Annotated in this window: 52 protein-coding genes and 2 pseudogenes (1 of these 54 cut by a window edge); 20 read left to right on the top strand and 34 right to left on the bottom strand. The window is 55.3% G+C overall.

Going from position 1 to position 52,242, the window contains the following annotated elements; genetic code table 11:
- Window positions 1-121, bottom strand: a 121-nt coding sequence (locus NR126_RS16975; protein ID WP_256830676.1) for a sugar phosphate nucleotidyltransferase, incomplete at its 3' end; no start/stop codon positions are given.
- A gap of 369 nt (window positions 122-490) precedes the next feature.
- Here NR126_RS16975 and NR126_RS16970 point away from each other — a divergent pair.
- The 6 genes and pseudogenes from NR126_RS16970 to arsH all read left to right on the top strand — a co-directional run bounded on the left by NR126_RS16970 (window position 491) and on the right by arsH (window position 5,054).
- Window positions 491-1,894 (top strand): hypothetical protein, encoded by a 1,404-nt coding sequence (locus tag NR126_RS16970; protein ID WP_155953790.1) that lies wholly within the window; start codon window positions 491-493, stop codon window positions 1,892-1,894.
- 44 nt (window positions 1,895-1,938) lie between these two features.
- Window positions 1,939-2,058 (top strand): annotated as a pseudogene (locus tag NR126_RS16965) (hypothetical protein); the annotation flags it as partial.
- Window positions 2,059-2,192: 134 nt separating this feature from the next.
- A complete protein-coding gene (locus NR126_RS16960) occupies window positions 2,193-2,540 on the top strand; it encodes a metalloregulator ArsR/SmtB family transcription factor (RefSeq protein WP_027617912.1) in 348 nt (115 codons plus the stop codon).
- Window positions 2,541-2,562: 22 nt separating this feature from the next.
- A complete protein-coding gene (locus tag NR126_RS16955) occupies window positions 2,563-3,846 on the top strand; it encodes an arsenic transporter (RefSeq protein WP_256830673.1) in 1,284 nt (427 codons plus the stop codon).
- Between the two features lie 29 nt (window positions 3,847-3,875).
- Window positions 3,876-4,346, top strand: a complete 471-nt coding sequence (locus tag NR126_RS16950; protein WP_027617914.1) for an arsenate reductase ArsC — start codon at window positions 3,876-3,878, stop codon at window positions 4,344-4,346.
- Window positions 4,347-4,355: 9 nt separating this feature from the next.
- Window positions 4,356-5,054, top strand: coding sequence for an arsenical resistance protein ArsH (gene arsH / locus NR126_RS16945; RefSeq protein ID WP_027617915.1), 699 nt, complete (start codon window positions 4,356-4,358; stop codon window positions 5,052-5,054).
- 30 nt (window positions 5,055-5,084) lie between these two features.
- Here arsH and NR126_RS16940 read toward each other — a convergent pair.
- A pseudogene (locus NR126_RS16940) lies at window positions 5,085-5,225 on the bottom strand (site-specific integrase); the annotation flags it as partial.
- 103 nt (window positions 5,226-5,328) lie between these two features.
- On the opposite strand from NR126_RS16940, the gene dusA reads away from it, so the two are divergent.
- A complete protein-coding gene (gene dusA, locus NR126_RS16935; protein WP_105754550.1) occupies window positions 5,329-6,339 on the top strand; it encodes a tRNA dihydrouridine(20/20a) synthase DusA in 1,011 nt (336 codons plus the stop codon).
- Between the two features lie 48 nt (window positions 6,340-6,387).
- On the opposite strand, the gene NR126_RS16930 is transcribed toward dusA, so the two are convergent.
- Window positions 6,388-7,221 carry an undecaprenyl-diphosphate phosphatase gene (locus NR126_RS16930; RefSeq protein WP_105754558.1) on the bottom strand — a complete coding sequence of 278 codons (834 nt, stop codon included), beginning with the start codon at window positions 7,219-7,221 and terminating at the stop codon, window positions 6,388-6,390.
- A 564-nt stretch (window positions 7,222-7,785) separates the two neighbouring features.
- Between NR126_RS16930 and NR126_RS16925 the strand changes: the two genes are divergently transcribed.
- The 4 genes from NR126_RS16925 (at window position 7,786) to NR126_RS16910 (ending at window position 11,747) form a co-directional block, all read left to right on the top strand.
- Window positions 7,786-8,526, top strand: coding sequence for a winged helix-turn-helix domain-containing protein (locus NR126_RS16925; RefSeq protein WP_256830672.1), 741 nt, complete (start codon window positions 7,786-7,788; stop codon window positions 8,524-8,526).
- Between the two features lie 26 nt (window positions 8,527-8,552).
- A complete protein-coding gene (locus NR126_RS16920) occupies window positions 8,553-9,293 on the top strand; it encodes an EAL domain-containing protein (RefSeq protein ID WP_105754548.1) in 741 nt (246 codons plus the stop codon).
- A gap of 32 nt (window positions 9,294-9,325) precedes the next feature.
- The gene (locus tag NR126_RS16915) at window positions 9,326-10,006 is read left to right on the top strand and encodes a helix-turn-helix domain-containing protein (protein WP_027617925.1); all 681 of its coding nucleotides are present in this window, start codon (window positions 9,326-9,328) and stop codon (window positions 10,004-10,006) included.
- Between the two features lie 346 nt (window positions 10,007-10,352).
- Window positions 10,353-11,747 (top strand): undecaprenyl-phosphate glucose phosphotransferase, encoded by a 1,395-nt coding sequence (locus tag NR126_RS16910; protein ID WP_027617926.1) that lies wholly within the window; start codon window positions 10,353-10,355, stop codon window positions 11,745-11,747.
- A 487-nt stretch (window positions 11,748-12,234) separates the two neighbouring features.
- On the opposite strand, the gene NR126_RS16905 is transcribed toward NR126_RS16910, so the two are convergent.
- The 18 genes from NR126_RS16905 to NR126_RS16820 form a co-directional block, all read right to left on the bottom strand.
- A complete protein-coding gene (locus tag NR126_RS16905) occupies window positions 12,235-14,313 on the bottom strand; it encodes a YjbH domain-containing protein (RefSeq protein ID WP_027617927.1) in 2,079 nt (692 codons plus the stop codon).
- A complete protein-coding gene (locus NR126_RS16900; RefSeq protein WP_105754545.1) occupies window positions 14,310-15,077 on the bottom strand; it encodes a capsule biosynthesis GfcC family protein in 768 nt (255 codons plus the stop codon). Before NR126_RS16900 ends, NR126_RS16905 begins: the two co-directional genes overlap by 4 nt.
- The gene (locus tag NR126_RS16895; RefSeq protein WP_372826699.1) at window positions 15,074-15,733 is read right to left on the bottom strand and encodes a YjbF family lipoprotein; all 660 of its coding nucleotides are present in this window, start codon (window positions 15,731-15,733) and stop codon (window positions 15,074-15,076) included. Before NR126_RS16895 ends, NR126_RS16900 begins: the two co-directional genes overlap by 4 nt.
- A 14-nt stretch (window positions 15,734-15,747) precedes the next feature.
- A complete protein-coding gene (locus NR126_RS16890; RefSeq protein ID WP_081786318.1) occupies window positions 15,748-16,863 on the bottom strand; it encodes a polysaccharide biosynthesis/export family protein in 1,116 nt (371 codons plus the stop codon).
- 87 nt (window positions 16,864-16,950) lie between these two features.
- Window positions 16,951-17,196 carry a hypothetical protein gene (locus tag NR126_RS16885; RefSeq protein ID WP_027617931.1) on the bottom strand — a complete coding sequence of 82 codons (246 nt, stop codon included), beginning with the start codon at window positions 17,194-17,196 and terminating at the stop codon, window positions 16,951-16,953.
- Window positions 17,197-17,511: 315 nt separating this feature from the next.
- Window positions 17,512-18,414, bottom strand: coding sequence for a dTDP-4-dehydrorhamnose reductase (gene rfbD / locus NR126_RS16880; protein ID WP_256830669.1), 903 nt, complete (start codon window positions 18,412-18,414; stop codon window positions 17,512-17,514).
- A complete protein-coding gene (rfbC, locus tag NR126_RS16875) occupies window positions 18,411-18,956 on the bottom strand; it encodes a dTDP-4-dehydrorhamnose 3,5-epimerase (protein ID WP_027617933.1) in 546 nt (181 codons plus the stop codon). The genes rfbD and rfbC overlap by 4 nt, the downstream gene beginning before the upstream one ends.
- On the bottom strand, window positions 18,953-19,831 hold the full coding sequence (gene rfbA / locus NR126_RS16870) for a glucose-1-phosphate thymidylyltransferase RfbA (RefSeq protein WP_027617934.1): 879 nt from the start codon (window positions 19,829-19,831) through the stop codon (window positions 18,953-18,955). The genes rfbC and rfbA overlap by 4 nt, the downstream gene beginning before the upstream one ends.
- Before the next feature lie 22 nt (window positions 19,832-19,853).
- Window positions 19,854-20,951, bottom strand: coding sequence for a dTDP-glucose 4,6-dehydratase (rfbB, locus tag NR126_RS16865; RefSeq protein WP_105754542.1), 1,098 nt, complete (start codon window positions 20,949-20,951; stop codon window positions 19,854-19,856).
- A 65-nt stretch (window positions 20,952-21,016) separates the two neighbouring features.
- Window positions 21,017-22,360 carry a UDP-glucose/GDP-mannose dehydrogenase family protein gene (locus NR126_RS16860; RefSeq protein WP_027617936.1) on the bottom strand — a complete coding sequence of 448 codons (1,344 nt, stop codon included), beginning with the start codon at window positions 22,358-22,360 and terminating at the stop codon, window positions 21,017-21,019.
- The gene (locus tag NR126_RS16855; RefSeq protein WP_027617937.1) at window positions 22,357-23,175 is read right to left on the bottom strand and encodes a glycosyltransferase; all 819 of its coding nucleotides are present in this window, start codon (window positions 23,173-23,175) and stop codon (window positions 22,357-22,359) included. Before NR126_RS16855 ends, NR126_RS16860 begins: the two co-directional genes overlap by 4 nt.
- On the bottom strand, window positions 23,172-24,299 hold the full coding sequence (locus NR126_RS16850) for a glycosyltransferase (RefSeq protein ID WP_105754540.1): 1,128 nt from the start codon (window positions 24,297-24,299) through the stop codon (window positions 23,172-23,174). Before NR126_RS16850 ends, NR126_RS16855 begins: the two co-directional genes overlap by 4 nt.
- Window positions 24,296-25,549: an O-antigen polymerase gene (locus tag NR126_RS16845; protein WP_105754539.1), complete on the bottom strand. Its 1,254-nt coding sequence runs from the start codon at window positions 25,547-25,549 to the stop codon at window positions 24,296-24,298. Before NR126_RS16845 ends, NR126_RS16850 begins: the two co-directional genes overlap by 4 nt.
- On the bottom strand, window positions 25,546-26,502 hold the full coding sequence (locus tag NR126_RS16840) for a hypothetical protein (RefSeq protein WP_155953793.1): 957 nt from the start codon (window positions 26,500-26,502) through the stop codon (window positions 25,546-25,548). The genes NR126_RS16845 and NR126_RS16840 overlap by 4 nt, the downstream gene beginning before the upstream one ends.
- 115 nt (window positions 26,503-26,617) lie before the next feature.
- Complete coding sequence (locus NR126_RS16835) at window positions 26,618-27,073, bottom strand: serine O-acetyltransferase (protein WP_081786319.1); 456 nt, start codon at window positions 27,071-27,073, stop codon at window positions 26,618-26,620.
- The gene (locus NR126_RS16830) at window positions 27,074-28,075 is read right to left on the bottom strand and encodes an NAD-dependent epimerase (RefSeq protein ID WP_027617941.1); all 1,002 of its coding nucleotides are present in this window, start codon (window positions 28,073-28,075) and stop codon (window positions 27,074-27,076) included. It abuts the gene before it with no gap.
- Between the two features lie 209 nt (window positions 28,076-28,284).
- On the bottom strand, window positions 28,285-30,513 hold the full coding sequence (locus NR126_RS16825) for a polysaccharide biosynthesis tyrosine autokinase (protein WP_256830668.1): 2,229 nt from the start codon (window positions 30,511-30,513) through the stop codon (window positions 28,285-28,287).
- 39 nt (window positions 30,514-30,552) lie between these two features.
- Complete coding sequence (locus NR126_RS16820; RefSeq protein ID WP_256830666.1) at window positions 30,553-30,996, bottom strand: low molecular weight protein-tyrosine-phosphatase; 444 nt, start codon at window positions 30,994-30,996, stop codon at window positions 30,553-30,555.
- A gap of 388 nt (window positions 30,997-31,384) precedes the next feature.
- On the opposite strand from NR126_RS16820, the gene galU reads away from it, so the two are divergent.
- Both galU and NR126_RS16810 read left to right on the top strand, forming a co-directional pair.
- Window positions 31,385-32,218 (top strand): UTP--glucose-1-phosphate uridylyltransferase GalU, encoded by an 834-nt coding sequence (gene galU, locus NR126_RS16815; RefSeq protein WP_027617944.1) that lies wholly within the window; start codon window positions 31,385-31,387, stop codon window positions 32,216-32,218.
- Window positions 32,219-32,276: 58 nt separating this feature from the next.
- Window positions 32,277-32,711, top strand: coding sequence for a mannose-1-phosphate guanylyltransferase (locus NR126_RS16810; protein WP_146118213.1), 435 nt, complete (start codon window positions 32,277-32,279; stop codon window positions 32,709-32,711).
- Here NR126_RS16810 and NR126_RS16805 read toward each other — a convergent pair.
- The 3 genes from NR126_RS16805 to NR126_RS16795 all read right to left on the bottom strand — a co-directional run bounded on the left by NR126_RS16805 (window position 32,704) and on the right by NR126_RS16795 (window position 36,626).
- The gene (locus NR126_RS16805) at window positions 32,704-34,314 is read right to left on the bottom strand and encodes a right-handed parallel beta-helix repeat-containing protein (protein WP_027617946.1); all 1,611 of its coding nucleotides are present in this window, start codon (window positions 34,312-34,314) and stop codon (window positions 32,704-32,706) included. The two genes, NR126_RS16810 and NR126_RS16805, sit on opposite strands and share 8 nt — an antisense overlap.
- 5 nt (window positions 34,315-34,319) lie before the next feature.
- On the bottom strand, window positions 34,320-36,083 hold the full coding sequence (locus NR126_RS16800) for a hypothetical protein (RefSeq protein WP_027617947.1): 1,764 nt from the start codon (window positions 36,081-36,083) through the stop codon (window positions 34,320-34,322).
- Between the two features lie 162 nt (window positions 36,084-36,245).
- Window positions 36,246-36,626, bottom strand: a complete 381-nt coding sequence (locus NR126_RS16795; RefSeq protein ID WP_256350830.1) for a hypothetical protein — start codon at window positions 36,624-36,626, stop codon at window positions 36,246-36,248.
- Window positions 36,627-37,098: 472 nt separating this feature from the next.
- Between NR126_RS16795 and tal the strand changes: the two genes are divergently transcribed.
- Complete coding sequence (gene tal / locus NR126_RS16790) at window positions 37,099-38,025, top strand: transaldolase (RefSeq protein ID WP_256830664.1); 927 nt, start codon at window positions 37,099-37,101, stop codon at window positions 38,023-38,025.
- 83 nt (window positions 38,026-38,108) lie between these two features.
- On the opposite strand, the gene rssC is transcribed toward tal, so the two are convergent.
- The 3 genes from rssC to NR126_RS16775 all read right to left on the bottom strand — a co-directional run bounded on the left by rssC (window position 38,109) and on the right by NR126_RS16775 (window position 40,775).
- Window positions 38,109-38,591: an anti-sigma factor antagonist RssC gene (gene rssC / locus NR126_RS16785; RefSeq protein ID WP_256830662.1), complete on the bottom strand. Its 483-nt coding sequence runs from the start codon at window positions 38,589-38,591 to the stop codon at window positions 38,109-38,111.
- Complete coding sequence (gene rssB / locus NR126_RS16780; protein ID WP_105754534.1) at window positions 38,588-39,772, bottom strand: two-component system response regulator RssB; 1,185 nt, start codon at window positions 39,770-39,772, stop codon at window positions 38,588-38,590. The genes rssC and rssB overlap by 4 nt, the downstream gene beginning before the upstream one ends.
- Before the next feature lie 313 nt (window positions 39,773-40,085).
- The gene (locus tag NR126_RS16775; protein ID WP_027617952.1) at window positions 40,086-40,775 is read right to left on the bottom strand and encodes a VacJ family lipoprotein; all 690 of its coding nucleotides are present in this window, start codon (window positions 40,773-40,775) and stop codon (window positions 40,086-40,088) included.
- Window positions 40,776-40,966: 191 nt separating this feature from the next.
- On the opposite strand from NR126_RS16775, the gene NR126_RS16770 reads away from it, so the two are divergent.
- A complete protein-coding gene (locus NR126_RS16770) occupies window positions 40,967-41,587 on the top strand; it encodes a hypothetical protein (protein ID WP_027617953.1) in 621 nt (206 codons plus the stop codon).
- Window positions 41,588-41,708: 121 nt separating this feature from the next.
- Window positions 41,709-41,972, top strand: coding sequence for a DUF4404 family protein (locus NR126_RS16765; RefSeq protein ID WP_027617954.1), 264 nt, complete (start codon window positions 41,709-41,711; stop codon window positions 41,970-41,972).
- 146 nt (window positions 41,973-42,118) lie between these two features.
- On the opposite strand, the gene queF is transcribed toward NR126_RS16765, so the two are convergent.
- Both queF and NR126_RS16755 read right to left on the bottom strand, forming a co-directional pair.
- Window positions 42,119-42,949 (bottom strand): NADPH-dependent 7-cyano-7-deazaguanine reductase QueF, encoded by an 831-nt coding sequence (gene queF, locus NR126_RS16760; protein WP_027617955.1) that lies wholly within the window; start codon window positions 42,947-42,949, stop codon window positions 42,119-42,121.
- A 61-nt stretch (window positions 42,950-43,010) separates the two neighbouring features.
- The gene (locus NR126_RS16755) at window positions 43,011-43,556 is read right to left on the bottom strand and encodes a plastocyanin/azurin family copper-binding protein (RefSeq protein ID WP_105754533.1); all 546 of its coding nucleotides are present in this window, start codon (window positions 43,554-43,556) and stop codon (window positions 43,011-43,013) included.
- Between the two features lie 155 nt (window positions 43,557-43,711).
- On the opposite strand from NR126_RS16755, the gene NR126_RS16750 reads away from it, so the two are divergent.
- Both NR126_RS16750 and NR126_RS16745 read left to right on the top strand, forming a co-directional pair.
- Window positions 43,712-44,392, top strand: coding sequence for a heavy metal response regulator transcription factor (locus NR126_RS16750; RefSeq protein WP_027617957.1), 681 nt, complete (start codon window positions 43,712-43,714; stop codon window positions 44,390-44,392).
- Complete coding sequence (locus tag NR126_RS16745; protein ID WP_256830660.1) at window positions 44,392-45,765, top strand: heavy metal sensor histidine kinase; 1,374 nt, start codon at window positions 44,392-44,394, stop codon at window positions 45,763-45,765. The genes NR126_RS16750 and NR126_RS16745 overlap by 1 nt, the downstream gene beginning before the upstream one ends.
- Window positions 45,766-45,854: 89 nt before the next feature.
- Here the strand turns inward: NR126_RS16745 and NR126_RS16740 are convergent, their stop codons facing one another.
- From NR126_RS16740 to NR126_RS16730, 3 genes are all read right to left on the bottom strand, one after another.
- Window positions 45,855-47,099: a lipoprotein-releasing ABC transporter permease subunit gene (locus tag NR126_RS16740; RefSeq protein ID WP_027617959.1), complete on the bottom strand. Its 1,245-nt coding sequence runs from the start codon at window positions 47,097-47,099 to the stop codon at window positions 45,855-45,857.
- Between the two features lie 65 nt (window positions 47,100-47,164).
- Window positions 47,165-47,848, bottom strand: a complete 684-nt coding sequence (lolD, locus tag NR126_RS16735; RefSeq protein WP_177327229.1) for a lipoprotein-releasing ABC transporter ATP-binding protein LolD — start codon at window positions 47,846-47,848, stop codon at window positions 47,165-47,167.
- A gap of 7 nt (window positions 47,849-47,855) precedes the next feature.
- Complete coding sequence (locus NR126_RS16730; RefSeq protein WP_027617961.1) at window positions 47,856-49,106, bottom strand: lipoprotein-releasing ABC transporter permease subunit; 1,251 nt, start codon at window positions 49,104-49,106, stop codon at window positions 47,856-47,858.
- Window positions 49,107-49,200: 94 nt separating this feature from the next.
- On the opposite strand from NR126_RS16730, the gene NR126_RS16725 reads away from it, so the two are divergent.
- Both NR126_RS16725 and NR126_RS16720 read left to right on the top strand, forming a co-directional pair.
- Window positions 49,201-49,782 (top strand): PilZ domain-containing protein, encoded by a 582-nt coding sequence (locus NR126_RS16725; RefSeq protein ID WP_105754530.1) that lies wholly within the window; start codon window positions 49,201-49,203, stop codon window positions 49,780-49,782.
- Window positions 49,783-49,795: 13 nt separating this feature from the next.
- Window positions 49,796-50,518 (top strand): glycerophosphodiester phosphodiesterase, encoded by a 723-nt coding sequence (locus tag NR126_RS16720; protein ID WP_027617963.1) that lies wholly within the window; start codon window positions 49,796-49,798, stop codon window positions 50,516-50,518.
- Window positions 50,519-50,560: 42 nt separating this feature from the next.
- Here NR126_RS16720 and sthA read toward each other — a convergent pair whose 3' ends face one another.
- Together sthA and NR126_RS16710 are read right to left on the bottom strand one after the other, a co-directional pair.
- Complete coding sequence (sthA, locus tag NR126_RS16715) at window positions 50,561-51,955, bottom strand: Si-specific NAD(P)(+) transhydrogenase (RefSeq protein WP_027617964.1); 1,395 nt, start codon at window positions 51,953-51,955, stop codon at window positions 50,561-50,563.
- A 198-nt stretch (window positions 51,956-52,153) separates the two neighbouring features.
- Window positions 52,154-52,242: the final stretch of an FAD:protein FMN transferase gene (locus NR126_RS16710; protein WP_256830675.1), read on the bottom strand. It continues 895 nt past the right edge of the window; the window shows 89 of its 984 coding nt (coding positions 896-984); its start codon lies off the right edge, out of view — the gene reads right to left on this strand; the stop codon is at window positions 52,154-52,156.

Here is a 52,242-nt window from a genome sequence, read left to right as displayed (position 1 = left end):
CGACGCCGTACTGGATCAGTGGCTTGTTCACCACCGGCAGCATTTCTTTAGGCATGGCCTTGGTTGCTGGCAGGAAACGGGTACCGTAACCGGCGGCTGGAAACAAGCATTTCTTGATCATAAAAAGTCCTTAAAACAGGCGGTCCATGCGAATGCGGCGCAGTCTAATCACGCGGCAATGATCTTGCAACGCTCGCCCGGGCAATTCGGAGCAATTTGCGTGCCGCCTATCCGACAGCGCCCCATAATTAGAAACAGAGAAAGGCCTGCACGGAGCCTCAACGCGCATGGAAAAATTCAGCACCCGGCGGTACGGACATCACTCTACTGAAAAAGAAAATTCAGGGAGACTGAAAAGCAAGTGCGCTCCAACTCAATAGAGAAAACGCCTGTCAAACATGGAAGCAATGGTCATGACAATGATAGACTTCCAAGATCATTAGCGCCTTCAACATGTCAAATATACAAACCCACTATATTTACGAACCCCATGAATGACACTCAACGCCAGCCAGAAAACTCCCTCCTAATGAATCAAAACAAAGAAACGGTCATATACGAAGACGAGCAGATCAGAGTTCTATTCTGGAAGGGCAGTTCAGACAGAGTGGTCATCACGTTTGGCGACCTCATCTCTCTGGCAAAAGAAACAAGATACTTCGCAGACACGCCACTAAAAAAACTAGGTTTATCCGCTATTGGCTTCATGGCAAAACGAGGAAACTGGTTCCCTCAGAAGAGCATGCATCTCGCCGCAAAAGTTGCAGCCCCCCTCATCAATGGCTACGACAACAATGTGATTTACGGCGGATCGATGGGCGGCTATGCGGCTCTTAAATACTCCAAATTACTGAAAGGTAGAGTAATAATTTCACTTTGCCCACAATGGTCGATTGACCCTGTCGAGTGTGAGGGTTTCGAAACAGGTTATGAAAAACATTTCACTCCTGAAATGTCAGGCATGGGAATAACCAAAGACGATCTTGCAGGTAATATTTTCACTTTCTACGACCCAGCCTACGCAAAAGATTCATTTCATCTGCAAAAAATCAGACAACTCGGCTACCCGATGCATGTTATCCACGTCCCTCATAGCGACCACCATGTAACGACAGTTCTTGCCGGCACACAATCAATGTCCGAACTCATTGATAAAGCCGAGAAAACCGATTTGCAGGGATTGCGCCTTACCAGCAGCATTGCCAGGAGGGCCAGTGCAAAGAGGGCGCAAATGGTCATTGAAAAAGCCTCAACCCGTCACCCATTGTTAGCCGGACGGCTTATCAACACATCCTCGCATCAGAAAAAGCTCGACGCAAAAACCCTTTCAGCGTGTGATAGCGTCCTATTGGGGAACATTGATGCAGCCGAGCACCCTGACATCTCACTGCCTATAATCAGCCGCATTATCTCAAGAAACAAATGCATGGTTCGTGGCCAACGACTCACAGAACTCCACCAACGCATTGAGATGAAGCTCCGCCCACCCATGGTCGGCACGATTCAGACACATCATGACTCCTTCCTCTGCTATGACCTCAGCAGCGGAAAATTAGCCCACAAAACCAAGCATGAAATTGACGCCAAACCGACAACACTCACCTACGCAATGGCCTTAAAGTCACCATCAGGTACCTCCGCCATTGGCATCCTGTGGGACAACACTCCCTATTTTTGCATTGCCGATAAATCCGGAAACACGGAGTTGACCGCTACAACTTTCAATATGGAACATTCCGAAAACCTCATATCCATCGAAGAAGGCTCCGGAACAACCCGACTGATCAATAACGGCAATTATGTATGCGCCAATAGAAGAGGTGACCTGGCGTTTGATAAGCAGTCCGCCAGTCACTGGGAAGCGTTCAGAATCCAAGCCGCACAACAAGCTTGATGCATCGACCGCATCCTATCGCTTGCTATCACCTGTTGGACGCCGCAGAAGGCCTGGACCTGGTGCACGGCGAAGCGCGGCAGATGCCGATGGCGTATGCGCTGTCCAATGGGTTTGGCTTTGGCGGGGTGAATGCGAGTGTTTTGTTCAGGCGGTGGACGTAAATTGGATGTAGCCATCCATCGCTGCACCGACTCGCATAGCCCCCCCCTTCAATTGCTGCCCCCTTACAAACAATTATTTGCCCTTTATATATGGATATACGTATATTCGATTTTCCATATGTTTTGGTGCCACCATGATCACTCCCCCAGAGCTCTTCAAAAGCCTTTCCGACGAAACCCGTGTCCGCGCCACCCTGTTGATCGCCGATCAGGGCGAGTTGTGCGTCTGCGAGCTGATGTGCGCTCTGGATGACAGCCAGCCGAAAATCAGCCGGCATCTAGCGCAATTGCGCAGCAGCGGTTTACTGCTCGATCGCCGCCAGGGCCAGTGGGTCTATTACCGCCTCAATCCGGATCTCCCCGAGTGGGTTCACGAAATCTTGCAGGTGACTTCCAGCGCTAACGCCAATTGGCTCAAGAGCAACGCCACCCGCCTGCAGAACATGGATGGCCGCCCCGTCCGCGAAGCCGCCTGCTGCTGAACCCTGATCGAGTGAGTTTTGAATGTTTGTCGCAGCAGCTGTTTTCGTCTTCACACTCGTTCTTGTCATCTGGCAACCCAAAGGACTTGGCGTCGGTTGGAGCGCCGCACTTGGCGCGGTCCTTGCGCTGGCAGCCGGCGCCGTATCGCTGCAGGACATCCCCACGGTCTGGGCCATAGTCTGGAACGCGACGGCCACTTTTATCGCAGTCATCATTATCAGTTTATTGCTGGATGAGGCCGGCTTCTTCGAGTGGGCCGCACTGCATGTGGCGCGCTGGGCAAAAGGCAGCGGTCATCGGTTGTTCGCGTTCTGCGTGCTGCTCGGGGCGGCGGTATCGGCAGTGTTTGCCAATGATGGGGCGGCGCTGATCCTTACTCCCATCGTCATGTCGATGCTGATGGCTCTGCGTTTCTCACCGGGCGCGACTCTAGCGTTTGTCATGGCGGCCGGCTTCATTGCCGACACTGCGAGCTTGCCTCTAGTGGTATCGAACCTGGTCAATATCGTGTCCGCCGACTTCTTCGGGCTGGGTTTTACTGAATACGCTTCTGTGATGGTGCCGGTGAGTCTGGCCAGTGTCGCCGCAACCTTGTTGGCGCTGTTTGCCTACTTCAGAAAAGACGTACCGAAAAGCTACGCACTGGATGCGCTTCGTGAGCCCAGGGCGGCGATCCGTGACCGCGCCACGTTCATAGTCGGCGGCTGGACACTGCTGATACTGCTGCTCGGGCTTTTCGCGCTGGAACCGCTGGGCATTCCGGTCAGCGCAGTGGCAACAGCGTGCGCGATAGTGCTTTTTGCCGTCGCGGCCAAAGGTCACAGAATCTCGACTCGTCGCGTGCTGCGCGAAGCGCCATGGCAAATCGTGGTGTTCTCGCTCGGCATGTACCTGGTGGTCTATGGCCTGAAGAATGCCGGACTGACAGATCTGCTCACCCGACTGCTGGACAATCTGGCGGGGCGGGGGCTGTGGAGCGCTACCCTCGGCACTGGGCTGTTGTCGGCACTGCTGTCATCGGTGATGAACAACATGCCCAGTGTGCTGATCGGCGCGCTATCGATTCAGGCCAGCGACACTCAAGGCTTGGTTCGCGAAGCGATGATCTACGCCAACGTCATCGGCTGCGACCTCGGCCCGAAAATAACCCCTATCGGCAGTCTCGCCACGCTGCTTTGGCTGCACGTGCTGGAGCGTAAAGGCATGCGCATCACTTGGGGATACTACTTCAAGGTCGGCATCCTGCTGACTCTCCCGGTCCTCTTGATCACTCTTTCGGCACTGGCCCTGCGCCTGAGCCTCTGACGTCCGCCCAAAAGCGGTAGGAGCAATCCATGCGAGTCCTGTTCATGTGCACGGCCAATAGTTGCCGCAGCATCCTTTCAGAAGCCATGTTCAATCATCTGGCGCCGCAGGGTTTTGAAGCGGTGAGCTCCGGGAGTTTCCCCAAGGGCCAGGTGCTGCCGCGCAGCCTGTCGACTCTGCAACAGGCCGGAATCCTGATTGACGGCTTGTACAGCAAGGGCAACGACGCCTTCGAAGGCAATCCGCCGGATATCGTCATAACGGTGTGTGACAAGGCCGCCGGCGAAAGCTGTCCGGTTTACTTCGGTCCGGCTCTGAAAGCCCATTGGGGGCTGGAAGATCCGTCCGACGTGACAGGTGAAGAAGCGGTAATTGACACAGCCTTCCGCGCCACGCTTGCACGCATCGAGCGACGCTGCAAAGCCTTCCTTGAACTCCCGTTCGGAACTCTCGGCCGCGACGAGCTCAAAAACGAGCTCGATCGAATCGGCGCGCTCTAAGGAGGTTTTATGTCAGAGCATCTACCCAACCTGGATCTGAATCTTTTCGACGGCGCGCACACCGCAGCGCCAGACGAGCACAAGCCGCGCATCCTATTGCTGTACGGATCTAACCGTGAACGCTCGTTCAGCCGCTTGCTGGTGCAGGAGGCTGCACGCTTGCTTGAGCACTTCGGCGCCGAAACACGCATTTTCAACCCCAGCGGTTTGCCTTTGCCGGATGACGCCCCGGTCGATCATCCCAAAGTACAGGAGTTGCGTGACCTTGTGCTTTGGTCAGAAGGCCAGGTCTGGTGTTCGCCGGAACGACATGGCGCGATGTCGGCCGTGTTCAAGGCGCAGATCGATTGGATCCCGCTGGAGCTCGGCGCAGTTCGTCCAACCCAGGGTAAAACCCTGGCGGTGATGCAGGTCTGTGGTGGTTCGCAATCGTTCAACGCGGTCAATCAACTACGCGTGCTGGGTCGCTGGATGCGCATGTTCACCATCCCCAATCAGTCTTCTGTACCCAAGGCCTATCTGGAGTTCGACGACGTAGGAAGAATGAAGCCCTCACCGTACTATGATCGAGTGGTTGACGTCATGGAGGAACTGCTGAAGTTCACTCTCTTGTTGCGCAACCATCAGAACTTTCTGGTCGACCGCTATTCTGAACGCAAGGAAAGTGCTGAGCAGCTTTGCGCACGTATGAATCAACGCTCAATATAAGGCCTTCATGCACGTCGAAAGTCAGGTCCCCCTCGAAGACGCCTGTGCGGCCTGTTTTCGGGCGAAGGTCTGGCTCTCTTGATAGACTTGCACTCCGTCGCGCTTGATGCGGATCTGAGCCGTGTAGCTCACAGTCCCATCTGCCAGTTTTCTTGCCCTGATAGTCGCCATGTCGAAAGTGGTACGCGTCAGTTTTTGAGTGGTACATCGTGCCACCGCGCCCTCAAAAACGCCTGAAAACGCCCGAAATCACGCCCAGAACACGTTGAAGAAAATGCTAGATAAACAGAGCTTTAGCCCAGTAAACACACGGCCTACGCTGTCCCGGCGCTTTAGCGTTGCACCCATGATGGATTGGACCGATCGCCACTGCCGCTTCTTCCTGCGCCTGCTCTCCAAACACGCGCTGCTTTACACCGAAATGGTCACCACCGGCGCCCTGCTCAATGGCGATCATGAGCGTTTTCTGCGGCATAGCGAGGCGGAGCATCCGTTGGCGTTGCAGCTGGGTGGCAGTGTGCCGCTGGACCTGGCGGCGTGTGCGCGGATGGCACAGGCACATGGGTACGATGAGGTGAATCTGAATGTCGGCTGCCCGAGCGATCGGGTGCAGAACAATATGATCGGCGCTTGCCTGATGGGGCATCCGCAGTTAGTGGCCGATTGTGTGAAGGCGATGCGCGACGCGGTGTCGATTCCGGTGACGGTCAAGCATCGCATCGGCATAAACGGCCGCGACAGTTACGAGCAACTGTGCGATTTCGTCGGGACGGTGCGCGATGCCGGCTGCAACAGTTTTACCGTGCATGCGCGGATTGCGATTCTGGAGGGGTTGTCGCCGAAGGAGAACCGCGACATTCCACCTCTTCGCTATGACGTGGCGGCACAATTGAAGGCGGACTTTCCCGAACTGGAGATCATCCTCAACGGCGGGATCAAGACGCTCGAGGCCTGTCACGAGCATCTGCAGACGTTCGATGGGGTGATGCTGGGGCGGGAGGCGTATCACAATCCCTATGTAATGGCAGAAGTGGATCAGCAACTGTTCGGCAGTACCGCGCCGGTGATCACCCGCGCTGAAGCGCTGGCGCAATTGCGGCCCTACATTGCCGCGCACATCGATGCGGGCGGTTCAATGCACCACATCACGCGTCACGTACTGGGACTGGGCAGCGGATTTCCAGGGGCGCGCAAGTTTCGACAGCTGCTGTCGGTGGATATCCATAAGGCCAAAGAACCGCTGGCCTTACTGGATCAGGCAGCGCATCTGCTGGAAGGTCGTTAAGTATCATTCGTCACCAGGCTGCCATTGCGCCAGCCTGGCCACGCCTGCTCAGGCCGCAGCGGCTTCACTCCAGTTGACCCAACCAAACAGCCAAGTGGCCAGAATCAGCATACCGAATGCGATCCGATACCAGGCAAATACGGCGTAACTGTGGCTGGCGATAAACTTGAGCAGTCCGCGGACGGCGATCATGGCAAACACGAACGCCGTGACGAAACCCAGGGCAAATACGGGGAAGTCGCTTGCCTGGAACAGGTCTCGATACTTGTAGCCGGAATAAACAGCGGCGCCGACCATCGTCGGCATGGCGAGGAAGAATGAAAACTCGGTGGCCGCCTTTCGAGACAGGCCGAACAGCAAGCCGCCTATAATCGTCGAACCTGAGCGTGATGTACCGGGTATCATCGCCAGGCATTGGGCAAAACCGACTTTAAGGGCATCAGTCCAACGCATATCGTCCACGTGATCGACGTACACCACGTGGTCCCTCCGCTCGGCCCACAACATGATGACGCCGCCCACCACTAACGCCACTGCAACCGTGACCGGATTGAACAAGTAGTGGTGAATCGTATCGGCAAACAATACGCCGAGGACTACGGCCGGCAAAAAGCCAATCAACAGGTTCAGGGTGAACTGTTGCGCGCGTCGTTGAGTGGGGAGACCACTGACGATGTCGAGAATTTTACGTCGGAACTCCCAGACAACCGCGAGAATGGCTCCCAACTGAATAATAATGTTGAACGCCATTGCCCGCTCGCCACCAAAGTCGAGCAAATCGGCCACGATAATCTGGTGCCCGGTACTGGATATGGGCAAAAACTCTGTCAGCCCTTCAACAACTCCCAAGATCAACACACTGACCGTAGTCCACAGATCCATCATTCCCCCGTTAGCCCCTTGCGATCGTCGCAAACAGGGTCCTTGACTGTCCAAACACCAAGCTCAATCAGGCTGGATTGTCTTGCCGCCATCGTCGAACGGGAGAGTAGATCGTACCGGCTAAAGTATTGAAACCGATTGTTATCAAACGTCTAATTACGAAACTAACGCGGACAATAACGTCGTTAAATTGCATCAGACATATCGCCTTCAGTCGATGCATTCACCAGCCACAACATGCTACTCAATACAACGAAAATAACGTTACAAAACAAGAAAAAAACTGTACAAGTATCAAGCCCTTGTACATCTAACACCCTATGGGAATTAGCCAATATGACAAAAATAAGGCATTATGCCACCCTCTTTTAACCGGTTAGTTACCCATAAAGAGCACCTTACATAGCTCGTGGACCGCCAAGGCTCATTTCAGGCTTATCAGATATGTTAGAAAAAGCGATTCAGTTCTTCAGTTGGTGAAAAATGTTACCAATTGTCAGACATGAGTGGGAATCGATGCTTTAACATCGCCTTCGCCTGCACCCAGTCGAGTCGAGCCAAAGCATGATGCTTACAAGAAATACACCGACTTCAATTCAGAGCCACGTGAGGGAACAGAAAGGGATTCTCACCATTGGCCGCACCCCCATTGTAGCTGAGGAATTCAGGGCGTTGATTGCCAGCCAAATGGGGGATGAAATAACCGTCGACGCGACGAGCTACAACAACCCTTTCAGCAACACGGTGAACCCGGCGCTGTACCGTGCGGTGCTGGTCATTGTGGATAGCCCCCAAGCGTTTGTAGAAAGCATTGCCTTGATCGAAGGTGTACGGACCAACAATATGGCGTCGATTATTGTTGCGGTGGTCACAGGCTCCGGCACCTACAACAAGATGAAGAGCTATCTTGCCGGGGCAGACTTTTGCCTGAAGCTGAATAACACGCCCGATGAAAGTGCCGAGGTTCTTTCGCAGATTTTCACCAGTCCGGAATGGTTGACGACGGATACGCTGTTTTTAGATCCCACTCGCATGTGCCTGATTGGCAACGATAAAAAACTTGAAGTTTCCTTTGCCGAAATGAAAATCCTCGAGGCTTTTTCTCAGACGAGAAGTCTGATGTTGAGCCACGACGAAATCGCCAGAGTCATGGGTCTCAATGTGAATTTTTACGACCCCAGAGCTCTGGAAAAATCGATCAGTCGTCTTCGCGGCAAGATCAAAGGCATGTATGGCATCAACGCGATTCAAAGCATTCGCGGATATGGATATCGATTAATCAGAGGTTTGATCTCAATCCACTGATTTCTGCGCAAGGGAGCTGCCGCATCATGAATGCCATAAACTGCACGTCTTGCGTTGACCATGCGCATGCCTATTTGTCCCGACAGTTAATTCTGGCGCGCGACGACTGTCCCTTCGGCAGTGAGATCAGGACCCATCGTGACTTCCTGGTAACACCGTCCACCACTGCGCCTTGTCAGTCGCGAGACATCTACAGCGAAGCACTGATGCAAACCCGGCTGAACGCCTTTGCGCTCAAAGACCTCAAGAGCGCCGGCAAAGCTAAGGGGCTCAACCGTAGCTTCGTACGCATCGAGCAGACCGCTCTCATTGATGATGCGCTGACCAAAAAATTGCTTGAATGCGGTGAAACCCTGCACACCCTCGACCAGACACTGGTCATTACACTCAATGAGTTGCCCCATCCGGCAATCAACTTCTTCGATAAAAAGAAAATGCTCAGCAACGTGTACCAACTGAAAGATCAGGGTGTCGAATTCGCCCACGACAGTTTCAACATTAACTACGAAAGCATTGGAATTTTTACCACTCTGAATCTTTTTGAGTATATAAAAATTTCGCTTTCGACTTTGGACTTGAGCCTTAAACTCACCGCCAACCCGGAACTGTTCAACCGGATTTACGAACACATGACCCAGCAGACTCAGGATACCAAGGTCGCCTTCATAGCGGATAGAGTCGAGCATGCCGCCAGCCATGTACTGGCACGCGCGTTGCCCTTTGATTACTTTCAAGGGAGCCATTACTCCCCTGCCGATAACCTCTAACCACTCACAGGCGAACCCCGCAGGAGAGAGCCATGGACAGCATTACAAGCCTCCCCCGAAAATACCTTGTTGTAGTCACTCATAGCCCAGCACTACAAGTCGAGTTGGAAGAACTCCTCGCCAGCAAGCGCTATCGCTCGTACGGCGCGTCACAGGCACAGATGTTTTTGGCAGATGCGACACCCCCATCGTCTTGGCCAAAACTCATGGAGTTTGTCTTACCGCACGCGGAAACACCGATACCAACCGTCATTTACCATGATACCCAGCGCATCGTTTCGACCATCAGGGCCGAATGGCAAAAGCAGCAATCCAGCCCTGCTTTAAGCACTATTGATTCGGCTTGGGGCATCGCCCGAAAAAGCGAGCGTCTTTATGCTCCTGAACAGCGCGAAACGCCCTCTACTCAAACGGACACCTGGTGCTTGAGCAAGGGCGACGGAGCACTGATCAAAGATGATGTCGAGATTGTCTTGACCAGCCTGGAAGCCAAACTACTGACCAAGATGCTGCATCATGATGATCGAGTGGTCAGCAAAGCCGATCTGATCCGCAGCATTGGCAGAGAGCCTGAACACTATCGAGGTCTCGAAATGTGTTTAAGTCGGCTCCAGGAAAAGTTCAAAGGCGCTAATCAAGGAGAACGCCTATTTCGTTCAGTTCGGAATCGGGGTTATTGCCTAATTCAAAAGATAGTTCGCGCCACCCATTGACCTGAACCCGCAAAGCGCGACGCCGGCAGTGCACAACAATCACAATAAAGCACGCCTGCCTGCGCCACTTTGTTCCTGAGCAACTTCCACCTCATCTATTGACCTGGCCGACTATTTATAACGCGCCCCGGGCATCCTTCAGCAACGCCCAGTTACCCCGCCCCTGCCGTTAGAAGTCGTCAGACACTCTCCCTCCCAATAACTTAATCTGGCCATTGTCGACAGCGCCGCCCTTGGCGCTTCAGCCTGTGATAACAAGTCTGACTTACAACAACAATAAAGCCTTCCTGTTCAACTTCAGATTCTGCCTGTCGACTGATAAATGGACGTATTTTGGGGATATCGCATGGTTAACAATCTTCGTATCAATCGAAATACCACCCTCAAAGGATTGACCTTCTGGGGACAGTGGATAGCCGGACAGGGACTTGCTGTAACCCTGCTACTTATATTGGTTTATTACCAGACCGAAACCGTGGAGTTTTATTATCGCGTTTGCGCAACACTGACCGTACTTGCTTCGGTACCGGCCTATACCTGGTGTGGTGTTTATGCAAAGAAAGACAACTATCTGGAGGGCTTGATCAGATTACTGATGGGCTGGGCAATGACACTGTCGGCACTGGCGGTGGTCGCCTTTCTCTGTAAGGCCAATGAACTGTTTTCTCGTCAGATCATCTTGGTTTGGGCGGTGTGCGGGTACATCGGACAGGCATTGCTGTACGTCCCCCTGCATGCGTTTTCGAGGTATTACCAACGCTCGCTGCAGATAGAGCGCAGAACACTGATCGTTGGTACCGGGGAGTTGGCCCAGGGTCTGGCCAACAAACTGAGTTCAATCGAGCACTTTCCCCTTGTCGGCCTTGTGAGCACCCATTCCACACCGCAGCCAGCGCCGGGTATGCCGCCGATCGTAGGACCGCAAGAGCAACTGCTGGACCTGATCAAGCATCACGACATCCGCCGCCTGTACATCACCCTGGCGTTGAGTGAGGCGGCACAAATCGAGGCCATGTATGTCGATTTGCTGGATGCCAACGTAGACGTGGTATGGGTGCCGGACCTGAACAGTCTGACCCTGCTCAACCACTCGGTCAGTGATGTTGACGGCCTGCCGGCGATTCATTTGAACGAGAGCCCGCTGACCAGCAAGCCCACCGCCGCCCTGAGCAAGAGCCTGCTCGATAAAACCGTGGCGTTGATGGCCATCATCGTTCTAAGCCCGCTGCTGCTGGCTATCGGCTTGGCGGTGAAACTGACCTCACCCGGTCCGGTCTTCTTCAAACAGGATCGCCATGGCTGGAACGGCAAGGTCATCCAGGTCTGGAAATTCCGCTCGATGCGCGTACACGATGATCACGAGGTGAAGCAGGCCCAACGTAATGACTCACGCATCACACCAGTGGGGCGTTTTATTCGCCGCACTTCGCTCGATGAATTGCCGCAGTTGTTCAATGTCTTGCAAGGACATATGGCCCTGGTCGGTCCACGTCCACATGCCGTTGCTCACAATAACTACTACTCGGGCAAGATTCTCGCCTACATGGCGCGTCACCGAATCAAGCCGGGCATCACCGGACTCGCTCAAATCAACGGTTGCCGTGGCGAAACCGACACCATCGACAAGATGCAGAAGCGCGTCGAGATCGATCTCAAGTACATCAACAACTGGTCGTTGTGGCTGGACATAAAAATCCTCCTGAAGACGCCTTTCACCCTACTGTCGAAAGATATCTATTAAGGCGCAAGGCCAGATCCTGGATTGCACCTACTAACCAAACCAGGGGACTCACGTCCCCTTTTGGCGTTAAGGCGCGTGACCCCCACCGAACTCGCCGAGGAACCCTTTGGTGATCGCCAAAGAACGCTACGCGCCACCCGCCTGGTATTCATCCAGTGCCAAGCCAGGCAGATGAACGCGCGCGGGACAACCTGCTGCGCCAGGGATAGCAATGCTATCACCTGAGGACGGTCAGTTTCGGAGGACAGTTCGGTTCTGGAGGCGTTGCTGCTGACGACCTGGTGAGGATCAGTGCAGGCACGCTGGCACAGCTGGAAGATTATTTGTGACGAGGGAAGGTAACGAAAGGGTGGTATTACTGATGACTCTTTTGCACCACCCGCAGCACGTCAAAGTGCAGTGATCGAGCGTCAGCAAACGCTAATCGGGTATTGCGCTCGAACCAACAGCGATCTGCAGAGCCCATGGCCCTGCAGCTCGCAACAAGTCATTGCGTGATCTTCTCGAAGTTGCGATAGAACAAATCACTGTCACGACTATCGGTCATCGACTGCAGTGAGTAAGCGCGATTCAAACGTGCCCCACCGTCCCGGGTCAAAGGTGCCCAGACGATATTGGCGCGGCGCATCGTCGACAGGCTCATCATTTCGTCGAACGGGATGGAAATGTAGATCCCCTTGTCGAAACTGCCTTCGCCGTACTCTTCTTTACTGGCCGTGGTCAGGGTTACCCAGCCACCGAATCGCACACCATTGTTGAACTCACGTGACAGGTCGATCGTGGTACCCCAGTCACGGGCCAGGTAACGACCGACGCTGACCGCGGCCTGTGCTTCAAAAGGCAAGTCGGTATAACCGGTGATGTGCCCCGTGACGACCGAGTAATGACGCAAACCAAAACCCTGGTCAAAGTCCCGCTGACGCACAAAGTTCAGATCAGCCCCGACAGACCAACGTTGTCCGGCGGGACGATAAAGCACCTCACCGCCGACACCGGCAAACATCGACTCCAGATAGCCCCCGTAGACCATGCCATAAACGTCTTTGTCCAACTGCTTGGCGTGGTTGATCTGGAACGCGGGCAAGGTGACGTCCGAGGTCGTCATGTATTCACGAAGGTCAGTGCGTACCCGTGGTAATCCACTCGGCGCGTCGTACGTAAACTTGTCGTAGTTATTCAACAGATTGACGCTCAGCAACCCGCTCCACCAGGTATCGCGCGTGAAACGATACTCGGCATCCGCGTCGGCACTGACCTGATAAAGCAAGCCATCCGGCCCACCGATGTTCTGCTTGTAGCCAAGGCCGAGACCATAGGAAAAGGGCTTCGGTGCCTGGGTATATAGCGTGCTCTCGGCGTGCGGAACCGCGGCATTGACCTCGGTGGATCGATGCAGGTCTTGCAACGGCTGCTGGTTATTGACGACCTCGCGGAACATGTCGCGGGGCACGCTGGTTTCTTCCAGCGACATGTCATATCGCTTGTTCACCAAGGTAAACCAATCGATATCGTCGTTGACGCTGTTATCCAGAATCCGGCTGGCACGGCCCACGGCTTTTGCCGAATAGAAATACCGGGACTGCTCGCCATACACCAGCAGTTCCGAGCCACGCTGACTGATGCGCTCAACGGTGTAACCGGCGTTGTCGTGCAGACGCCGGGACACGGAGGCCCAATTGACCTGATCCGGGGACGTTGTCGGCAACTGAGCGGCAAGCGGCTCGGCGGGCGGATCGTAAGTCTTGGCCGGCGCCTTGCGAGTAGCAAAGTTGGTGTGCAGCGTAATGCCAAACATCGCGGTATTGCCACGCTCCCAACCCGCACTCAGGTCGACCGATTCACTGAGCTTTAACACGGCCCCCATGTTGATGGGTGAGTCTTGCTTGATAGCGTTATCGAACGGCTCGTTTTTGTAATCGTTGCCTTCGTATTCAACTTTCAGACTCAGGGGGGCCCACGCGGTTTGATAGGCAATGCCGCCAAACAACGAGGGTGACCCACGGAAATAAGCGTTCGAGTTGAAGTCGCCGGTCCCCTCGCTCGCCGGGCGCGTATCAAATCGGTCGTCGATCCAACCCAGCGGATTATCGAAGTCGCCGCGATTGCCCATGTATCCCCAGGCAATACCCGCGCTGAAATCAAAATTGCCGTAGCGCTTGTTGGCAACAAAATACTCGCTGGAAAACAACCCGGTCCCCCCGATGTCCTGGAACCCCATGGCCACTTGCGGCAGCCAATGGCTTTCCTCCCATAGACGCACTTTGGCGTCGACCGCTTTGTCCTTGTAACTTTGATCGCCGCTCAGGGACTCAGGGCCATAGGGTCGGTTGGTGATTGCGGTGTATCGAAACGAGCCTTCCAGCCAGTCAAACGGCTGCAGGGACAGGCTGTACCGGCTATACGGACTGGTTCGACTGGCATTGACGCTGAGTTCGCCGGCAGGCGCCATGCGAGCGGTGGGCGTTTGTAATAACCCCACCCCACCAAAGTCGCTTTGAGTCAATCGCGGCTCTGCCTGAGCCAGACCGCACGGGACCAACAGGACGGCTGCAAATCGTAACTTCAAGGCGCCACCTCAGCCACTGGCTGCGTGGCGAGAAACTCGGCCAACTGTTGATTGAGTTCGGGGGTGGGCGGGTCCAGGTCATCGTTCTTGATGGGCACCAGAATCTTGCCGCCAGCAGCAGGCCAATGCCCCTCTTCGCGGTTCCACATGGCGATGCCGACACGCCGCGTCTGACCGTCGGGCTGGATGAGCCACAGGTAGTCCTGCTCGGCTTCAGCCGAAGGCTGGCAGGAGCGCAGGTAGTCGCGGGCTTCCTGCATGGCCCGATAAGGCAGCCGGCAGGGTTGCGCAACGGCCCCCAGCACCTCCACGGTAGACGGGCGCAGTGGGTAAACCAGGCTGTCGCCATCATCAAGCTGAGCGTTGAGGGCAAAGCCGACCTCTACCGCTACCGGGTCCAGGACCGCAACTTGCCGCCCGGTCACGGGCAAGCGGGCGACCCCCTTATAAAGTTGATCAGCCAATGCAGCACGGGCAGGCTTGTCAAACAGAAGAGCACCCTGCTGTAGGACTTTAAGATCAAACATTACGCCGACCTTCAAACGGCGTTGCTGCTCCTGCAATGGCTGGCGCAACCAAGCAGCCGCCAGCCAGTAACTTTGCGCATCGGGTTGCGAGGCGGTGATCACGTCCAGCAAACGCGCTCCCGGGTCGAACTTGAATTGACCAGGACTGCGGACATCACCACTGACAGTCACATCGGCCTGACTGATACCCGCGGCGGCCAATAACACACCGGCGAACACACTGTTCAAACGCTTCAATTGATGGCTCCCTGCCCAGAACGCAACACCAAGACCTTCAGGAAAATATGCGGCGTCAAATGTTGCTCGCTCTGGATGACAGCACCGTCCTGTGGCCTGACCCAGTAGCGATTGACGGCGTGAAAATCGATTTCCGGTGCTTCCATGTGCTCATCGACCCGGAGCAAGGCCAGGGTCCTGTCCATAACCTTGACCTCTTCGATACCGACCCGGGTGAACCGACTGTTCACCGCGATGCCGACGCGGTATCCGTCGTAAAGGTCAATCAGACGTGTACTGCCATAGCCGTCGGGCAACTGGTGCAGACCGCGCTTGAATGGCGACTCATCCTCCCAGTGCGTACCGTCGAGGTTGCTACCCAGGCCCACGCTGCGCACGATCAAACCGTCGCGCATCAACAGCACCTGCTTGCCAGAGGCCACCCAGAACTGCAGGTCGCCACGTTGGCGAATCAACGCCATGACGCCCTCGCTGCTGGACGTGGTGACTTTGATCTGAGCAAAAGGCACAGCGTCCAACTGCGCCTGAGTCACCTCCAGCGCGTCGGGCCCCACGGCAGATGCCTTGAGAGTATCGAAAGAGGCTTTCATCAGCGGGTTACACCCACACAGCATGAGAGCCATCGCCAAAAAGGCGCTGCTACGCACAATATTCACGGGAGACTTTGCCCTTATCTGCTACTGGCTTCGCTCATGTCATTCTTTGCAGCGGCGCCGATACCGACGATGGATGCAGAAGGCACCAACTGGCTGATGAAGCGATTCCAGCGCGTGACATTGGCGGGCCCGACGTAGACCACGTCTTGCGCTTGCACATCGAATCGGGTTGCCAGGACCATGGCAGAGGGCGAACTGGCCTCCAACTGAAAGATCTTCGCCGGTTCCTTATCGAGGTTCTCAACCCCTCGGATGACATACACCGCGTTGCCGTTGGAGGTCGTCTGGTTCAAGCCTCCCACAGTGCCGAGCACATCGGACAAGTTCATGGTTTTGGTCTTGAAGCTCAGTGCCCGAGGCTGGACCACCTCGCCCATGACGTAGATGCGCTTGCGATCGTTGTAGGCGAGGTACAACTGGTCGCCGCTTTTCAGATAAACATTGGGCAACTGGGAGTCACTTTCGCGATTGAGTTCGTCGAGATCCAGCTTGTACTGGCGCCCGTCTCGCGTCAGCGTAAGGTTTGAAAGGTCAGCATTCTGTGGATCGATCCCCGCGGCGCCAATCGCCTCGACAACACTCAAGGGCGTCGTGGTGAGGGGTTGCTGCCCTGCCCTGACGACTGCACCGGAAATGACGATCTTCTGGCTGGCAAATCGCAACACGCTGACATCGACCTGCGGACTATCGACGAATTGAGTCAAACGTTCGGCAATATGGGCACGCAGTTCCTCAATGGTCTTTCCTGCCGCTGGAATATTGCCGACGTAGGGATAAAAAAGATTACCGTCCGGACGAACAAGACGTCCATTCGCATCAATTTGCTGCTGCGGTCCAGAGGGCGCTGTTAATTCCGGATGATCCCAAACAGTAATAAACAGCAAATCATTCGCGCCAATACGGTAACTTTCCGGCGTGTAGCGCAACAGTTCAGCCGGTATCACCTGATTCACTTCAGACGCGCTATTCATTGCGATCAGTTTGGGCGTTATCGGAATCAATTCGACGCGACTGCTCTCGGAAGTGCCTTCACGAACGATGTCGCTGGTATCCATATGTTGACCGGGAGAAAACATACAGCCTTGCAAGGTAAAACTTGCCAGAACGGCAACAGAAAAATTACGAATCATATTGGCACTACGCAGGTTAAGAGCACATCCAAAAACAAGGCCACCCAGGGTGTCCTGTGTGACCTTGCCCAAACACTGCCAGCACTACTACCTGCTGGTACCGGTAGTACCCGTGGTACCGGTGGTACCCGTAGTGCCGGTAGTCCCGCCATTGGAGCTCCCGCCGCTGTTGGAGGCCGCGATGACCCCCGCGACGACCGCTGCACCGACCATCAGACTTTGCCCGACGGTGACATCGCCGACCAGAGGAGTACTCAGTGTGAGCGGCGCCTCAGCGGCCATTGCAGACGTACTTAAAACACCCAATAGAGTGATGGCTAATAGCTTTCTCATATCAGTCTCCTTCTCGATATACAGTATTTGGTACCCAGTACCAACCGACGTTAGAACGGACCGCCATCGGCCCTACAACTACCAGAGGTTTACATCCGTTCTGCATCTACCTTAGACAGATCATGTCACTGACAAAACATCTATGCCACTGATTGCACAGCACTTCGCCAAGCGCTTTCGGTGAAGCCAGAAGCAATGGTTTTTATAACATCTGCAGTTTTTCCAACAAACTCAGCGGCTTCGTGGCTACTTAATGCGTCCAGCACCTGAATTAATGGCAGAGCGCCTGAAGCAATTGTTATTAATGGTCGGACTTTATTGAGCGTTTTCAGCCGTTGATCGTCCGCTCAACTGATGCAGCACCCGCACAAGCTCATCCTCCCAATGACGGTGGGGAAGTCCGTGCGTCTGCGTCAACTTTGTACAATCGAGCACCGACCAGGTTGGCCGCTTGGCGGGAGTGGGATAGCGTGCGGTCGATATCGCCTGTACATCAGGGGATTTTTCCAGCAAACCAAGGCTGACTGCCTGGTTGAAGATTGCCCTGGCAAAGTCGTACCAGGTGCAGGCGGGCTGGCCACTGAAGTGATACACCCCCCACTCCAGTTTCCCTTCCCGCTGGAAGATCGCGGCCAATGACCAAAGCGTATCGGCAATACTGCCTGCAGAAGTGGGCCCGCCACGCTGGTCATCCACGACAGACAGGCTGTCCCGTTCAGCGCCCAGGCGGAGCATGGTTTTGACGAAGTTATTGCCGTGGGCACCGAACACCCAGCTGGTTCGCAGAACGATATGGCGTGAGCAGTTCAGCGCCAATTGATGTTCGCCAGCCAGCTTGCTGGAACCGTAGACGCCGGTCGGTTGCGTAAAATCATCAGGCGTGTACGGACGATCATGCTCACCGCTGAACACGTAGTCGGTGGATATATGCAGCAGCGGGATGCCGTGTTTTTCCGCCGTCGCAGCGAGAAGTCCGACCCCATCAGCGTTCACCGCATAAGCACGCTCAATTTCAGATTCGGCCTTGTCTACTGCCGTATAGGCCGCGGCATTAATGACCAGCTCAGGCTTGACTGCATCGAACACCGCCTGAACCTGAGCAGCATCGCAGACATCAAGCTCCTGCGAACCATAACCCAACACGGTGAAGCCTGCCGGCGCGCGCCGCAGCAGTTCGTAGCCAACCTGCCCATGGGCGCCCGTCACCAACACTCTCATACTGACTCCCTGCCCATCAGGCTGCGCAAGCTTGGGTTAGCCTTGTCTTTATCCGAAAGACTGGGTTGCTGGATCGGCCAGGTAATCTTCACATCCGGATCGTTCCAGATCAGGCCGCCTTCGTCCGTGGGGTCATAAAGATCGGTGCATTTGTATTGAAAGTCCGCGACATCGCTCAATACGCAGAATCCGTGAGCGTAACCAGGGGGAATCCACAGTTGGTGATGATTGTCGGCGGTGAGTTCCACCCCCACGAACTGACCGCAGGTTGGAGACTCAGGATTGATATCGACCGCTACATCGTAAACGGCGCCGCGCGTGACGCGGACCAGCTTGCCCTGTGGCCGTTTACGCTGAAAATGCAGGCCGCGCAGTACGCCTTTGCGAGACCGCGAATGGTTGTCCTGGACAAAGGGCAGCTCAATGCCGATCTCTCGATAGCGTGGCGCCTGATAGCACTCGACGAAAAACCCCCGCGCATCGCCAAACACTTTGGGCTCAATGACAAGAACCCCGGGTAAATGCGTCTGGATGACCTTCATTGGCAGGGCCTCGCTGATAACAAGCCGGCGAGGTATTGGCCATACCCGGTCTTGTGCAGCGCAGTCGCCAACCTGTCCAGTTCAGCGGCACTCAACCAGCCTTGGTTGAACGCGACTTCTTCCAGGCACGCCACTTTCAAGCCCTGACGCGATTCGATGGTCTGCACGAAATGCCCGGCCTCCATCAACGAATCATGGGTGCCGGTGTCGAGCCAGGCAAAGCCGCGGCCCAATACGCTGACATGCAAGTCGCCGCGTTGCAGGTAGGCGTTGTTGATGTCGGTTATTTCCAACTCGCCGCGATGGGAAGGCTTCACTCCCTTGGCGATCTGCACCACATCGTTATCGTAGAAATAAAGGCCGGTTACCGCGTAGTTGGATTTCGGTTGTTTGGGCTTTTCCTCGATGGAAATGGCTTTGCCATGCTCATCAAACTCCACCACGCCAAATCGCTCGGGATCAACTACGTGATAGCCGAACACTGTCGCACCGGACTGGCGACTGGCTGCTTCGATCAGGTTGGCGCTAAAGCCATGCCCATAGAAGATGTTATCGCCCAGAACCAGTGCGACGTTACTGTCACCGATAAAGGATTCGCCGATGATAAAGGCCTGGGCCAGACCGTCTGGAGTCGGCTGCTCGGCGTACTGAAGCTCAATACCGAAAGACGAACCGTCGCCCAACAGGTTCCGAAAATTGGGCAGGTCCTCGGGCGTGGAAATAATCAGAACTTCGCGTATGCCTGCCAGCATCAATACCGACAACGGATAATAGATCATCGGTTTATCGTAGACGGGTAACAACTGCTTGGAAACACCGCGGGTGATCGGGTGCAAACGTGTACCGGATCCACCTGCAAGAATAATACCTTTCATGTAAAGCTCCTTGATCCCAGGGTCAGCGATCGGCCATATCAGAGGTCACGCCCAGGCGACCAAGGCGGTAGTTCCCGCTCAATACCTGTTCCCACCACGGGTGATTATTCAAGTACCAGGTCACCGTTTTACGAATTCCGCTTTCGAATGTTTCCTTGGGTACCCATGACAGTTGGTTCTTTATTTTGCTGGCATCGATGGCGTAGCGACGGTCATGGCCGGACCGGTCTTTGACAAAAGTCATGAATTTTTTATAAGACACTCGCACTTCATTCTCGCGAGCTGAACCCAGCGGGATGAGTTCGTCCAACAACTCACAAATCGTCTCAACCACCTGCAGGTTGGTCTTTTCGTTATGTCCGCCGATGTTGTAGGTTTCGCCAACCGCACCTCGACTGACCACCTCCACCAACGCTCGGGCATGATCCTCGACATACAACCAATCACGCACTTGAGCGCCGTCACCATAAATGGGGATGGGCTTGCCATGTAACGCGTTCAGGATGACATGGGGGATCAACTTCTCGGGAAAGTGATAGGGACCGTAATTATTGGAGCAGTTGGTGACAATGACCGGCAGCCCGTAAGTTCTGTGCCAGGCCCTGACCAAATGGTCGGACGCGGCCTTGGAAGCCGAATATGGGGAGCTCGGAGCGTAAGGTGTCTCCTCGGTAAAGAGATCCTCAGTGCCCTCCAGATCGCCATACACTTCATCAGTGGATATATGGTGAAAGCGGAAGTCCTGCCGGCGCTCGGGATCAAGTTTTAGCCAATAAGCTTTGGCCACCTCCAATAAGGTGAAGGTGCCAACGATATTGGTTTGGATAAATGCACCCGGGCCATCGATGGAGCGATCGACATGGGATTCCGCAGCAAGGTGCATGACCGCGTCTGGCTGGAACTGCTCGAAAACGGTCTGCAGCGCCATCCGATCACATATATCGACCTGATAGAAACTGTAGCCAGGTAAATGGCTGACCGACGCCAAAGACTCGGTATTGCCGGCATAAGTCAACTTGTCGATATTTCCAACGGTATAGTCGCCGTTCTGCAGCAGATGCCGTATGACCGCAGAGCCGATGAACCCTGCGCCACCGGTCACTAAGATACGTTGTTTCATGGACTCACATCCTGATGAACTATAAAGATACGTTCAGGCCATTCCGACTCGACCAGGGCCATCCCTTAGATAACCGGCCGTACCGACAGGCCGCGACCAATGCCGTAGTACTGGAAGCCTTGCTTGGCCACACGGGCGGGATCGAAGATATTGCGCCCATCGAAAATCACAGGATCTTTCAACGACCTCTTGATTACTTCAAAGTCAGGCGCTTTGAAGTCTTGCCATTCCGTAACAATAATCAGGCAGTCGGCGCCCTGCAGGGCTGCTTCCTTAGTCCCCATCAAACGCAAGTTTGGATGTGAAGGATAAAGATGCTGCGCCTCTTCCATTGCCTTCGGATCATAAGCTTGTACGTTCGCTCCAGCCTCCCACAGCAAGCTCATGAGCTCCAGGCTTGAGGCTTCGCGCATGTCATCGGTGTTGGGTTTAAACGCCAGGCCCCATAGCGCGAATGTTTTGCCGCGCAAATCCTTCCCATAATGGAACTGGACGTGCTCGAACAGTTTCCTTTTCTGGTTCCTGTTAACGGTTTCAACTGCATTGAGAATGTGCGGGACGAAGTTCATCTGTTGCGCACTGTGCTCCAGGGCTTTCACGTCCTTGGGGAAGCACGATCCGCCGTAGCCACAACCCGGGTAAATGAACTGGTAACCAATGCGCGGATCCGCGCCGATACCTTTACGAACAGATTCAATATCTGCTCCCAACAGCTCGGCAAGATTGGCTATCTCGTTCATGAAAGAAATTTTTGTGGCGAGCAGGCAGTTGGCGGTGTATTTCGTCAACTCCGCACTGCGAACGTCCATGACGATGATTTTTTCGTGATTACGGCTGAACGGCTCATACAACTCGCGCATCATATCGATGACGTAGTTGCTGTCCGTACCAATGATAATTCGGTCCGGCTTCTGGCAGTCGCTGACCGCCGAGCCTTCTTTCAGGAACTCCGGATTGGACACGACATGAAAGTCGAAAGCGCACTCTTTGGCGCTCAGCACCTCGGAAATGCGCTGTTTGACCTTGTCCGCAGTCCCCACAGGAACGGTGGACTTGTTGATGACCAGTTTTTTATCACGCATGTGCGTGGCAATGGTTTCCGCTACCGCCAGAACGTATTGAAGATCGGCGCTACCATCCTCACCTGGCGGCGTGCCGACCGCAATGAACTGAATTTCGGCAAACTCAACACCCTCAGCAGGATCGGTAGTGAAAATCAGGCGCCCCGCCTCGTAGTTCTTCTTGACCAGCGCAGACAGGCCCGGCTCATAAATTGGAATAATGCCATCGATGAGTTTAGCTACTTTGTTTTCGTCCTTATCAACACAGCAGACTGTGTGCCCGGCATCCGCGAGAACAGTTGCCTGAACCAGACCGACATAGCCAGTGCCAAAAACTGTTAATTTCATGGATTAGTCCTTTTGGTAGTAGAGAAACTCTTCAAGTAATAAATCGTCATGTCGACCAGATGACTGCGGAATGCCTTCGACTTGAAGACAGCCTTGATCCCTCCCGCACTCGCGCGGATCCCATCGGAAAGCGCATGAGCGTCACAGTTGATCGCCGTCTGATAGCCCATCTGTTTCGCGCGACGGGAAAACTCTGGCTCGCACATGAACAGGAAAAAGTCCTCACAGACGCCGTTCAACGCTCTCCAGACGTCGCCTTTTACCACCCAGTAAGAACTTTGCACCCAGTCGACAATGTGCAGTCCAGAGGTCTTGCCATTCACTTCCGTACATTCGTAACTGTCTCGCGCGCCACTGAACAAGCTGGCAAACACGCGAGGAGCACGTCGGGCAAACTGGCTGGCGAGACTCGGGTAAGTTCTTGCTACCAGTTCGACATTGCCGCGATCATCCACTTGCTTGATACCGACGATACCGATGCCTTGTTCTTTCTGGAGTATCTCTACGGATTGCTTGATACAGTCGTCGGAAGAAAGAATCAGATCAGGATTAAGCAAAACCATGTAATCGGCGGAAAAATCGATGGAAAGATTTGTCGCCTTGGTGTAACCACGATTATGCGATGAGCGCACCAGAGCAATATTACTTTTCTGACTGATGTATTCATTCAATCGGTTAAAGTTATCGTCGTCGACGCTATTATCGAAAACAGTCACCTGACAACTGCTGAAAAGACTTTGCCGTTCCAGCGCCTTCAGGCTTTCAATCAGCCTCGGTGCCTTGAAGTAATCGACAATGGATACATGAATTTTCATGCTGGCGAGTCCTTGCGCCCCAACAGAGCGTTGTATTCATTGATCAGGATATTGGTGACACCTTCCCAGTCATTGGAAAAATCGTCTTTCAACCGAGGCTTATAATCATCCTGCAGGGCGAGTTTTACGCAGTTAAGAATATCGGCCTGGGTACAGTCGGGTTCCAGTCTGAGGGGCGGCGACGAGAAGTAATCGAACAAGGCTGAAGCGGCCGACACGATGGGCTTGCATCCCAGAGACGTCGCCTCCAGATCCACTTGAGAAACCACCTCAAACCATGAGTTCGATAGGTTTATCTTTGACCTTTTATAATGGTAGGCAAGCTGTTCCTGTTTCAGTTCGCCAAGGTATTCAAGATTGGGGCTGGCCTCGACGATTGACTTGAATTTCTCGCAGTACTTCGCGTGATTGGTGTTTTCTTTACCCGCGAATACGACCCGGTAATGTGTACCGCTGAACGCCTTGGCGATCTTCAGAATGTTTTTTCTGGGCTCAATGCGCCCGACCACCATGACATCTATGTCACGGGACGCGGATTGGTTGCCGACACCATGGCTGAAGGTCAATGCGTTAGGTATGACTTTTACCTTGTCAGGCGGCAACCGATCGGTGACGTCGGTTCTTATGTTGCCGAGTTCACTCTCCGACAACGGAAAGATTCTCGCCGAACGCTCGACCAGCCTCTTGTTTATCCCCAATGGCGTGCTGCTGTAGGCCAGCACATTACGGACACTCTTGAACTTAATGAACTCTTTGGCAAAGGAACTGAGCATCAGGTACGCGTCGTAACTTAAAAACCTGCCCAGGAGCCCGGCACTGAAATACTGCACCATGTATTTCTTTTCATGGTGAATGGGCGAAAAGCAGATCGGCACTTTCCTGTTCAGTGCCCAGGTCAGATACCGATAGTTTTCGTACGGTGTTTGCATATTGAACATATGCATGACATCCGGCGTGGTGTCGCGAATAGCCAATTCACCAGGATCGGTCACCACATTGACCAAAAAGCCCCTGGCCTCAAGGTGAGACTTATACTTATAGACCTTGCCTGAGTCGCCACCTGGTTTCTCGGGAGCATCGCGCCTGAGACAAAAAAGAATCTCGACTTTTTTTTCTGGACTCATAGGGCATACCTCACACTTGAATGCTTCCTTGACAGCACGATTTTCACCGAGGCCAAATAAAATATAAAAAACGAGAAGAACAGCGGAACCAGGGTGTTCAGCAAGTCTCCACGAATAATATTGGTGCCTCTGAATAGAAAGATCAGACCCAGCACAGAGTAGATACCCCCTGTCCGAAACAGCTTTTCAATAAGCTGACTCAAACAAAACAACAGCCCTCCGGCGCTGAGCACGCCAAACCAGCGAAAGTTTATATAGGCCTCGCCTATCAATGACGCGGTGATCTCGGCGCCGCTGTCAATCAATCGTTCATAGAAAAATTCCTGGGTGAAGTAGCGATTGCCCGAGATGGGCTTTTCGCTCCAAATCACGCGAGGGATCAAAAAAGTAAAGGCCGCCAGATACGTCTGAGCCGGGCCGATATCCTGTTGCATAATCAAAGAACTGGAGTCGAACGTTACAAAGTCCGGAGAAACAAACACATTGAGCTCTTCTTGTTCGCCCCGCGTAAAGTCCCGGTACAGTGTGGAAAGGCTGAATAGGACAACGCAGGCCAACACCAATTTGACAATGGTTTTCTTGCTTAACTTGCTCCGCCTTTTACGCTGAGCGTTGTGTATCACCAGGTAAAATATGCAAGGCAAGATGCAGTTCAGGACCAGGGTCGAGCGACTGCCCGAGATAAGGCTTGCACAGAAGGTCAGTATCAAGACCACGATGAAAAACAGCCGAAGGGCAAGTGATCTGGACCAGATGGCCCCGGTGAATGATAAGACCGACAGTGCCGGTGCGGTGTACAGGGCGATACCTGCGAGCAGGTTATCTTCAAAAAAGCTCTGTCTATTGCTCAACATTGAAGCGAGCGAATACTTCTGCATGCTGACCGCTACCACGCCACTCAGAAAAAGTGTGTACAACACACAGACCGCGATAAATTTCCCGGTGATGCTCACTTGAAAACTCGATTCCAGTATTCGAGTTCTTTTGCTGAAAAATATCGTTAAAAAACTGTAGACCATCAAGGTCAGTAGACAAAAGACGGCGACACTGGCATTCGATACCGAATCCGCTGGCATTTTTGGATAGGTCGCAGAGAAAAACAGATATTGATAATCGTCTGTGAAATAACCATCGACCAAATAAGAAAGAATTAGAAAAACCGAAAACCACAGATACGTTATCGACTTTTTTGTTGCATAGGTGATGTACACGACAAAAATCGAAATCACCAGGAGGACGACGAATATCATTGCGCGTCACCCACCATGCAGAACACACTGACACAATACAAGCATGACAATGTCATCACGTTGTAAATCAGAAAGGCGTCGAGGGGTGATAAATTCAGCCACGGCCGCAATGTAAACATGGCAATTAGCAGCGAACCCGCCCCAATAACGTAAACAATGTAGGACTTGGATTTAAGATGTAAAAATGCCGAGAACACTGGACAGGTGATCGCAATCACAGCAGATGCCAGAATCTTCAGGTGCGGCGACAATGTGTTGAAAGCCAGGATGAATGCAATAACCAGCAGCACATAAGCACAGGTAAAGGTTTTTAAATTGAACAGTCCCAGCGCACCGTCACCATCATTAATTCTTGTGTACACAAAATTGGTGACGACAAAACCCGCCCCTGCCGCCACGACACTGAAGGCTATCAGCAAGTTATGAACCAATTCGAAGTCCGCGGTACCTGCATACAAGTCGCGCACGATATTGATATCGTTTCTGTATATCAACGACAGAGCGATCCCGGAAAAAATCGTCGCCAGTCCCAAATAAATATTTTGGTTCGCAGGCAGACCAACCTGCTCTTGCGAACGACTAATAACCGAGAGCAAGCCAGTGATCACCACCGCGGTCACTATCAACGTCGGTACTGACAAGGCACGGGTCAATATCAGGATCAAAATGCAGACACCGATCGTCATGTAACGAAACGACGTCAGCGCCTGGAACTTCCATTTGTTTTGACTGGTGAGGTTAAAGGCCACTTTATGTGAAAGAAAATAACCGCATATCGCACCAATACCGGTCAAGATAAAATTTTCCACCATGCTGCCTGTCAGTAGTTGGCTGGCAGCCACCAACACACCCAGGCAAACCGCCAGTATTATCCCTGGGCTAGCGGTTTTCGACACATAGACCTGCACCCCCACAGCCTGGCCCACTTGAATACCGGTCAACAAAAAGGTCACTGATACAACACCCTGCTCAGTTATATAGTGACTACCCGTCAACCTTCCGGCGAGGTAGATAACCAAGTACACCGACACCAGATTAAATGCAGAGCATGTGAGAAACACAGCTCTTCTAACCGCGGTATGTCGTCTCGGGTGGTAGGCTTCTATCCACAAAACTGTTTGCTCCTATCACTGCATGTGCGCCGATCGTGACATTTCCTACAACTACAGAGTTCGGGTAAATCGTCACGCCATCCTGGAGCGTGGGATACCCTCTCTTGTTACCGATTGTGCATCCCTGATAGAGCGTTAAATTCTTTCCAATCACACTTCCCGAACCAATGACTATCGACACCGGGTGTGGCAAATGCAGCCCTGCTTCAATTGACGCGCCATAGCCAACATCGATGGAATGCTTGGCAATCAACAGATTCCTGCTCAAGATATGCACCAGCTTGTTTTTCGACGCGGCAAGCCTCACCAGTAATGATGCATGGATGCTGGGGTTCAACAGTGACTTCAATACTGATTTGAAACCGGCATTACCATACACAGCGCGAATATCGCTTCTAATCAACGCAAACACTTAATGCTTTCCGTAAAAATCGGAATACCAACGCACAAACCGCTGCATTCCCTCTTCGATGGATACAACAGGTCGGTAACCGATGGCGTTGACCAACTCGTCGGTGTCCGCGTGGGTGGTATAAACATCGCCAGGCTGCATAGGCAGGAATTTCTTGATTGCCTTTTTCCCGGCACTGCTTTCAATGGCTTCGATAAACCGGGCCAAGGAAACAGGGGCGCCATTGCCGATGTTATAGACCCTATACGGCGCGCTGCTCTTATCCGGACTGGACATATCAAACTTGTCTCTTACCGGCAGCACATCTTGGATGCGAATAATGGATTCAACGATGTCATCGATATAGGTAAAGTCGCGAGACAGGTTTCCGTTGTTGTAAACCTCGATTTCCTTGCCCTCGATGATCGATTTCGTGAACTTGAAAGGCGCCATGTCGGGCCGTCCCCACGGACCATAAACAGTGAAGAATCGCAGGCCGGTGACCGGAATATTAAAAAGGTGTGAATAGGTATGAGCCATCAGCTCATTGGATCTTTTCGTAGCGGCATACAATGAGATGGGGTGATCGACCGCCGATGATGTCTGGTAGGGCGTCGTATTGCTTGTGCCGTACACTGAACTGCTGGAGGCGTATACCAGATGCTCTATTCCGTTATTCCTGCAACCTTCAAGGATATTGAGGAATCCGTTGATATTGGAGTCCAAATACGCGTGCGGGTTGTCAATCGAATATCTAACACCTGCCTGGGCAGCGAGGTGAATCACTCGGTCGAATGGATACTCATGGAAAATGTGTGTAATCGCATTACCGTCGGAGAGATCAGCTTTGAAAAAGGTGAAGTTTTCCAGAGCCCTCAAAGGCTCGAGTCGCGCGTTCTTCAGTGTAGGGTCATAGTACGAGTTCAAGTTGTCGATCCCGACTACCTCATTCCCTGCAGCACACAACTTATGGGCTACGGCACTTCCGATAAACCCTGCAGCACCCGTCACTAGATACTTCATCATCTCACCCTTATTACCGTCACTCTTACAGAGCAATTGGAGTTGAAGTCATTTCAACCGGGACAGCCGAATACCGATCACTAAAATCCGCACACGCTACCGCCCCAGGGTTTAACATCAGTATCCTGAGAACGGTATTTCAATGGCTTCAGAGCTAATTAAAAATTCTAAACAGACAAATGACGATCAAACCGCTCCGTCCAACTTAATCAGGCGCTGTCGGATTTGTAATCGTAGTGGTAATACCCGTAATCACCGTAGCCATAAGCCGATGCGCGTTTTTCGACACCGTTGAATATCGCGCCTTTGAGCTCAATACCGTTCTGCGCGAAACGACGCATGGTCAGTTGTATTTCACGCGCGGGGTTCAGGCCAAATCGAGTGACAATAAGGTTTGTGCCTGACAGACGACCCACAATCGCAGCATCCGTCACAGCAAGTAAGGGTGGCGTGTCCAATATCACCAGATCGTATCGGCTGCTTACTTCGTCCAAGAACGCTGTAAAATTCGCTTTCATCAAAAGTTCAGATGGATTGGGTGGGATTCGTCCCCGGGAAATGAAGTCGAATCCACTGACGGACGTTGGATGGATAGCCGTATCCAGGGAGCATTGTCGGGACAGAACGTCGGAAAGCCCATTCTCCGAACCTGTCCCGAGCATCTTGTGCAGGTAGCCTTTGCGCATGTCCACGTCGACCAACAACACTCGACGACCCGCCTGGGCGATAACGGCCGCCAGGTTTCCCGATACAAAGGTCTTACCCACCGCCGGACTTGGGCCGGAAATCATCAGTCGATTATTCTTCGCTTCCAGCGTTGCAAAGTGCAGGCTGGTACGCAGGCTGCGCAGGGCTTCAATCGCGAGATCCGTAGGGTGGTCCATCGCCAGCAGATGCATCGACTTGCTCGCACTTGCCCGACTACGCGACAACTTATCGTCTTCGGTTTTCTGCAAGGCGCTGTACGGGATGGACGCATAAACCGGCAACCCAAGTTGCTCAATGGCTTCCGGTGATTCCAGCCCACGATTCAGGGCTTTGCGAAGCAAAACCAGTGCAATCGCGAAAAAGGCACCCAACAAGGTCATGGTCAGTACGATCAGTGCCTTTTGAGGTTTGACCGGTTTACTTTGATCAACATCAGCCTCGTCGATCAAATGCACATTACCCACGGTCCCGGCACGCATCACGTCCAGTTCCTGAGACTTGTTCAGCAGTTGGGTATAGATTTCGTTACCCACCTGGACATCACGGGTAAGACTGAACAGCTCTTTCTGTGTGGCTGGCAGCCCCTCGACTTTTTTGATTAAGGAGCTTTGCTTGGAAGTGAGTTCCGCAAGCTGCGTCATCAATGCGCGATACGCTGGATGTTGCCCGGTAAACTTACGATCCATCTCGGCACGCTGCAGCTTCAACGTCGAAATGCTCGAGTCCAGTGCAACAATCTGGTCCAGAATGGCTTTGGTTTCCAGGCTGATATCAATCGACTTGCTGTGAATCTGGTATTCATTCAGCGCTTTCTCGGCTTTCTCCAGATCCCTCTTGACCACTGGCAGCTGTTCTCTCAGGAAGTCCAGGCTGGCAGCCGCCTCTGCTGACGTACGATCAATATTCTGCCGTACGTACAACCTTATGATTTCGTTAAGCGTGCGGATCGCTCGGTCGGCATCAGTGTCCTCCAGAGCAAGGGAAAGGATGCCCGAATCCTTGCCCCGCTCGAATACATCGAGGACCTTTTGATACTCGATGATTGTGGCCATACGCGGCTGGCGAGTAACGGTAAACTCTGCCCCCGGATTGGCGCTGAGGGCTTTGACACTGATCTTCAAACCGTCCTGGTCGAAGGCTTCGCCAACACTGCTGCTGGCGAGCGTGTTGCCATCCTCATCGAGCACGGTGTAGGTACCATTGTCACCTGCAACAAACGTCATCGGCTCGCCCAGCAAAGCTTGTGGAACCTGCAGCTCGGAAATAACCAGTTCTTCGCCACCCCACGTGAAACTGTTAAAGCCGAACCAGGGCGCGGCGACCTCTTGAGGGCGATCGGGTTCGAAACGACGAGCGATGAACGCGCCAATCACCGGAAAGTAATTGGGTTCAACTTCGACATCCAGATTCAGATTATCAATGGCCTTGCCCAATACAGAGCGGGACTTGATCAACTCAATCTCGGTCACGGAAGGCGACTCCTGTCCCAACATACTGCTTATGTTGGAAAAGCCGAGCATGTCATTCTTTTTGGCTTCCACTTGCACCAGTGCGTTGGCTCTATATACAGGTGTCGAAAGAACAGCATACGCGGCCCCCGCCACCATAAATGCACCTGCCACCATGGCAATTAATAGTTTGTGATCGATGAGCGTCCCGACCAGGCCGAGCAGATCAATCTCATTACTACTGTCTTCCTGAACATTGAGTACTGGCGCTTGTTGCTGCATAAGTGGATTTCTTTGCCTTGAAACAATTCTAGAAAATGGTCAGCAGCGTACGAGACGCTGTGCCCAGGCATTTACCGCTTCTTCGATCAACGCTATGGCGTGTTTAAAAGCAGGCTCGCCTTGACGATAGGGATCACTGATTTCACGATCCTCCTGCCACTTACCCAAGAGGACTACCTTGCCTCGCGCTTCCGGGGCGATGGCCAGCACCGCAGATACATGCTTGCGCTCCATCACCAGAATCAGATCCGCCCACTTCACACATTCAGGGGTCAATTGCTTACCCTTGTGATCAATCTCCAGATGCTCGCGTTCTGCGAGCAGTTTGTGCGCGGTTGGCTCAATGGAGCCGCCGACCAAGGCCGCTATACCTGCCGACCTGACCTCGACGTCACTGCCCTTTAACCTGTCGCGCAACAGTATTTCTGCAGTCGGACTGCGGCAGATATTGCCGATGCAGACAATCAGAACTTTCTTTAACACGGCAACCTCCCTGGATCCGCAACCCTTTACGCTTCGTATAGATGGCAATTCCTGGCCTTGAGCGCCGCGAGCTTCTTGCTTGCGCGTTCAGAACAATTACCAAACCTCAGAAAACTGGAAGGTACGCCACAATAAACGGTGAACAATCACACACAGCGATTCACGGGTGTATTTAATGCCATAACATCCGAATCAGGTCCACTTACAATAACGGACAGTAAATAACAGCCCACACAGAAAGCAGACCGAATTTAACATCTGGTATTTTCCGCGTGCTTTTACTTTACGCAATATGCTATCTAATCGACGAGCAGATCAAATCATTTAAACGCCAGTTCCCCATATATAAATAACATTATCAACATCCACTTTATAACAGAGACCTTACATGATCCGTAAATGCCTCTTTCCCGCAGCCGGCTACGGCACACGTTTCCTACCCGCGACAAAGGCCATGCCCAAGGAAATGCTGCCTGTGGTGAATAAGCCTCTGATTCAGTACGGCGTGGAGGAAGCCAGGGCTGCGGGGTTGCAGCACATGGCGATCGTTACCGGGCGAGGTAAGCGCGCACTGGAAGATCATTTTGATATCAGTTACGAACTGGAACATCAGATTCGCGGTAGCGAAAAAGAAAAGTTTTTGTCTGGCACACGAGAGCTGATGGAGGCTTGCACCTTTTCCTACACTCGCCAGGTGCAGATGATGGGCTTGGGGCATGCGATTTTGTCAGGACAGCCCTTGATCGGCGACGAGCCCTTTGCCGTGGTGCTGGCTGATGACCTGTGCCTGAACCTGGAAGGAGAAGGTGTTCTGTCGCAGATGATCGCTCTGTATAAGCAGTTCCGATGCTCCATCGTCGCCATTCAGGAAGTCCCTGCCGACCAGACCCACAAATATGGCGTGATTGCCGGCGAGCCCATTCGTGATGACCTCTTCCGTGTCAGCCACATGGTCGAGAAGCCCCAACCGGAGGACGCGCCATCGAACCTGGCGATCATTGGCCGTTACATTCTCACGCCGGATATCTTTGACCTCATCGCCGACACCGAACCCGGCAAAGGTGGCGAAATCCAGATTACCGACGCGCTGATGAAGCAGGCGCAAAAAGGCTGTGTACTTGCCTATAAGTTCAAGGGACAGCGATTCGACTGCGGCGGCGCAGAGGGCTATATAGAAGCGACTAATTTTTGCTACGAGCATTTGTACAAGAAAGGCCTGTAACAAGGATCTTGGGCTATGGGTCGGCAGTTCAGCGCGGCCCACATTGACAGGGAACATCATGAACGCTTCCAGATCACCGATCGATTTCGCCAGCCAATCATTGGACTCCATTGCACCGGGAAACAGGGTTATTGGGCACAGGTGCGCCGAAGGCAGCAGTGGATTGATGGCCTGGTTGCGATCCTATGAACCCCAATGCCCCTCGCCCCACTCCAAATGGCTGGTCGAGCGCATCGGCATTTTTCCATCTTCCGGAAACATCCGATGCAGGGTTCGCTGTACGTCGACCGTACTTGAGAACCTTCGCTCTGTTTACGCTAATGGGGTGTTGGACATGGAGGAAAAGGACGGGTTAAGCATGACGTTCGCTGAGTGGCGTTTCAGGATTGGCCTTCTCGATAACAACCACGAAATGCTGCTGACCGTTGAAAGTCGGGGCGACGTCTCATTGATGAAGGCGAAAACGGCGGAGTTGTTGGAAAGAATCAGTTGAGCGTGTTCTCCTCTTCTATCGAGCCTTCCCCTCGAAGGGAAAGTGGAGCGGCGTAGTTGTGACTGATGCGGTTGCGCAGGATCAGATTTCCACGAGATCCGCGGTCCTCTACGATTCCGTACTTGTTGCTCAAACAACTCACGCCCTCGACCCTGACCCCGTTGGCGTTCGCCAGTCTAAGCCCGGTAGACAGGCATTCGGATAAAAACCCACCCATAACCATACCCTGGCTTGCAGGCTTGCCTGGCGAACCAAGCTGAATGCCATGCTGCCAGGTCCGCTTGACGATAGGGTTGGTTATCCAGAAACGCTCAGTGTTTTGCAACGTGACACCGGATGACAGATCGACACCTTGCCCACGAAGGTTATGGATTTGCAGATTGTCCAGTCGAACCCCGTTTGAATCTTCGATCAGCACACCTCGCTGTGCATCGAGTGCCTGGAAATTGTCGATCTGCACATCCCTGCAACTGATCATCCTTGCACAATAATCGCCATTTTCCTCGCAGCGACCAATGAGATTGGAGACCTTGATATCCGAGATTTTTTGGGTAAGTCCTTCATCCGAAAAATAGAATGCAAAACCACCTTGATGGATCCGGCCAACCTTACCCTCTACTCCGTTGATAGTGATGTGCCGTATGGCGCTGCTGATGCCTGCGCGCACATGCAGTTTGATCAGACTCGACTGCGCAGAATCGAGTGTGTTGTTCACAACGGTGGCGTATTCAATATCCCCGGACTCATCGACGCCCGGCACCTCTTGGGTGAATGCGATACAGTCATCCCCCGTGCGCACACGATTGTTGGCCACCACGATGTTCCTGGACTGACCTTTAAAATGCCATCCGTCCGTCAAGACTTCGGTACTTTCGACATCGGTATCATTGCCGTAAATCAGTACGCGGCTGCAGTTCTGAAATTTCGTCGTCCAGTCCGAGTACGTGTTGCGAATCCTGATATTGACAACCGAAACCAGGCTGCTGTTAAAAAACACAATGTGTTTGCCCACTCTCCCGGACCTGGATTTGATAACACCTCCACCAAAAACCAGCACATTGGAAACGCCCTTGCGGTCGCCTTTGTTTTTTATCGTGCCGGCGAAAGTGCCGAGACTGTTAAAGTCTTTCAGCAGCGTTGTTTGCGCAGGAATATACAATCTCGAATGACTCCCCAACTCCAGCGGCTGAGTCAGTCGAAGCATTCCTGGAGGCAACACACAGATCAGGCCTCGCGTTTCCGCGCAGTCGATTGCCGCCTGAATCGCGTGACTCCAATTCCAGCCAGCTCTGTCATGAGCCGCCTTTTTTTCGATCAAATGCTCAAACTGCCTCACTTCAACATGCTGTGATTGAAGAGCATCCGTCTCACTCTCGATGGCCCGCGTCAATGATCGGCTCGCCCAGCCGAGATTCACGCCTTGATCCGCCTTAATCAGATCCTGGGCGAACGCTGAAGACGCATTATCTGCCGGAACCAAAGGAAGCTGGGTGTCAGCACGGGATTGCTGGATTCGCCCTGCCCCGGTAAACAACCCGGCGCTGGCAACGCCTGCTATTCGTATAAAAGCACGCCGGGTTAATGATGCACACACTTCGTTCATACCGTTTAAACACAGACCGGATTGAACTGCTCATGATCGAAAGTTTGCCCAGAGAGTCGGGTGAAAGCGCACTTATAGTGAATGATTTTCGAGCCTTCAGCGGTTACCGCATCATAATCAGCGCGGCCACGTATTTTTATCCCCACGCAATAGATCGTTGCACCTTGTGCTGATTGGACGTGGCGAGGAACGGATATTTTCAACGAATCTTCGAGTAAACAGCCAACGTTATAGGAGACGGTGTTGATATTCACATCCTCCAGATTCGGACCTTCATTGCGCGCGTAATGCCCATTAATACGCAAAATCTTGCCTCCATCGTGAAGGGACGAGCCCTGGTTGTTGCCCTCCCCCGTGGCCCCATTGTCACGACCGACGCAATCAATCTCTACGTGCCATCCGCAGTTCTGCAATATTGCATTCCATTGGTGATAATTGAATCCATCGCGCTTGGATTTGAATGCAGTACAGCGCAGGAACAGGGTGTTTCCACCTTCCGATCGGAAGCTCCCTCCTCCGGACACTCCAAAACTTTCGCTATAGCCAAAAGCACAATCAACAGCGACCCATAGAGGGGTCATGTTCTCCGCTGTGGCGCGCGTGAGGACATTCTGCACACCCAAAAAATTCAAACCCTCGGTATAGAGTTTGTAAGGCCCAGTCACCCGAAACGTTGAGTCTTGAAAAATCCGGATGTCCACGTCGGGCGCACGACCATCAACCGTCATCAGGTAGACTTTCCCATCCAGAAAGCAGGCCGAACCTGGCGTCTGTGCAACGGCCTCCGCGCTGGCCAGCACTGCGTATTGCATAAAGTCGCCATTTCGATCCTTGTATTTGGAATCCCAGGCGAAACGCCCGTTCGCCGTGTTGCTTACCGAGGTGGAATAGAGGCCCGGGTGAGTCGGTTCAGCCGCCCAGGACAGGTTGAACGAGCAGCCGAAAATATTCGCCGCACCGCCACCCAGCACGCTGATTGAAATATTCCGGGGAAGAACAAACTCACCCACGGCGTTACCGATACGCGGATAGTCACCCGGTTGGAGGACAACTTCGACCACATCCGGCTTTGCCAATGCGGCCTGCAGGCTATTCACCGCAGTTGCAAAAGTCAGTCCGTCGTTGCTGGATGCCCCGCCCGTATGCCGAACGTAATAGCGTTTACCCACAGGCTTGATCGCCCGTGCATCATAGTCAGTCGCGCCTGAGCCATCCGCATTCATATAGACGGCATGGGGCCAGAATGAAGTGATGGACGAAGGCAATGTCAGCCGTCCAAAAGCATCGACGTCATAAACCCGAAAGTAGCCGTTAGTCAGTCTGGTTTTATTACCAATGAAATTGACGTTCGATGCGCCCACCAATGTACCGACGGTATAAGTCGTGTTGTCGGCCAGACGAACCCATTTGATGCCGTTCGCCATGGCGTAGGCAATAACGGCGTTAATGGCGACGGTATTGTCGCCGACACCGGTCGCACCAAAATCACGGGCATCGAGAATATCACTCAGTTTTTGCTCAAGATTACGCGACTTGAACCCCACCAGCGCCGCGCCCTTGTTCGGTTCGATAGCATCCTGCAAATTAATCGCCAACTGTGCACCGGTGTCTGTTGTGGGTACCAACACCGCCGGATTGCCCGTCGCATCGAAGCCCATGACCATGTTAGCCCTGGACAACGCATCCGGTAGTTCATTCAATACTTCTCCAACAGGTGCCCGGACGGTTTGGAGGATATCAATTGTCGTGTTGATCTCATGCGCAGACATCACAAATTGCTCCATTTCTTACATGTATTTGAAACAGCACGCTAGCAATCTGAGGCTATCAACCAAACATGACTAAAGCCCGACAATTAATCTCGCTTTTACAGACCGAACATAACAGTGCGCCCTCACTCGAGGCCTGAGCGATAATCTTTTTCTCTGCACCTAAGTATGAGGCGAATTATTCAAAAAGCACTTCAAGCGCTTTTCCACGACAGCCACCGAGTAACTGGCTATATGCAACGCCACGCCGTCCTCGACCAGCGCGTTCAATAATGCGTTCTGCGCCTCAAAGCGCAGATCACGATTTTGCTTGCGGGTGACGTGCATTTGATCGATCAGTATGTCTGTCACCAGATAAGGGTCACTGCGTCTCAACCGACTCAACCAGACAGGCAGTCTCCTGGACGACTGGCCGAGACCCATTATCCCTGAAGTCACCGGCGAGGACGGTTCTTTGGAAACCAGGACAATCTCTTCAAATAGGTCGGTCAACTTCCTTAAAACATAATCCAGCATCAACTTGTCAAAGGCTTCCACACACATCCACCTCTTCCTTCAGGTCGTGAGGCCATTGTCGGCGAAACACACTTTCCAGCCTGACCATACGCCTAATTACATGACCCTGCCGGACGCATTCTAACAAGCGCTTCACGGCTATTGAGTTCAACTTCAACGGTACACTTTCAAGAGGGTCGACATTTATTAACGGCGACATTCAGCATTAGATATTTACCCCATTGCGGCGCGACTCTATACTTGCGCACACCCAGAACAGGCCAGGTGTTTTTCCCGTTACTTGAGGGTGGGTGTTAATTCAACGGCATCCCTGATCGGTTCGCTCAAATCCGTTATGAGGTCAACCGTCTACCAGGTTGAACCTGTGCGCCCGCCTGGCATCAAAAGAGTCACACCGTTTCCAGGGGTATGCCGCTATTGCGTGGCCTGCCCCTCCATACCCTTGAGTGGCCGTCGACGCTCGGGTAATGTCATCAGACCCACAGGACAGAGCACGCCCATGACTTCCAAGCTGGAACAACTTAAACGATTCACCACCGTGGTCGCTGATACCGGCGACTTCGAAGCCATCGCCCGCGTCAAACCGGTGGACGCAACCACCAACCCTTCGCTGCTGCTAAAGGCCGCCGCGATCTCTGGCTACGCTGAACTGTTGAATAACAGTGTCAAGGACTGCAAGGGTGATGTCGGCTTGGCCAGCGACCGTTTTGCCGTCGCGGTGGGTCAGGAAATCCTCAAAGTGATTCCGGGGCGCATTTCCACTGAAGTGGATGCGCGCCTGTCGTTCGACACCGAGGCGATGCTCAAGCGCGGCCATCGCCTGATCGACCTGTACGAGCAGGCCGGCATTGGCCGTGACCGTGTATTGATCAAGATCGCGTCCACCTGGGAAGGCATCCGCGCCGCCGAGCAACTGGAACGCGAAGGCATCCAGACCAACCTGACCCTGCTGTTCTCCTTTGCCCAAGCGGTGGCCTGCGCCGAAGCCGGGGTGTTCCTGATTTCGCCGTTCGTGGGACGCATCTACGACTGGTACAAGAAATCCACCGGCAACGAATACACCGGTGCCGACGATCCCGGCGTGCAATCGGTATCGCGTATCTACAACTACTACAAGGCCAACGACTACAAAACCGTGGTCATGGGTGCGAGCTTCCGCAATCTCAACCAGATCGAGCAACTGGCTGGCTGCGATCGCCTGACCATTAGCCCGGACCTGATCGAGAAGCTGGCGGAGGACACCGGCGCGCTCGAGCGTAAACTGGCTCCTGGCCATGCTGGCGAAGCACGCCAGAGCCTCAACGAAGCCCAGTTCCGTTGGGCCTCCAACGAAGACGCCATGGCCACCGAGAAGCTGGCTGAAGGCATTCGCCAGTTCGCCCGCGACCAGGAGAAACTGGAGGCGCTGCTGCAGGCCAAGCTGTAAGGCCAGACAAGCGCAACAAAAAAGGCGAACCTGATGTGGTTCGCCTTTTTTATGCGGGATAGGTTGTGATGAGCGTCGCGGGCTCAGTGCCTCTCCAATGCATTCACCAAATCATGAAACGCCTCACGATTGGACTCATTCAAGCCCATCAGGATTTTGTGCGCTTCCAGCACCTTGACCCGCACCACTTCTTCGGACTGGTCCTGATCTGGCAAGTCGTCCAGACATTCAGGGCACGGTACAGGCTGGTCAACAATGTTGAACACCTGCTCGAAGCCCATGGACTCCAACAACCGGGTGATGTCTTCATGGGTGGTGACGACCGTCGGCAGCAGGCCGACTTTTTGCCGCGACAGGATCGACAGCTTGGCCAACAGGCCCAGCGTGGTGCTGTCAATGCTGCGGGTTTCAGTCAGGTCAATCACGATCGCGTTGAAGTTCACCGCAGTGAAGATCCGTTCTATCGTTGCATCCAGCGCCGAACACAGGGTCAGGCGCACTTCACCGACGAACTTCAGGACAAAGGTGCCGTCCTGCTCGGCGAACTGGATTCTACCGGTACTCATTGAAGATTCCTGCTCAACACTAACAGGGCGATATCATCCGGCATCTCCCCTAGCGTGGCCAATCCAAAAACCTGCCGCAGACCATCCAGGCTGCCGCCCGCCGACTTGACCCGCTGGGGCAAGGCAGCTTCTTTCTCTTTGAGTGTAGGCTCTGGCAAAAGGTCCAGAATGCCGTCGGACATCAGCGTCAGGCTGAACACCGGCGGCAGCTTGATAACGTGATCCTCGTAGGTGGCCTCATTGAACAGGCCCACCGGAAGTCCGCGTCCTTCGAGATAACCAACACTCTCTGGCGTATACAACACAGGCAACGGCAGGTGGCCACCGATGCTATAGGTCAACAAGCCTGTCTCCTCGTCGATGACTCCACCGACCATCGTGACATGTTTGCCCAGCTTACAGCTGATCAGGCCCCGGTTGATATGCCCGAGCACCTCTGATGGGGTAAATTCTGGCAACGTGCCATTACGCTTGGACTCGAACAGCAAGCGTGTGGTCATGAACTTGAGCAGTACCGTGACGAACGCCGATGATGCGCCATGCCCGGAAACGTCCGCCAGATAGAATGCGACCCGACGCTCGTCGACCCGGAAGTAATCGACAAAATCACCGGAGAGGTACAGCGACGGAATGATCTGGTGCGCGAAGGTGAAGTCGTCGATGGTCCAGGGGCTGACCGGCAGCATGTTCATCTGCACCTGGCGCCCGGCGTTCTGGTCTTCCTGCAGCAGGTTGAGGCTGGCTTCGAGCTCGCGGTTGGCGGTTTCGAGCTTGGTCCGGTAACGCTGGTTTTCCAGCAGCAGCCGCGCGCGATCCAGGGCCCGGCGTACCGAATGTTCAAGGACGGCCAAATCTTCCAGCGGCTTGATCAGGTAGTCCGCAGCACCCAGGCGCAGCGCTTCAACCGCGTCGTTCATGACGCCAGCACCGGACACCACGATCACCGGTGTCTGCGGTGAAAGATCGGTGACCTGACGAATGAGCTCGAGGCCGCCCATCTGCGGCATGCGCAGATCGCAGATCACCAGGTCAGGATGGCGTTGCTCGAATACCTCTAGACCTTGCAAGCCATTGCCGGCCTGCAGGACGCTGAACCCACTGTCTTCCAAATAGGCCGCGAGACTCGCGCGCACTACTTCGTCGTCATCGATTAACAGCAGCGTGGCACTGGTTTTCTGCATGTGGGCAAACGGCGCCAGAATTAGGTTGGCGTAGCTGGCGGGGCAATCGGCCCGGCACACACTACTGGATTCGCTTTCTAGCCTCTCTAATGCACTGCTTTCGAGCATTCGCCCTACACGCCTGTTCATCAGAGGTGCCCTTCTAAGGCGCAGACGGTACTCCCATCCGCGAGGCGTTTCAAGCTCACACCGATGGTCATCACCGGCAGTTATAAGAAGGACAAATTTCGCGACAAAAAGGAAGGGTCGAACGCTCGCTTCAAAAGCACGGAAGGCGGCCCGCTGGCCGCCTTCCTTTCACCTTGGCAGTGACTTAGAAATCGTCTTCTACCTGGCCGTCCTTGACCTTGAATTCGCGGTTCTGCAGGTAGGCATTACGGATGAAGACGTACTTGTCGCCATTGATCAGCTTCTCGGCCGACAGCAGGCTGGCACGGGTGTCGATCACCTCCATGCCGAGCATCATGTTGCGCGCCGGAACGTCGTGCATGTAGCGGTAGGGTTCGGCGTAGGAATCGACGTAGCGCGACGGTGCATCACGCAGCGTGCTCGGACCGAAGAACGGCAGCATCACGTAAGGACCGCTGGGCATACCCCAGTAGCCGAGGGTCTGGCCGAAATCTTCGTCATTGCGCTGCAGGCCCATTTTGGTGCCGACGTCGAAGAAGCCTGCCAGGCCGAGGGTGGTGTTCATCAGCAAGCGGGCGGTGTCGATACCAGCGGCACGCGGCTTGGCCTGCAGGATGTCGTTGGCCAGGTTGCCGACGTCACCGATGTTGCGGAACATGTTGTGGATGCCGTCTTCGAGAAATTGCGGCGTGACGAACTGGTAACCCTGGGCCAGCGGCTTGAGGGCGTAGGTATCGAGCACGTCGTTGAATTTGTAGATGGGGCGGTTAATGCTTTCCCAAGGGTCTTCTTCGGTGGCAGCCTGAGTGGCGAACGGGACCAATAGAACACCCGCAAACAGACTTAGTCGAGCCAGGCAATTGCTCCAGCGCATAGAGAAAACTCCTTGGATTGTACTGACGCGAGTGCAGACCCACGCGATTAAGCTGACGAGTATAAGTCGTAAGCCGACTTTCTGGGAATTACCCTACAGGGATCAGGTGTTTGCCTGATGCATGTCAGTTGCCTGTCATCTAACCGTCACGGGAGCCACCTATGCTCCGTGGTTATTTCAGGGACGTTGAAATGCCCCAGGTCCAGACGCACTCCCAGCCCCTGCCGCAACCGACTGCCGTGCTCTTTGGCCTGAGCGGCTGCCTCGTCGACTTCGGCGCCCAGAGCCGCCACCAGCGCCTCGATAGCGCCCAGCACGGGCTGCTGACGCCGGGCGCCGAGCACGCCCTGCTCTCGCTGCAGCGTCAAGGCATCCCCTGCGCGTGGCTGGATGACTTGTCATTGACCCACAGCCAGTCGCTGGCCGGTGCATTGCCGGACTGGATTGGCGCCACCCCACGCTCGCCGAACGCCGGCCAATGGCCCGCTCCTGATGCCTGCTGGCAATCATTGATGAGCCTCAATATCGATCGTCTCGACGGCTGCGTGCTGGTCAGCGGCGAACCACTGCTGCTGCAATCGGCTCTCAACGCCGGTCTGTGGACCATTGGCCTGGCGTCCTGCGGCTCACTCTGCGGACTCGCGCCCGCACAATGGCAGGCGCTCAGCCAGCAGGAGCGCGAACTCAAGCGCGGCAAGGCCACCCTGCAATTGTTCAGCCTCGGCGTTCATTCAGTGATCGACCACCTGGGCGAACTCGATACCTGCCTGTCCGACATTGGGCTGCGTCGACGCAAGGGCGAGAAGCCCTGAAAGGCTCCTTTGATCAAGATCATGCACGTTGCTCGCCGGTGGATTAATCTAAAGGTCAGAGATAGACCTTTGGATCAACGCTGCGGTCTATGCCAGTGCCTATCGAGAAAAGGAAAAAACCATGCCTGCCCGCGAACTGCAAACACAGCTCGAAACCCTGCGCGCACAACTGGAGCAGAATCCGCCGCTTACGCTTGAGCAGCGCGAAGGGCTGCAGCAGTTGATGGAGGAGATTGAAGCGCAGATTAGATTGGAAGCTGCCACCCAGGACACCAGCCTCGTCGACAACGTCAACCTCGCCGTGGATCGCTTCGAGCTGGAACACCCTGCGGTGGCCGCCACCTTGCGCAATATCGTCCAGACATTGGGCAATATTGGGATTTAATCCAAAAACAGGGGCTGTTCTTGCTTATGTGGGAGCGAGCCTGCTCGCGAAGGACTTGAGGACGCCGCGGACATTCAGGATGCCCGCGTCATCGTTAAAGACTTTTCGCGAGCAGGCTCGCTCCTACAAGGTTCCGTATCAGCAAACTATTGACGCACCAACCGTAGATTCGGCAACTGCAGCGCTTCAGTGCTGCGGTAGGGGTTGATGTCCAGGCCGCCACGGCGCACATAGCGCGCATAAACCGTCAACTTTTCCGGTTTCAGCAAACGCTGCAGGTCGAGGAAGATCCGCTCGACACATTGCTCATGGAAGTCCGAATGCTGGCGAAAGCTCACCAGGTAGGCCAACAGGCTGGCGTGATCGAGCGCCGCGCCGCGATACTCCACCGCAACACTGCCCCAGTCCGGCTGGCTGGTAACCGGACAGTTGGATTTGAGCAGATGGCTGTGCAGGCTTTCTTCGACGATGCGCGAATCGTCACATCGCAGCAGTTCCGGGCGCGGTTGCTCGTAGTCGCTGACGCTGATATCCAGATCATCAATGCACACACCCGGCAAGGCCACCACACCTTCGGCCTGCACCTCGGCGAGGCTGCGGATGCGCACACCGACCGGCTTGCCGGCGGCAGCGGAAAGATCCTTGACCAGGGTTGCTTGCAGGGTTTGCGTATCGGCAAAAGGCGTCTGGTTCAGCGAATTCAGGTACAGCTTGAACGACTTGGACTCGATGATATTCGGCGAGTCGGCGGGAATGCTGAACTCGCCAATCGCCACCACCGGCTTGCCCGACGGCAACAGCCAGGAAAGCTCGAAGCAGTTCCAGAAATCCACGCCCTGGTACGGCAGAGTCTCGGCCGTCAGCCCCAATTCCGCCCATTTTGCGGTGCGCGGAATCGGGAACAACAAGGACGGTGTGTAGGTGGCGATGTATTCGCTGGATTTGCCCAGCGGCGAGTGTTCGGCTGCGGGATGCATGACGGAAACCTGACTGAAGAATCAGCCGATTCTATCAGCCTTTGCCCGCCGCTTTGAGTGCTTACTGACTGACCGTCAGTTTTCCCACCATCCCGGACTGGTAATGCCCGGGAATGTTGCAGGCAAATTCCAACTGACTGGCCTGCTTGAAGGTCCAGGTCAACTCACCGGTCTTGCCTGGCTCCACCAGCACACTGTTCGGGTCGTCGTGCTTCATTGCGCCGTGATCCATGCCAGCCATCGAGCCATGGCCCATGGCGGCATGATCCATGGGCGCGGCTTTCAGGGCTGTCGGCGTGAGCGCACCGGATTCTTGCATCTTGAGCATTTCCACCTGGTGTGCGGCGTGCATCGCCGTGTCGCCCAGGTTGAACTCGTGGAGCAATTGGCCTTTATTGATCAGCACAAAGCGAATGGTTTCGCCGGCCTTGATCTGCAGCGCCTTTGGATTGAAAGACATATCGCCCATGACGATTTCTACCGTTCTTGTCGCCTTGGCCGCCGGTGCCGGCGCGCCGAATGCGTAGCTCTGGGCTGGCGAAGCCAACACCGGGAAGCTCAACGCCAACAGGCAGCCCGCGAGGATCAATCGATTGCGCAAAAACATGGTCATACTCCAACAAGAAGAGGTTCAGCCTGTGGGAAACTCTAGGGCCGTGGCGCTGCCAGTTGGCTGACGCGCAGATTACAACTTTGTCAGGTTGCACGGCAGGCACGCTCTGCGCGCTATAAAGCAACCGCCCCCTCCCCCCAGAGCCGCCCATGAAACTGCTGATCGTCGAAGACCAACCGAAAACCGGCCACTATTTGCGCCAGGGCCTGAGCGAGGCCGGGTTCAATGTCGAACTGGTGGCGGACGGCAACACTGGCCAGCTCCTGGCCCTGACCGGCGATTATGCGCTGCTGATCCTCGATGTGATGCTACCCGGGCGCGACGGTTGGCAGATTCTGCAAGCGGTGCGCAATGCCGGACTGGAGATCCCGGTGCTGTTCCTGACGGCGCGGGACGCAGTCGAAGATCGTGTACATGGCCTGGAGTTGGGAGCCGACGACTATCTGGTCAAACCCTTTGCCTTCTCAGAGCTGCTGGCCCGGGTCCGCAGCCTGTTGCGCCGTGGCAGCGTAACGCCACAGGAAACCAGCCTGCACCTGGCGGACCTGCGCCTGGACCTGATTCGCCGCCGGGTCGAACGCAACGGCCAGCGCATCGACCTCACCGCCAAGGAGTTCGCCCTGCTGGAGCTACTCCTGCGCCGCCAGGGTGAAGTGCTACCCAAGTCGCTGATCGCTTCGCAGGTTTGGGACATGAATTTCGACAGCGACACCAACGTCATCGAAGTGGCTATCCGCCGCTTGCGCCTGAAGATCGACGACGATTTCCCCGACAAGCTGATTCACACCGTGCGCGGCATGGGCTATGTGCTCGAAGAGCGCCAAGCCTGATGCGCCGCCTGTCCCTCGGTAGCCGCCTGGCCCTGCTGTTTGCTGCCTGCACCGCAGTGGTCTCGCTGATCGCCGGATTGCTGTTCAGTCGCGCCAGCGAAAGCCACTTCCTGGAGCTTGACCAGCAATTGCTCGACAGCAAACTGGTTGCCCTGCGCAGCGCCCTGCAGGGTGCCGAAGATCCCACGTTGTTCGCCGAACGTAGCGCAATCCTGCGTGATGAAATGAATCATCAGACTGATCTGGCTTTGCGGGTGCGTGGCCATGACGGCAGCCTGTGGTTCGACAGTGCCAGTAAGCTAAGCGCCGACTTGCCGACATCGCCGGGGTTGCACAGCCTGCAAAGCGCGGACATCGCCTATCGGGTGTACAGCGCGCCGCTGGATCCTGAGCGCAACGACTCCCCACAACTGACCCTGCTGCTGGACATCACTCACCACCAGCACTTTCTGCAGCGTATGCAGCATTTGATCTGGCTGACGGTAGGTTTGTCGGCGCTAGCCACCGCGCTGCTCGGTGCCTGGGCGGCGCGCAGCGGCTTGCGACCGTTACGACGCATGAGTGAGGTGGCCGGCGGCGTATCCGCCAGCTCCCTGACCCAACGCTTGCCCGAAGGTCAAATGCCCGCCGAACTGGCGGAATTAGCCCACGCCTTCAATGCCATGCTCGCGCGACTGGATGACTCTTTTCAGCGCCTGTCAGCGTTTTCCGCCGACATTGCCCATGAGCTGCGCACCCCCCTGTCCAACCTGCTGACCCACACCCAGGTCACCCTGACCCGCCCGCGAAACCTGGAAGATTACCGCGAGGCATTGCACAGCAACCTCGAGGAACTGCAGTGGATGGCGCAACTGGTCAACGACATGCTGTACCTGGCCAAGGCCGATCACGGCTTGTTGACGCCCCATCGTGAGCCGCTGCAGTTGAGCGAGGAAGCCGATCTTTTACTGGAGTTCTACGCGCCGTTGGCCGAGGAAGCGCAGATCAGCGTGAACCGTGAAGGCGCTGCACCCATCAGCGGCGATCGCAGCATGCTGCGGCGCGCCCTCTCCAACCTGCTGGACAATGCCCTGCGCTTTACCCCGCCTCTGGGGCAGGTGCAGGTGCGAATCGTCGATCGGCCGAGATCCGTGCAACTGAGCATCGCCAATACAGGAAACGAGATTCCCGAGGCGCTATTGCCGCGTCTGTTTGATCGTTTCTATCGCGCCGACCCGGCACGTCGTGAGGGCAGTAGCGAACATGCGGGCCTGGGTCTGGCGATTACCCAATCGATCATTCGCGCCCATGGCGGGACCATTGCCTGCGAGTCGGGCAATGGCTGGACGCGGTTTGTCATGGAGTTGCCGAAGGGGAGTCGAGGCCAGCCGTGAGGGCCTCATCGCTGGCAGCCAGCTCCCACAGGTTTTGTGTTCGCCACAAAACCTGTGAGCGAGTCTGCTCGCGATAGCGGTTTCCGCGCTTACGAATACCGCAACGCCGTCGCGGGCTCGGTCTTCGCCGCGCGCCAGGCTGGATACAGGGTGGCGAGGAAGCTCAGGATAAAGCCCGCCGAGCAGATCAGCAGAACGTCGCCGCCTTGCAGCTCCGAAGGCAAATTGCTGACGAAATACACATCGGAACTGAAGATGTGCTGCCCACTGACCCGCTCCAGCCACCCCACCAGCTCGCTGACATTGAGCGCCGCGATCACCCCGAGGACGCCGCCGATCAAGGTGCCGACGATGCCGATCACCGTGCCCTGGACCATGAAGATCGCCATGATCTGCCGCGGCGTTGCGCCGATGGTGCGCAGGATCGCGATATCGGCGCCCTTCTCGTTCACCACCATGATCAGCGTTGCGATGATGTTGAATGCCGCCACCGCAACGATCATCAGCAGCAACAGGCCGATCATGGTTTTTTCCATCTTCATCGCGCTGAACAGGCTGCCTTGGGTGTGGGTCCAGTCATCCGCCTTGAAGCCGGCGCCCAGGCTCGCGGCAATCGCCGACGAAACCTGCGGTGCGGCATACAGGTCCTTCACCGCCAGGCGTACGCTTTGCACCTGGTTCGGTTCCCAGCGCTGCATCTGCGCGGCGTCGGCCACATGAATCAGAGCCATCGAGCCATCCAGCTCGGCACCGACCTTGAACACGCCGACCACATTCAAGCGCTGCATGCGTGGCGTGATACCGCCGGGTGCAGTGCTGACCTCAGGCACGATCAGGGTCAGCTTGTCGCCGACATTCAGACGAAAACGCCGCGCGGTGATTTCCCCAACCACCACCCCGAACTCGCCGGGTTTGAGGTCATCCAGGCTGCCCTGGACGATATGCCGGGCAACGATCGACACCTTGCCCTCCTGCGCCGGATCAACTCCGCTGATCTGGATCGGCTGCATCGCGCCCTTGTACGAGAGCATGCCTTCCATCTCGGTGAACGGTACGGCGGCGGTGACTTCGGGATTTTTCAAGGCCGCAGCCGCTACCGGCGCCCAATCGTCGATCGGCTTGACGCCAACGATGGTCGCGTGCGGCACCATGCCGAGGATGCGCGAGCTCATTTCGCGCTGGAAGCCGTTCATCACCGACAGCACCACGATCATCGCCAGCACGCCCAGGGCGAGGCCGATCATCGAGGTCATCGAGATAAACGAAACGAAGCGATTGCGGCGCTTGGCGCGGGTATAGCGCATGCCGATAAAGATCGATAACGGTCTGAACATTCGCTGGCTACCGTAAAAAAATAAATGACCCGGCGAGCCCTCAAGGCGCGCCGGGCTGCAAGCCGTCAGATGGGCGTCAGGCAACCGTCCTGCAGGTGCAGGACATGATCCATCTGGCGGGCCAGGTTCATGTCATGGGTCACCACCAGGAACGCCGTGCGCATCGAGGTGCTGAGTTCCAGCATCAAGTCCTGAATGCCTTGCGCGGTGTGGGAGTCGAGGTTGCCGGTGGGCTCGTCAAGCATTACCAGGCCCGGCTTGTTGACCAGCGCCCGGGCAATGGCAACGCGCTGACGCTCGCCACCGGACAGCTCCGACGGCTTGTGCTCCAGGCGATGAGCCAGCCCTACCCGTTCCAGCAAGGCGGTCGCACGCTGGCGCGCCTCGGAAATCGAGGTATTGCCGATCAACAACGGCATACAGACGTTTTCCAGCGCAGTGAACTCGGGCAGCAAGTGGTGGAACTGATAGACGAAACCTAGTGCTCGGTTACGCAGCAGGCCACGTTTCTTTTCGTTCAGCGCCGACAGCTCTTCACCGGCCAGCCAGACGCTGCCCTGGGTCGGCGTATCGAGTCCGCCCAGCAGGTTGAGCAAGGTGCTCTTGCCCGAACCCGAGGTGCCGACAATCGCTACCCGCTCACCCGGATGCAGCTCCAGTTGCAGTCCGGACAACACCACCACCGACTCCGGGCCTTCCTCGTAGGATTTGCCCAGGTTGCGGCAGCTCAAGATTGCTTTTTCGCTCATGCCCAACTCACTCATAACGTAGCGCCTCCGCCGGCTGGGTGCGCGCGGCACGCCAGGCTGGATACAGGGTGGCGAGGAAACTCAGGACCAACGCCGCGCCGCAGACCATCACCACGTCCTGGGCCTGCAGTTGCGAAGGCAGGTAATCGATGAAGTACACGTCGGCGTTGAGAAACTTGTGCCCGATCAGGCTTTCGAGGGCGGAAATCGCCGCGCTGACATTGAGCGCGGCCAACATCCCGACCACCGCGCCAATCGCCGTACCGACCACACCGATCACCGTGCCCTGGACCATGAAGATCGCCATGATGGTGCCCGGCGTGGCGCCGAGGGTGCGCAGGATCGCGATGTCGCCTTTCTTGTCATTCACCACCATCACCAGGGTCGAGATGATGTTGAACGCCGCTACTGCGACAATCAGCAGCAACAGCAGGCCGATCATGGCTTTTTCCATGCGGATGGCCTGGTACAGGTTGCCGTGGGTGCGTGTCCAGTCGCGGGCGTAGTAGCGATCGTCGCCCAACTGCTGGGCGATGCTCCAGGCCACGCGCGGCGCCTGGAACAGGTCGTCGAACTTCAGGCGCAGGCCCTGGATCTGGTCCGGCTTCCAGCGATGCAGGCGCGACAGGTCCTGCTGGTTGGTCACGCCCAGGTAGCCGTCGATCTCGCCGGCACCTACATGGAAAATGCCGACCACGGTAAAGCGCTTCATGCGCGGGAACATCCCGGCCGGGGTCACGGTGACTTCCGGGGCGACAAAGGTGACTTTGTCACCCACGCCAACGCCGAGCTTGGCCGCGGCCTTGTCACCGATGACGATGCCGAAACTACCGGGCGCCAGGGCGTCAAGCTGACCCTGTTGCATAAAGTGATCGATGATCGAGACTTGCCGTTCCAACGCCGGGTCAATACCGTTGAGCAACACCTTGGACACCTGGCCATTGTTGGTCAGCAAGCCCTGCATCTGGGTAAAAGGCGCAACGGCCAGCACCTGCGGGTTTTGCTTGACCTTGGCGGCGAGGCTCGGCCAGTCACTGATGGGATCGCCAGACTCGATGGTGGCGTGAGGCACCATGCCCAGCACGCGGGTGCGCATCTCATGATCGAAGCCATTCATCACTGATAGCACCACGATCATTACCACCACGCCGAGGGCGAGGCCGATCATCGAAGTCAGGGAAATGAACGACACAAAATGATTGCGACGCTTTGCACGGGTGTAACGCGTGCCGATAAATACGAAGAGAGGTCTGAACATGTCGGGGCTTGTTCGGAGGGAAAAGGAACGTCCTTGTGGCGGGGGGCGATATCCAGCTTTACACTCAGACCACCGCCGCTACCATGGGTTCGCCATGTCGACATTAGATGAAGAAGATCGCCGCGAATACTACCGTATCGAGGACACGATCGCACTGGAAATTCAGCCCCTGTCGGGCGCCCAGGCCACCGGCGAGGAAGTGTTGCAGGATGCTTCCCCACTGTTCAATCTGCTCAGCGAATTGCACCTGAGCGAGTTCGAATCACAGCACTTGCTGCGTCAGATCAGCGAGCGCGACAGGAACACCGCCGCCTACCTCAAGGTCCTCAATAAACGCATCGACCTGCTGGGCCAGGTGGTGGCGCTGACCGTGCTCGGGCAGATCGGCGAGCCGCAACCGGTGATCATTTCCGAGGGGGGTATCGACTTCCAGCATCCAACACCGTTTACCACCGGCAGCCATCTGGCAATCAAACTGGTGCTCATGCCCCAGGCGCTCGGCCTGTTGCTGCGCGCGCGCGTCACCCATTGCGACGCCAAGGGCGCCGGCTTTGACGTGGGCACCGAGTTTATCCAGCCCAGCGATGCCCAACGCCAATTGCTGGCACGTTATATTCTGCAACGACAGGCGCAAGAACGCCGCCTGGCACGCGAACAGTCCGAATCCGGCATTTAATTAAGGAAGAACCGTGACCCTCATCTACGGCCACCGCGGCGCCAAAGGCGAAGCACCGGAAAACACCCTGACCAGCTTCCAGCAATGCCTCAAGCACGGCGTGCGCCGCTGCGAGCTGGACCTGCACTTGTCCATGGACAACGAGCTGATGGTCATCCACGACTCGACACTCAAGCGCACCACCGATCGCCGCGGCAAAGTGGTGGAACATTCGGCGAACGATCTGGTGACCTACGACGCGCGCAAAGGTGGCCCGGGCTGGATGACTCCCTGCCCGATCCCGCGCCTGGAAGAACTGTTCGAGCAGTGCGATTTCGATCACTGGCAACTGGAAGTCAAAAGCGCCTCACGGACCCGCGCCGCAACCACCGTACTGGCGATTCGCGAAATGGCTCAGCGTCATGGCGTGCGCGATAAGGTCACCATCACCTCGAGCTCGCGGGAAGTGCTCAAGGCAGCACTCGACCTGGTGCCGGACGTGTCACGCGGATTGGTTGCCGAATACGCCTGGCTCGACCCGTTGAAGGTTGCGCAAAGCTATGGCTGCGAGTTTCTTGCGCTGAACTGGACCCTGTGCACGCCGGAACGCCTGGAGAAGGCGCAGCGCCAGGGGCTGCATGTGTCGGTGTGGACCGTCAACGAACCCGCGCTGATGCGCAGGCTCGCTGATTTCGGCGTTGACAGCCTGATTACAGACTTTCCCGGTTTGGCCACTGCCACGCTCGAGAATTGCTGAAATCGGTCTCCCCGGCCGGCTCAGGCCACCGGCCGGAGCCGCTCAAAAAAGCCGGTTGAGGCCATCGTATGCAGCTACCCGGTAGGCTTCAGCCATGGTCGGGTAGTTGAACGTGGTGTTGACGAAGTACTTCAGGGTATTGAGCTCACCAGGCTGGTTCATGATCGCCTGGCCGATGTGCACGATTTCCGACGCCTGATAGCCGAAGCAGTGCACGCCCAGCACTTCCAGGGTCTCGCGGTGGAACAGGATCTTCAGCATGCCCTGCGGCTCGCCGGCAATCTGCGCCCGCGCCATGCTCTTGAAGAACGCCTTGCCCACTTCGTACGGCACCTTGGCCTGGGTCAGCTCCTGCTCGTTCTTGCCGATCGAGCTGATCTCGGGAATGGTGTAGATCCCCGTCGGCACGTCGTTGACGAAACGCCAGCTGCCATTATCGACAATGCTGCCCGCCGCCGAACGGCCCTGGTCGTGGGCCGCACTGGCCAGGCTTGGCCAGCCAATCACGTCGCCAGCGCCGTAGATGTTCTGGATACCGGTGCGGTAGTTCTCGTCGACCTCGATCTGGCCACGGCTGTTGACCTTGACGCCGATGTTTTCCAGGCCCAACTGATCAGTGTTGCCGGTACGCCCGTTGCACCAGAGCAAGGCGTCGGCCTTGATCTTCTTGCCGGACTTGAGGTGCAGGATCACCCCGTTGTCGACGCCTTCGACGCGGTCATACTCTTCGTTGTGACGCACGGTGATGTTGTTGTTGCTGAAGTGGTAACTCAGGGCCTGGGAGATTTCCGAGTCGAGGAAGCTCAGCAACTGACCACGGTTATCCACCAACTCCACCAGTACACCCAGGCCGCTGAAAATCGACGCGTATTCGCAACCAATGACTCCGGCGCCGTAAACGATCAGTTTGCGCGGGGTGTGGCCGAGGCTGAGGATGGTGTCGCTATCGTAGATACGCGGGTGGTGGAAATCGATGTCCGCCGGGCGATACGGACGCGAGCCCGTGGCGATGATGATGTGCTTGGCCACCAGTTTCTCGACCACGCCATTGGCGCATACCACTTCGATGGTCTGCTCGTCGGCGAAGCTGCCGGTGCCGATGAATACATCGACGCGGTTGCGGGCGTAGTAGCCGGTGCGCGAGGCGACCTGCTTGGAGATGACTTTTTCCGCACTCTTGAGCACGTCCGGGAACGAGAACCAGCGCGGCTCACCAATGGCCCGGAACATCGGGTTGGTGTTGAACTGCATGATCTGCCGGACCGAATGACGCAACGCCTTGGACGGGATGGTGCCCAGGTGAGTGCAGTTGCCGCCGACCTGGCGACGACTATCGACCATCGCCACCTTGCGTCCTGCCTTGGCGGCATTCATTGCCGCGCCTTCTCCCGCCGGGCCGGAACCCAGCACCACCACGTCGTAGTTGTAGACAGCCATGCGTACTCCTCAGAACAGGCCGCGGCACCCGGTTGGCACCTGCGGCTAAATCATGCCGGCAAGGCGACATGAAGGAACAATTTGGGGTCAATCTGAAACCCGGGAACAGTCTATAGAAGCGTCAACGCCGCGCACATTAACCCTTGGTCGCGTCGTAGGCTAGTTTTGCCTGCACTACAACGCCAACTTGCCGAGCATTCATTGGCCCGTACCCGCTTCAAGGCGATCGAAAGCCTGACTGGTTCGTGTGACGAAGCCAGTGTTGCTGCGCAGCACAAAAAAAGCCG

It is taken from the genome of Pseudomonas sp. Pse1 (assembly GCF_024519635.1).
Lineage (GTDB): Bacteria > Pseudomonadota > Gammaproteobacteria > Pseudomonadales > Pseudomonadaceae > Aquipseudomonas.
The sequence above is the reverse complement of the archived record's forward strand: the minus strand, read 5'-3'. Positions and strand labels throughout refer to the sequence as shown.

Coding starts and splice junctions, on each gene's coding strand:
- sthA (WP_027617964.1), bottom strand. CDS start 51,955: ATGGCTGTCTACAACTACGACGTGGTGGTGCTGGGTTCCGGCCCGGCG.
- arsH (WP_027617915.1), top strand. CDS start 4,356: ATGTCAGAGCATCTACCCAACCTGGATCTGAATCTTTTCGACGGCGCG.
- NR126_RS16915 (WP_027617925.1), top strand. CDS start 9,326: ATGGACAGCATTACAAGCCTCCCCCGAAAATACCTTGTTGTAGTCACT.
- rfbB (WP_105754542.1), bottom strand. CDS start 20,951: ATGAAACAACGTATCTTAGTGACCGGTGGCGCAGGGTTCATCGGCTCT.
- lolD (WP_177327229.1), bottom strand. CDS start 47,848: ATGAGCGAAAAAGCAATCTTGAGCTGCCGCAACCTGGGCAAATCCTAC.
- NR126_RS16800 (WP_027617947.1), bottom strand. CDS start 36,083: ATGTCTGCGCATGAGATCAACACGACAATTGATATCCTCCAAACCGTC.
- NR126_RS16920 (WP_105754548.1), top strand. CDS start 8,553: ATGAATGCCATAAACTGCACGTCTTGCGTTGACCATGCGCATGCCTAT.
- NR126_RS16830 (WP_027617941.1), bottom strand. CDS start 28,075: ATGAAGTATCTAGTGACGGGTGCTGCAGGGTTTATCGGAAGTGCCGTA.
- NR126_RS16745 (WP_256830660.1), top strand. CDS start 44,392: ATGCGCCGCCTGTCCCTCGGTAGCCGCCTGGCCCTGCTGTTTGCTGCC.
- NR126_RS16730 (WP_027617961.1), bottom strand. CDS start 49,106: ATGTTCAGACCTCTCTTCGTATTTATCGGCACGCGTTACACCCGTGCA.
- NR126_RS16765 (WP_027617954.1), top strand. CDS start 41,709: ATGCCTGCCCGCGAACTGCAAACACAGCTCGAAACCCTGCGCGCACAA.
- galU (WP_027617944.1), top strand. CDS start 31,385: ATGATCCGTAAATGCCTCTTTCCCGCAGCCGGCTACGGCACACGTTTC.
- NR126_RS16805 (WP_027617946.1), bottom strand. CDS start 34,314: ATGAACGAAGTGTGTGCATCATTAACCCGGCGTGCTTTTATACGAATA.
- NR126_RS16860 (WP_027617936.1), bottom strand. CDS start 22,360: ATGAAATTAACAGTTTTTGGCACTGGCTATGTCGGTCTGGTTCAGGCA.
- tal (WP_256830664.1), top strand. CDS start 37,099: ATGACTTCCAAGCTGGAACAACTTAAACGATTCACCACCGTGGTCGCT.
- NR126_RS16755 (WP_105754533.1), bottom strand. CDS start 43,556: ATGTTTTTGCGCAATCGATTGATCCTCGCGGGCTGCCTGTTGGCGTTG.
- rfbA (WP_027617934.1), bottom strand. CDS start 19,831: ATGAAAGGTATTATTCTTGCAGGTGGATCCGGTACACGTTTGCACCCG.
- NR126_RS16795 (WP_256350830.1), bottom strand. CDS start 36,626: ATGTGTGTGGAAGCCTTTGACAAGTTGATGCTGGATTATGTTTTAAGG.
- NR126_RS16950 (WP_027617914.1), top strand. CDS start 3,876: ATGCGAGTCCTGTTCATGTGCACGGCCAATAGTTGCCGCAGCATCCTT.
- NR126_RS16850 (WP_105754540.1), bottom strand. CDS start 24,299: ATGAGTCCAGAAAAAAAAGTCGAGATTCTTTTTTGTCTCAGGCGCGAT.
- rssC (WP_256830662.1), bottom strand. CDS start 38,591: ATGAGTACCGGTAGAATCCAGTTCGCCGAGCAGGACGGCACCTTTGTC.
- queF (WP_027617955.1), bottom strand. CDS start 42,949: ATGCATCCCGCAGCCGAACACTCGCCGCTGGGCAAATCCAGCGAATAC.
- NR126_RS16775 (WP_027617952.1), bottom strand. CDS start 40,775: ATGCGCTGGAGCAATTGCCTGGCTCGACTAAGTCTGTTTGCGGGTGTT.
- NR126_RS16970 (WP_155953790.1), top strand. CDS start 491: ATGAATGACACTCAACGCCAGCCAGAAAACTCCCTCCTAATGAATCAA.
- NR126_RS16845 (WP_105754539.1), bottom strand. CDS start 25,549: ATGATATTCGTCGTCCTCCTGGTGATTTCGATTTTTGTCGTGTACATC.
- rfbC (WP_027617933.1), bottom strand. CDS start 18,956: ATGAAGGTCATCCAGACGCATTTACCCGGGGTTCTTGTCATTGAGCCC.
- rfbD (WP_256830669.1), bottom strand. CDS start 18,414: ATGAGAGTGTTGGTGACGGGCGCCCATGGGCAGGTTGGCTACGAACTG.
- NR126_RS16890 (WP_081786318.1), bottom strand. CDS start 16,863: ATGATTCGTAATTTTTCTGTTGCCGTTCTGGCAAGTTTTACCTTGCAA.
- NR126_RS16750 (WP_027617957.1), top strand. CDS start 43,712: ATGAAACTGCTGATCGTCGAAGACCAACCGAAAACCGGCCACTATTTG.
- NR126_RS16955 (WP_256830673.1), top strand. CDS start 2,563: ATGTTTGTCGCAGCAGCTGTTTTCGTCTTCACACTCGTTCTTGTCATC.
- dusA (WP_105754550.1), top strand. CDS start 5,329: ATGCTAGATAAACAGAGCTTTAGCCCAGTAAACACACGGCCTACGCTG.
- NR126_RS16770 (WP_027617953.1), top strand. CDS start 40,967: ATGCCCCAGGTCCAGACGCACTCCCAGCCCCTGCCGCAACCGACTGCC.
- NR126_RS16740 (WP_027617959.1), bottom strand. CDS start 47,099: ATGTTCAGACCGTTATCGATCTTTATCGGCATGCGCTATACCCGCGCC.
- NR126_RS16825 (WP_256830668.1), bottom strand. CDS start 30,513: ATGCAGCAACAAGCGCCAGTACTCAATGTTCAGGAAGACAGTAGTAAT.
- NR126_RS16910 (WP_027617926.1), top strand. CDS start 10,353: ATGGTTAACAATCTTCGTATCAATCGAAATACCACCCTCAAAGGATTG.
- rssB (WP_105754534.1), bottom strand. CDS start 39,772: ATGCAGAAAACCAGTGCCACGCTGCTGTTAATCGATGACGACGAAGTA.
- NR126_RS16885 (WP_027617931.1), bottom strand. CDS start 17,196: ATGAGAAAGCTATTAGCCATCACTCTATTGGGTGTTTTAAGTACGTCT.
- NR126_RS16725 (WP_105754530.1), top strand. CDS start 49,201: ATGTCGACATTAGATGAAGAAGATCGCCGCGAATACTACCGTATCGAG.
- NR126_RS16810 (WP_146118213.1), top strand. CDS start 32,277: ATGAACGCTTCCAGATCACCGATCGATTTCGCCAGCCAATCATTGGAC.
- NR126_RS16925 (WP_256830672.1), top strand. CDS start 7,786: ATGATGCTTACAAGAAATACACCGACTTCAATTCAGAGCCACGTGAGG.
- NR126_RS16960 (WP_027617912.1), top strand. CDS start 2,193: ATGATCACTCCCCCAGAGCTCTTCAAAAGCCTTTCCGACGAAACCCGT.
- NR126_RS16930 (WP_105754558.1), bottom strand. CDS start 7,221: ATGGATCTGTGGACTACGGTCAGTGTGTTGATCTTGGGAGTTGTTGAA.
- NR126_RS16855 (WP_027617937.1), bottom strand. CDS start 23,175: ATGAAAATTCATGTATCCATTGTCGATTACTTCAAGGCACCGAGGCTG.